This is a genomic window from Brevibacillus parabrevis, assembly GCF_003710905.1.
In the GTDB taxonomy this organism is placed as follows: domain Bacteria; phylum Bacillota; class Bacilli; order Brevibacillales; family Brevibacillaceae; genus Brevibacillus; species Brevibacillus parabrevis.
Map to the genome: position 1 here is coordinate 395,877 of NZ_RHHV01000010.1, position 57,671 is coordinate 453,547.

The window sequence follows — 57,671 nt, forward strand, 5'->3', positions numbered from 1 at the left end:
TGAAAAAGCAATAAGCGTACAAGCTGAGCTGGAAAAAGGATCGGGCTGTCGGGAACGCAAGCGTGACAGCAAGCAAGGCCGGAGAAAAACGAATTTTTTCCCGGTCTTTTTCTTTTTTTGAAACATTCTTTTGAAGGAATATTCCTTTTCGTGTATATTTAGGATAACAGAAAGATGACCACAATGATGAGATAGGAGACGGCAATCTGGAGGTCATCACGTAATGAGGTGAACAACATGTCAGGGGACATTCCGGACATGGGCATGACGACGCTTGGCGCTTTGGCTGAGCCGAATCGACTGAATATCGTGGAGCTTTTGCGCGAAGGTCCGCTAACTGTAGGCGAAATCGCCGAGCGGCTCGGGTTGCGTCAGCCCCAGGCTTCCAAGCATCTGAAGGTACTCAGCGAAAACGGCATCGTGGAAGTAAAGGCCGAAGCCAACCGTCGAATCTACAGACTCCGGCCAGAGCCATTTCAAGCGCTTGATGCCTGGGTGAAATCGTTCCAGCGAGTCATGGAGGAAAGGTACGACAACCTAGAGGATTACTTGCGGGAATTGCAGGGCCAAAATCGTCCTGAACAAATGCACGAAAACAAGGAGGAATAACCATGTCCAGAAATGCAATCGTTTCGCGAGTTGAGGGTGAGCGTGTCCTGGTGCTGGAGCGTATTTTCGACGCGCCGCGCGAGCTTGTGTTCCAAATGTTTAAAGAGCCAGAGCACCTGAAACGCTGGTGGGGGCCAAGAGGCTGGGAAGTTCCGGTTTGTCATATCGATTTTCGTCCGGAAGGCGTGTGGCACTACTGCATGAAATGTGTCGACCAAAATCAGGGCGAGTTTTACGGCATGGAATCGTGGGGCAAAGGCGTGTACGAGGAAATCGACGAGCCGAACCGGATTGTGTACACCGACTATTTCTCGGACGCCGAAGGAAATGCGAATGCGGAGATGCCATCGACCAGAGTCACGCTGGAATTTATTGACCAGGAAGGGCGGACGAAGCTGGTCAACCGCGCCGAGTACGTGTCGGCAGAGGCGCTCAAAACCGTTATGGACATGGGCATGCTGCAAGGCATCACCGAAACGTGGGATCGCCTGGAAGAGCGCCTGAACGAGCTAAAATAAGCACACAAAGGTCGCCTGGCTGCGAAGCTGGCGGCCTGTTTTTTTATTCCCGAACATTTTTTGGACAAAAACTGTAAGCAAATCGGATTTTTTCGTCTAATCCAATACAAAGCTGTAACAAAGGAGCGAAGCAATGGAGCCGGATGACAGAATCGAGCAATGGTTTCTCCGATACGGCAACGATGTGTACCAGTATCTGGCGTATTTTACGGGAAGAAGAGATGTGGAAGATTTGGTTCAGGAAGTGTTCACGAAGGCGCTCAAGGCTTTATCCGGTTACGAGGGCAGGGCGCAACCGCGGACGTGGCTGCTGTCCATCGCGCGTCACGCAGCGATTGACCATAGCCGCAAGCAAAAAATGATCGACTGGTTCCCGGAGACGGTCCTTGGATTTCTCCGCTCCAAAGAGCGCTCGCCCGAAAATGCCTTAGTGCTGAAAGAGCAGTTGCAAGAGGTTTACCACACGATGAACCAGCTCAAAAGAACGTATCGGGAAGTTTTGATCTTGCGCCTGATCGAAGGCATATCGACGGAAGAGACAGCCGAAATTTTGGGATGGAGCGAAGCAAAAGTCAGCACCACGCTGCATCGGGCAGTCAAAGCTCTGCAAAAACGCATGTCCAATAGCGGCAAGGAGGTTCATCTGCATGACGCCATCTTTTGAAGAAAAACAGGTTAGCAGTCTGCTGCAATCTTTTCCGACGCTCAGGATGGAGGAGGAAAAGCAACGCGAGGTGATCCAGCAGCTGCGACGTGAAAAAGAGCTGCTCAAAAAGCGGAGGGGGCGTGCTGCGTATCGCTACGTCATCGGAGGCGTAGCCGCATTATTGGGCATGCTGTGGTTCGCTTCGCCGTTTTTGCCATCCCCATCCACCCTGGCGCCTGCTCATTCAGGCGGCCAGAGCACGCAGGCAGCAAGGGCAGACGTCAACGGGCAGCCAGCAGAAGCAGGGAAAGAAGCTGCTGTGCTGACGATTGATGCGCAAATCCAGACTTCGATAGAGCAAACAATCGCGAAGACATTTGACGCTGTTCATCCGGAGCGAATGACGGTGATTGTCTCCGATCCGGGCACAGGCGAGATTTTGGCGATCGGCAGCCGAAGCAAAAACGGAGCGACGGACGATGCGGAACGTTTTGCCGCCGCAGGAAAAGCGCAGCCTAATCCTGGTGCAGCCTATCAGATCGTGACACTGGCGGCAGCGATTCAAGAGGGGAAGTTCGACCCTCGGGAGATATACGAGTCCGGTACATATAAAGGGATTCCCGGCGAACCGATCAAAGATTTCAACAACGGCATCGGCTGGGGGAAGATCACGTTTCTGGAAGGATTTCTGCGCTCATCCAACGTAGCATTTGCCAAGCTCGTCCACGAACGTTTGCACGGGGATACGTTGCTGGAATACTTCGAACGGTTCGGTTTCGGACGCGAAACAGGGATGGAGGCAGCGAATGAAGAGGCGGGGAAGCTGCCGAATATGGACGAACCGAGGAAGGCGGCATTGGCGGCAACGGGGCTGGGCGGTGCGGCAACTCCGCTTCAACAGATGGCGGCTGTGGGAGCCATCGCCAATGGCGGAAAGCTGATGCAGCCGCATCTGTACAAGCAGGCAGGTACGGACGAACACAATCGGTACATGGTTCGGCAGGTTGTCTCGGAAGAAACCGCCCGGAAGGTACGCGACATACTGGAATCGGTGGTTGCAGGCGAGCGTGGCTCAGGAATTGGACTTGGCTTGCCAAATGTTACGGTGGCAGCGAAGCACAGTGTAGTCGAGAAAACCGATCCGAAAGGGAAGGCACTTGACGGGAAATATACCGTTTCGGTGATCGGATTCGCGCCGAGTGACCAGCCAAAAGTTTTGGTCTATGTCGAAATCGATGAACCGCAAAGCGAGTTACCTGTAGTTGGCTGGAAAAAAGTCGTAGCTCCCCCCTTTCAGGAGGTGTTGGGCAACAGCTTGCAGCATGTGCAGCAATTGCAAAAGCGATGAACGGCGACAATGACTAGCCAGCGGGTGCAGTCTGAAAAAAGGATTCGTGAGGAACACGGCATGCTCCCGCGAATCCTTTTTTGTTTCCGGCAAGTTCGTTTGAGGCTGGGAACGGCAATCAGATACTCGGCACCCTGGCACGGTTCGCCTTTTGCTGTTTTTTCCGATATCCGAGCTGTTTGCGCTGAAAATGGTTGTTGCGGATAAGGGCAAAAATGACGAGCAAAGTGCCGTAAAACTCGAACATGCTGATTTCATAGCCTTGCATCGCCATCAAGGCGAACGTCGTGATCGGGACGAGATTGATGAACAAGATTCCATTGAGCGGAGTAAGCCGTTTGATCCCTTCGTTCCAGCTTAACAGGGCAACCAGTCCCGGTAAAAGCACCATAAAGGCCATCTCATATTTGATCGCAACCACACTCTCCCAGCTTGGCGCGGGCATCCACTGCAACAAAATAGCGGCCGCAATCACGCCAAAAGAAACGCACGTACCCAAGAGACACGTCAAGGTCGAGTAGCGCAGCGTCGACCAGCCAACGAAGCGCGCGCCGCCCATGGAGTAGACGACCCACCCGACAACGCCTGCGAAGATGAGCAGCAGCGGGAAAATTTGCTCGCTTGCCGTGATGAAAAATGCGAGGCTTCCGTTTGTGATGACCAAAAGCGCTCCGGCGAGAGCAATCGCGATGCTGGTGACGCTGTAAGCAGGCGGCAGCTTTTTCGTCTTGAGCGAGATCAGGACGATGGAGATCATCGGCATCAGCACTTCCATGATCGCCGCCGCAATCGTTCCCGTCTCTCCCATCAGCTTTTGCCCCATAAAAACACCCATGTTGTACACCGTAAAAGCCATCGTGCCGAAGAAGGTCAACGCGCCGCCGCGCCCCTCCAGACGAAAGGCGGACCGTCCTTCTTTTGCCAAAAGCAAGCCGCATAGCAGCATACTGACCAATAAATAGCGCAAAAACGCGAACGTAACCGGATCGATTTTTTGCAGGGCGATATGGGCGACAGGAAACATCGCTCCCCACGACGCGCTGGCAAGTGCGCATAACACGGTTCCTGCAAGGAGTGACTTGTTGTTCATGTGAAAACTCTTCCTTTCCATCTGAAGCATCTTCCACATCATACGGGATGAAAATCTGTTAGTATAATGATTGATAATCAAAAAATGCATCATTTTCAGTGATGGATATGGAAAGCAGATGGGGAGAGAGCAAGGGTGGAGCTTAACGATTTAAAAATTTTTCACATGGTAGCGACACTGGGCAGCGTGAGCAAGGCCGCAGCGGAGTTGAGTTATGTGCAGTCCAATGTGACGGCCAGAATCAAGCTGTTGGAAAAAGAGCTGGGAACGCCGCTGTTTTACCGACACAAGCGGGGAATGACATTAAATACAGAAGGGCGAAGATTGCTGGAATATTCGCGCGATATTTTGACGAAGCTGGATGACATGCACCGATTTTTTCATCAAAGCTCGGAGCCTTCCGGTGTGCTGTCCATCGGGATGGTGGAGACAATCAATCGGCTGCCTGAGCTTTTGTCTGCCTATTGCAGCCGCTTTCCGCAAGTGGACTTGTCGCTTACGGCAGGCGTGACCGAGCATTTGCTGCGGATGGTTCTGGATGTGGAGCTGGACGGGGCGTTCGTCACGGGTCCGATCAGCCATCCGTTGATCGAGCAGATGCAGGTGTTTAGCGAAGAGCTGGTGCTGGTCAGCAAAGGAAGCTCCTTCACCATGGATGACATGCCAGGGAAGGCGCTGCTTTTATACAACAAAGGTTGCGGGTTTCGCGAGAGGCTGGAGGGCTGGATGAAGCTGGAAGGAGTGATTCCCAGAAAAGTGATGGAGTTCGGGACGTATGAGACGATCATCGGAGGTGTCACAGCAGGCATCGGCATGACGATCTTGCCCAAGTCGGCGGTACGGCAGCTCGCGGAAAGCGGGCAAATCCATATGCATCCGGTGCCAAAGCCATACCGGGATGTGACGACGATGTTCATACGCCGAAAAGATGCGGCCATGACCAGCACGCTGCAATCGTTTTTGGCTGAAATCGGACGACATAGCGGGTAACGAGACCTATGGATTAAACTGATAATTTTATGTAAAATTTTGAAATTCGTCCTTTTCTATAAGAGAAAATTGTGGTAAATTTATATGGCGAACAAGCGTTCTGTTTCGGTTCGTAAACGATGACAGGTGGAAGGAAGGTGGAGCTTCTGTGATTGACCGATACACCGAAATTGACGAGGTCATTTCTTATATTCATCGACATCTCGATGAGCCTCTGCCACTTTCCCGTTTGGCCAGTCATGTCGCCTACAGCCAGTATCATTTTGCGCGCATTTTCAAGGAAAGAATCGGCTTGTCACCGCTGTACTACGTATCCTCGATGCGTTTGCAGAAGGCTAAGGATCTTTTGTTGCGCACCAACATGAGTGTCCGCGATATCGGCCTGGAAATCGGGCAGCAAAGCCTCGGGACGTTTTCTACCCGGTTTACGGAAAAAGTGGGCATATCGCCAAGCGAGTTCCGCGAGTCAGCGCATCGGGCAGACGACCAACTGCGCACTTTGCAGCTGCTTTCCGACTGGAGCATGGCGAGGTCGTTTGCGGAGACGAAATTGCGGATCAGCGGGACTGTTACGGCTGCGGCTCCTTTTCACGGCGTCATTTTGATTGGCTTGTTTGCCAAGCCGATTCCGGAAGGGCTGCCCTTGTACGGGACACTTCTGCCGTCCCTTGGCGATTTTTGTTTTACGGGCGTCGCGCCTGGCACGTATTATTTGATGGCTACTTCTGTCGATTGGGGCACGCAGGCGATCGATTTTCTTTTGCCGCATTCCACGTTGCGCACCCGATCGAAAAAACCGATCATCGTCACATCGAACAATACCGTTCCACATCAGCAAGTTACCCTCTACGAGCCTCATCCCGACGACCCGCCTATTTTGATTTCCTTGCCGCTCTTGATGGATCATTTCATCAACCGGGTGGCGAAGTAACATCATAGCAATCGAAAAGAAATCATAACCTATGATTCGTGGTAGGCTAGGATAGCTTACTGATTAACGTAAAGAGATGGAGTGGGAACTTTACAGCTGGATTATGAAAGGAGAAACCAAGTGAAAAATCAGCAAGAGGAAAAGCATAATGAAGGCACTTTCGGGAGCAAAAGCAACTTTCTCGTGGTCATGGTGATGATCCTGGGGGTTTTTGTTGCGATTCTCAATGAGACGCTGCTGAACGTTGCCTTGTCAAAAATCATGGATGATATCGGAATCTCTCCAAGCACAGCCCAATGGCTGGCGACTGGCTATTTGCTCGTCATTGGCGTCTTGATTCCGGTGACGGCCTTTCTCATTCAGCGGTTTACAACGAGAGCCTTGTTTTTGTCAGCGATGGGGCTGTTTACTTTGGGAACGCTGGCAGCAGCGCTTGCGCCGGGCTTCGAGCTGCTTCTGATCGGCAGGGTGCTGCAAGCTTCGGGAACGGGGCTGTTGTTCCCGTTGCTGACCAATGTCGTCTTGTCTGTCGTTGCGATTGAAAAAAGGGGATCGGCCATGGGCACGATCGGAATCGTGATCACCTTTGCCCCAGCCATTGGGCCGACGCTGTCCGGCATTATCGTCGAGCATTTCAGCTGGCGCGCCCTCTTTTACGGAGTGCTGCCGATTGCCTTGTTCGTCATCGCTTTCGCCTATTTCCGCTTGAAAAACGTAACGGAAACATCCCGCCCGCGAGTAGATGTGCTTTCCCTGCTTTTGTCCACCTGTGGGTTCGGCGGGATTGTGTTTGGTTTCAGCAGCGCCGGAGAAGGGCATGGAGGCTGGGGCAGCAATGAAGTGCTCGTTCCGATTACGATCGGAGTGATCTCCCTGATCCTGTTCATCTGGCGGCAGCTGCGTCTGGATGAGCCGCTGCTCGATTTGCGCGCTTTTACGTACAAAGTATTTCGGATGTCCACGATTATTATGATGATCGTCATGATGGCGATGTTTTCGGCAATGATGCTGCTGCCGATTTTCCTCCAGAACGCTTTGGGCTACAGTCCGTTTCATGCGGGGCTGATCATGCTGCCGGGCGGGATCGTCATGGGGATCATGTCGCCGATTACAGGACGGCTCTTTGACCGCTTCGGGGCCAAGTGGCTGGCGCTCATCGGACTTGGGTTGGTCGGCAATACGCTATGGCAATTTGCCTTTATTACCGTGTCTACTTCCTACCTCACGATCATGGTTTGGAACACGCTGTTGATGCTCGGCATTTCCATGCTGATGATGCCAGTCATGACCAACGCCTTGAACGAGCTGCCGCCGAAGCTGTATCCGCACGGCACAGCGATCATCAGTACGTTGCAGCAAGTAGCCGGAGCCGTCGGGACGGCGCTGCTCGTCACGATCATGACGAACGGCACGAGCAAGTATTTGGCCCAGTTCGGGGGAGCAGAAGCCGAGCCAGCCCAAAAGGTGCTCGCCATGATGGCAGGAATGAAAAGCGCGTTCCTCCTGGCTTTCGCTCTGGTCGTGCTTGCCTGGATCATATCTATGTTCCTCAAGCGGGCGGTTCCGCCAAAAAAAGAAGAATGGGAAGGTCAGGGCGCATCCGCGCATTGATCGAAGGAGCAGGTCAGTTCAAACGCAGGTTTGGGCTGGCTTGTTTTTTGTGTAACGGAGCGTGTTTACTTTCCTCCCCATAGGAAAAACTAGCTGCAAATCGTCGAACTTTTATTTCCGGGCAGGAAAATGCGACGAGACGCGAAATGATTACAAGGCGTGCTACACGCAGATGACAAGAAAGCAGGGAATCACACATGTCAGCACCTTACAAAAAAGTGTTTTGGGCAGCCGGCTTTGGCTGGATGTTCGACGCGATGGATGTTGCCCTTTTATCATTCATTATGGTGGCGCTCAGGCAAGAGTGGGGACTGACTGCACAAGAAGCGGGCCTTCTCGGGACCGGCAATCTGGTAGGAATGGCGATCGGAGCGATCGTGGGCGGATATATGGCAGACCGGATCGGAAGAAAGCCCGTCTTCCTGCTCACGCTGCTTCTGTTTGGCGCAGCGAGCTTCGCCAGTGCGTTTGCCACAGGCTTTTTCACCATGCTGCTGTTCCGCTTCCTGATGGGACTCGGACTTGGCGCCGAGCTGCCTGTTGCTTCCACGCTGGTCAACGAGTTTGCCCCTGCGGAAAAACGGGGGAGCACCGTTGTTTTGCTGGAAAGCTTTTGGGCGGTCGGCTGGATTGCGGCGGCGGTCATATCGTATTTCATCATCCCGGATTACGGCTGGAGAGTCGCGGTCATCATCGGGGCACTGCCAATCGTGTACGCCTGGTACGCGAGACGCACGATCCCTGAATCGCCCCAGTTCCAGCAACGCTCGGAGCAAGTACCTGTGCAAAAGCTGCTGACCTCGCATCAGCGGGAGACGATCGCTTTGTGGGCTGTCTGGTTTGCCATTGCCTTCTCGTATTACGGCATGTTCCTGTGGATGCCGTCTGTGCTGGTAGACAAAGGCTTCACCATGATCAAAAGCTTCCAGTACGTCCTGATCATGACTTTGGCGCAACTGCCCGGCTATTTTGCCGCCGCCTATCTCGTGGAAAATTGGGGCCGCAAAAAGACGCTGGCCAGCTTTTTGTTCATGACAGCGATCATGGCGTTCGCTTTCGGACAAAGCAGCGGGACGACGGAATTGCTGGTAACGGGTGCCCTTTTGTCCTTCTTCAACCTGGGAGCGTGGGGGGCGCTGTACGCGTACACCCCGGAAAACTACCCGACGCCGCTTCGCGCTACAGGCGCAGGCGTTGCTTCCGGCATCGGACGAATCGGCAGCATCATTGCCCCGTATCTCGTCGGCTATTATTCATCCTTGCATTACAGCTACACGTTTATTTTTAGCATTTTTACAATCGTCTTGTTCATTGGTACGGCGATTTTGCTGATTTATGGCAAAGAAACAAGAGTAGCAAGTGCGGCGCGCGCCAATTGATGACAGCTTCACTGGGCTGCATCCGGTGTGCTGCGAGTTGCGTTTTCGTACAGGTGCAGGATACTGCGAGCGCGGGAGATGACTTCCGCTCGCAGCTCCGCAGGTTCCCGCACCTCGATGAGCGAGGCGTAGCCGAGCACTAGCGCACAGGCGGAATCCAGCGTATGAAATTCAACCTCGGCCTCGATCCAACCGCTTTTGGCGGCATGGGTGGAGGCTATTTTCATGTAGCGCTCCTGTTTGAGCCGGGGCCACGCCTCTTCGCGAAAGCGGATGACTGCCGGATAGCGGGGGAGACTCGCCTTGAACTGTGTCGTCGACTCCTCCCAATAGCTGGCGAGGTCAAAGCTTTCCGGCCGGACAAAAGCTTCTTCCAGCACGCGAGCCTCCGTGAACCGGGAGATGCGGTACGTGCGCAAGTCCGCATCGATCTGCGCGACCAAATACCAGGTGCTCCTTTTGGCGACAAGTCCAAGCGGAAGCAGCGTCCGCTCGACAAGCGCATCTTCGCGCTGGTAGCGAACCCAAAGCTTGCGGCTGAGCCAGACGGCGTCCTGAATGGTGGCGAGCAAAGGAAACGTTTCATCTGATTCATGCCAGCCCGCTCCATCGATATGCAGGCGCTCACGTACTTGCCAGGCATCCTGCTGAACAGGTTGCGGCAAGGCGGACAGCAGCTTCCAAAAAGCACGCTCGTACCCTTCGGCCAGACCGAGGTCGTTCAGCACGCGGGAAGGTGAGGAAAGCATGAGCGATTGCAACTCATCGATTTTCAATCCGGTCAGACTGGTGCGATAGCCTTCCGCGAGAACCCAGCCGCCAGCCGAGCCGCGTTCCGCGTAGACGGGCACTCCAGACGCGCTCAAAGCTTCCATGTCCCGATGAATCGTCCGTTCAGACACCTCCAGCTTCTCGGCTAATTGTCTGGTGGTCATCCGCCCGCAGTTTTGCAGATGCAGCAAGATCGAGAGCAGCCGATCAGCACGCATAGAAAATCCCTCCTGAAAAACGACTTCGTAGTAGCTTCATTTTATCTTATCCAATATGACAGATGGTGTCATATTGGTGAGGTTACACTGTTCCTATCAACCAAAACCAAACAGTCGTGTCCGTTTGGCTGACGGCAAGCGATCTAGCTCTTTTGACGCAGCGCACAGCGTGAATGGCTGGTTCGCACAAAAAGGAGGCGCATGTATGACAGGGAAAGCATTGCAGGGAAAAGTAGCAGTCGTGGCGGGAGGAACGAGAGGGGCGGGGCGAGGAATCGCTATCGGGCTTGGGGAAGCCGGGGCGACCGTCTACGTGACAGGCCGAAGCGTGCGCGGACAGCCATCCGACATGGCGCGTCCGGAAACAATCGAGGAGACAGCCGAGCTGGTAACGGCAAGTGGCGGAGTCGGGATTGCTGTCCAAACAGGGCAATTTAGCTGACGCCAAACAACAATGAAAAGCATTGATTGATCAACGTTTTTGAAAGGAAAAAGGGGCGTCTCCGAGTCGAAACACCGACTTTGGAGACAGCCCCTTTTGCATCTCGTATAGCGATTTCCCTAAGCGAGCGGCTGTGTATTTTTTTTGCGAGTCAACCAGTTGCGGACGTTTCCGTTCAAAATCAGATTGGTGACGACGCCTGCGATCAGCCCCCAGAACGCGGCACCGATTCCGCCGATCGAAATGCCGGAAATCGTCACGAGGAAGGTGACCAGAGCGGCTTCCCGTTCCTTCATATCGCTCATCGCTTGGGCGAGGCTGGAGCTAAGCGAAGCGAACAGGGCCAGGCCAGCGATGACGGCGATCAGTTCCTTGGGCAAGCCGAAAAAGACAGACGTAATCGTGGCGCCAAACATGCCGAACACGAGATAAAAGGCACCGCAGGCGATTCCGGCGATATAGCGCTTGGAACGATCCTGGTGCGCTTCTTTTCCGGTGCAGATGGCTGCGGTAATCGCCGCCAGGTTAATTCCGTGCGAGCCGAACGGAGCCAGGAGCAGCGAGGCAATCCCGGTCGTCGCCACGAGCGGACTGGCAGGCGTGTCGTAGCCGTCTGCTTTCAGCACGCCGATTCCCGGCGCGTTTTGCGAAGCCATCGTGACGATGCACAGGGGAATCCCCAGCCCGACAATCGCATCGAGCGAAAAGTTTGGCATCGTAAACACAGGGTTCACCAATGTCATTTGCACAGAATCAAGCTGCAAGCGCCCCATGCCAAAAGCGATGGCAAGTCCGACCAAAAGCGTCAGCACGACGGCGTAGCGCGGAAACAACCGTTTGGCGAACAGGTAGCAGAAGATCATCGGCAAGGCAAGCGCAGGCAAATGCTGCATCGAGACGAAAACTTCGACGCCAAAAGCCAACAAAATCCCGGCGAGCATCGCGGTCGTGATCGACTGCGGCACGTATTTCATCAGGATGGAAAACAGGCCGGAGACGCCGAGCAGCGTGATGACGGCTGCGGAAAACAGATACGCGCCAATCGCGTCGCTGTAAGGATAGGTGGTCAGGCTGGATACCAAGAGGACGGCACCTGGCGTCGACCAGGCGGTAATGACTGGCGTCTTGAACCAGATGCTTAAAATAATCGCCGTCAAGCCGCTGCCGATGGAGATCGCCCAAATCCAGGAGGAAAGCTCTGCTTCGCTGAGTCCCGCGCTCTGCGCCGCCTGAAAGACGATCAGGAGCGGGCCGGCATAAGACACGATGGTGGCAATCAGGCCGACGACGACGGCCGAGATGGAAAAATCGCCAGGAATGCTTTTGAGATGCGAAATCGACCAGTGCTGTTGTTTTTGGGGTACCACAATCATTGCCTCCTACAGGGGATTAGCGCAGCGCAGGCGAGGCATTACCCCTTTTCGTTGAGAATGTAGCGGATCGTCCGCTTGGTGATGTTCAGCTTCTTGCTCAGAAGCTGCCTGTCTCCCTTTGTTTCGCTCAAACCTTTTTCGATGATCGCCCGTCCGACTTCCCCTTCCAACAGCTTGATTCTTTTTTGCAAGTAATCGAAATCGACGCCTTCGATGGAAGGGAGCACGCGGGTGAGCGATTCTACAAACCGCTCGCACTCCCGCTCAATCGCTTGCTCGACGCTGCTCGGTTCGGGGTGGGATTGACCAGGCAGCTTCGTTTGCAGCGTCTTTTGCCGCAACTGGGCAGGCAGGTGCTCGGCGCGCAGTTTTTCGCATTCGTGCAGGGCGATCGTTTGATTCAGGACATTCAGGAGCTGTCTGACATTGCCAGGCCAGTCATAGTGTTGCAAAAGCTCCATGGCATCAGGCTCGATCTCGCATGGAGCGCCGCTGCGCTTTTGCAAGTAGGAATGCGCGATTGCCGGGATGTCGCCAGCACGCTCCCGCAGGGGAGGAATTGCCAGCTTGATTCCTTCGAGACGATACAGCAGGTCGCTGCGGAAACGGTTCATCTCGACCTCGTGCTCCAGGTTGCGGTTCGTGGCGGAGATGAAGCGAATATTGCTCTGACCGACCTGTTCGCCCCCGACCCGCATAAATTCTCCCGTTTCCAGCGTGCGCAGCAGCTTGACCTGGATCGACAGCGGGGCTTCGCCAATCTCGTCGAGAAACAGCGTGCCGTTGTGAGCAAGCTCAAACAACCCTTTTCGCGATTTGACCGCTCCGGTAAACGCGCCTTTTTCGTACCCGAACAGTTCGCTTTCCAGCAACGATTCCGGGACGGCACCGCAGTTGAACGCGACGAAAGGCTGCTGGGCGCGGTTGCTCGCTCCGTGGAGAAAACGGGCCATCAGCTCCTTGCCTGTTCCGGTCTCTCCTTCTATCAAGATGTGGATCGCCTTTTTTGCTAATTTTTTGGCAATGGCGATCATTTTGCTCATCGGGCTTTCTGCTGAATACACGATACCATATTGCGCGGCTTCTTGGGATAGGTCATCTTTTTGGTTCGCCGAAGTAGAGAGGACAGAATCAATGATGTGTTCCAGACTGTCCAGATTGTCGAACGGCTTTTCCAAATAGTCTTTGGCCCCCCACTGCATCGCTGTGACGGCCGACTTGATGGTGCTGTAGCCAGTCATGATCAACACTTCGCACGCGGGAAAAACGGCTTTGATCTTGCGCAGCAGCTCCAGCCCGTCCGCGTCAGGCAGCTTGAGATCGACGAGAGCAGCCTGAAAGCCGCGGGAATCGTTTTGCAAAAGCCATTGGACGTCCTTGCCCGTGTTGGCGACGACTACCTCGCAATTTTTGCGCCGGAGAAAATAGGTGAAAAACGTAGTGACCTCCGTCTCATCATCCACAATCAATATCCGTTTCTGCTCCATGATGTTGGTGTTCCTCCTCTTTGATCAGCAGTGGCAAAAGCAGCGTAAATTCGCTGTAGCGATTTTCTTCGCTTTGCGCATACAGCTTGCCGCCGTGCGCTTCGGCGATGCCAAGGCTGACGGACAAGCCCAGTCCTGTCCCTTTTGTCCGTTCTTTGGTCGAGAAAAAAGGCTGGAAAATTTGTGAGAGCTGTTCGGCTGGAATGCCCGTCCCGTTGTCGTAAACGGACAAGCCTGCGTAGCGGACGCCGTCTTCTTCGACGGGAAAGGAACGGATGAGAATCCGCGGCGCTTCCTGCTCGGACAAGGCATCCCTGGCGTTCAAGAGCAAGTTGATGACGACTTGCTCGATCTGATGGCGGCTGCCGTGAAACAGCAGGCTCGGCTCGTTCATTTCCCGGGTTATGGTCAGGCCGCAGACAGACAGCTGGTAGCCGATCAGCCCGAGCACATCCTCCACGACTTCGTCAATGGAGACAGTCTCAAACAAATACTCCTCTTGCCGGGAGAAGGTCAGCAGGTTTTGAATAATTTTTTTGCAGCGGACGCCGCACTGATAAATGTCGCGCATGAGCGGCGCGGTCGGAGCATCGGCTGTTTCGCGCAAAAGCAGTTGGGAATTGCCGAGAATCGCGGTCAGCGGACTGTTCAGCTCGTGGGCGATTCCAGCGGCCATTTCCCCGATGGCAGCCATTTTTGCCGACTGGATCAGTTGGGCCTCGATCTTGATTTTTTCGTTCACGTCCTGAAACAGCAGGCTGTTTTCCACGATGACGCCTACGTGCCGGGCAACGAGCTGGATCAACTCGGCTTCTTCGGGATCGGCTGGGCGCTGTTCCTCTCGCAAAAGCGTCAAGTAGCCGAAAGTCTGGTTCAATGGATTGCGCAGCGACACCGAAGTCGCATAGTGCTGCGGCAACGTTTGCGCCAGCTTGTGATGAAGCTGCTCGGGAAAGTTTGCCGTGTCAGGGCAGTGCGGATGAGTCAACGTGTGGCACTGCCAGTCCGTGTCTGTCCGCATGCACAAGTACGACGTCGGCGTGCCTCCTTTGACAATCGTCAACGTAAAGTGCTCGAAGGCGAGAATTTGCGATAGCTGCTGGGCTATGTAGCTGCTCGTTTGCTGCCAGGTTGCGTCGATCTGGATGTGCGTCAGCTGATTGATGACCGCGAGCTGGCGGTTTTTCTTTTTCATTTCTTCGACGAGATAGACAAGCTCGCTGTAGTAGCTTTTTCGCGAGGAAGATATTCCGGTGAGCTTTTCGAGTATCTCCTGTTTGCTTTGCATGGCGGCCTCCTATAGAGCTTGGCGAAAGAGAGAAGCGACGTCTTGGACGCTCATGTCGCGCGGATTGGTTGTCATGCACACATCGAGCAAGGCGAGTGAGCTGAGCAGTTCGATCTGGTCAGGGTGCAGCCCGATGGCAGACAGCGATTGCGGCACGTCCAGGTCTTTTGCCAGATTCGTCACGGCTTTCATGGCGAGACGAGAGGCGTCGTGCGTGCTCAGACCCGAGGTGTTTTCGCCCAGACATTCGGCGATTTGCCTGTATTTTTCGGGAGCGGCGATATAGTTGTATTCGAGAACGTGCGGCAGCAGGATGGCGTTTACTTCCCCGTGCGGGGCGTCGAGGAAGCCGCCCAGTTGATGGGACATGGCGTGGACGGCTCCGAGTATGGCGTTGGAAAAAGCGATTCCGGCCTGCAAGCTCGCCATTGCCATCGCTTGCTTGGCGGAGGCGTTGTACTGGCTGGCGGCGGATGGACGCAGATGTTCGGCGATCAGGCGCATGGCTTGCAGGGAGTGAACCTCGGTAAGCGGCGTCGCAGCGAGCGAAATATACGACTCGATGGCATGGGTCAGGACGTCCATGCCTGTATTGGCAGTGAGTTGTCTGTCTTTGGTCATCAAGGTTTGCGGATCGATGATGGCGATATCCGGGATGAGCGATTTGGAGATGATCGCCATTTTTACTTTGCGCGCGCTGTCTACGATAATCGAAAACTGCGAGACTTCGGAGCCGGAGCCAGCCGTAGTCGGCACCATGACCATCGGCGGGAGCGGATGCTGAATCTGATCGACTCCTTCATACTGCACAATGCTTCCTTCGTTGGTGGCGAGCAGGGCGATGGCTTTGGCTGCGTCGATCGCGCTGCCGCCGCCGACTCCGAGAATCGCGTTGCACTCGGCAGCACGGTACGCCGCGATTCCGGCGTGAATCTCGTAATCTTTCGGATTGGCCGTCACGTTGGTCCACAAATGATAGTCGAGCTTTTGCTGCTGCAAGTAGTGGATGATTCGCTCGGCCCAGCCTGCGCTTACGACACCGGGATCGCTGACGAGAAAAACGCGGGATGCTCCCAGACGGCGAAGGCTTTCCCCGACTTGGCCGATGGATTGGTTGCCGAAGATGATCTCCGGTGTCATAAATTTGGATATTTGCATGCTGCTTACCCCCTTTTTCCCTATGTAGTTAATACCGCAGACAGGGTCGAATCCCTTTTTTGGCCAAAAGCTTGGCTCGCGGGCCGTTTTTTTGGCTGATAGGCCGAAAAATCGGCCAGTCCGAAGGTGAGACAAGGCGAAAAAGCGCGAAAGATAAAGCGCTTACAATTTGGCATGCTGCTTGCAAATATATAGGAGCGAAAATACATAACCGCTCATTCGGCACACAAACAGGTGCCCGTGGGGGAAAAGAGGAGGAAGGTCGAGATGAAAGCAGCAGTGGTCAACGAGTTCCATCAAAAGCTGGAGGTAAAGGAAGTAGCGGTTCCAGAGGTGGGTTACGGGGAAGTGTTGGTCAAAATCAAGACGTGCGGCGTTTGCCATACAGATTTGCATGCAGCGCATGGAGACTGGCCGGTCAAGCCGAAGCTGCCTTTGATTCCGGGCCATGAAGGGGTAGGGGTCGTGGAAAAGCTGGGCGAAGGCGTCACTTCCTTGAAGCTGGGCGACCGGGTAGGCATCCCGTGGCTGTTCTCCGCGTGCGGCGAGTGCGACTATTGCCTCACGGGTTGGGAGACTTTGTGCCAGAAGCAATTGAATGGCGGTTATTCCGCAGACGGAGCTTACGCGGAGTATTGCGTGGCGCCAGCGGCTTATGTGGCGCGTATCCCGGATGAACTGGGAGACGTGGAGGCTGCTCCGATCTTGTGCGCGGGCGTGACTACTTACAAAGCGCTGAAGGTCGCCAATGTGAAGCCGGGCGACTGGGTGGCAATTTTCGGGATCGGCGGACTGGGCCACGTAGCCCTGCAATATGCGAAAGCAATGGGGTACAACGTCGTCGCGGTAGACATTCACAACGAGAAGCTCGAACTGGCAAAAGAATTGGGTGCTGACGTGACGGTCAACAGCAGCGAGGTCGATCCTGTGGAGGCGATTACCGAGCAGGTCGGTGGCGTGCACGGAGCGATTAGTGTGGCTGTAACGAAAAAAGCGTTTGAGCAGGCGTACAAATCGGTTCGCCGCGGTGGCTCGCTCGTGGTGGTTGGATTGCCGAATGCCGAGCTGCCTATCCCGATTTTCGATACGGTGCTCAACGGTGTAACGGTCAAAGGCTCGATCGTAGGAACGCGCAAAGACATGCAGGAAGCACTCGACTTCGCGGCTCGCGGCAAGGTTCGCGCGATCATCGAGACACAGCCGCTGGATAAAATCAACGAGGTGCTGGAACGGATGGAAAAAGGCCAAATTAACGGCCGCGTCGTGTTGACGATGGAGTAATGATCGTTTTAGGGAAAAGACAACTGCTGCCTGGTGGTCGCTTGGAGACTGCTGGGTGGCAGTTTTTTTGAATGGGGAGGAAATGGGCGGGGGTCACTGTTTTCTCGGCCAACGGTAAGCATTGGTCGGATCGTGATTTTTTGAGAGTTGATCAAGGATGAAAAATTCAAGTGCGGCTGTTGATCGCGGCTGTAGGGGAGGGAGGAAACAGGAGAAACCGCTGTAGGGACGTGGGCCTCTAGCGGGGAAGGGTGGACTGCCCGTCTCCGGCGAAAAAGGAAAACCGCGTCAAAAGCAGCGAGATCGAAGAAGCGGACGCACGTTGCCGCTTAAAGGCGTGTTTTCCTTTTTCACCTCCGCCTCGGAAGGAGTCCCAAAGCCCTTTCGCTTGTTTCTCCTGTTTCCTCGGCCAACGGTAAGCATTGGTCGGAGATTGTTTTTTGGAGGTTGCTCAAGGGCGGAAAATCCAGAGCAGAAATTGAGTAAGTTTTTTCATGAACGGGTTGCATGAAGTGACCGTCTTCAAGAAGACTCTTGCTCATGTTTCTGCGTTTTTTTGAAACCCCGATCACCACCGCTAAAGTACCGATGACGCAGACTACAAAGCGTCAGCTCAAACAAGCTTTTTGGCATTGGCATTTTCTTTGAAACTCGCGCCGACCACAACCAGCTCCTGACGAGGAAAGAGACGAAATCCGCGAAAGCTCTTTGGGATACCGACCGAGGCTCTGAGGAAAAAGCGAAACACGGTTTTAAGCGTCAACGTGCTCCCACTTCTTTGAGCCACTGCTTTTGACGCGGTTTCGCTTTTTCCCCGGAGCCGTGCAGTCTAAGCCCCCAGGGGGTATCCCAAGAAGCTACAGCGATTCGTCTCTTTTCTCGCTTCACCTGAAGTACCGATGACGCAATCTACAAAGCATTACCCCAAACAAGCTTTTATGCATTGGCATTTTTCCGTGAAACTCCCGATGACAACAACCAGCCGCTGACGAGGAAAGAGACGAATCCGCGAAAGCTCTTTGGGATACCGACCGAGGTTCCGAGGAAAAAGCGAAACACGGTTTTAAGCGTCAACGTGAATCTGCATCTGTGAGCGAGCTGCTTTTGACGCGGTTTCGCTTTTTCCCCGGAGCCGTGCAGTCTAAGCCCCCAGGGGGTATCCCAAGAAGCTACAGCGATTCGTCTCTTTCCTCGCTTCACCTGAAGTACCGATGACGCAATCTACAAAGCATTACCCCAAACAAGCTTTTATGCATTGGCATTTTTCCTTGAAACTTCCGATGACCACACCCAGCCCCTGACGAGGAAAGAGACGAATCCGCGAAAGCTCTTTGGGATACCGACCGAGGCTCTGAGGAAAAAGCGAAACACGGTTTTAAGCGTCAACGTGCGTCCGCTTCCCTGAGTCCGCTGCTTTTGACGCGGTTTCGCTTTTTCCCCGGAGCCGTGCAGCCTAAGCCCACAGGGGGTATCCCAAGAAGCTACAGCGATTCGTCTCTTTTCTCGCTTCACCTGAAGTACCGATGACGTAACCTACAAAGCATTACCCCAAACAAGCTTTTTGCATTGGTATTTTTTGAAACTACCGATGACGCAATCTACAAAGCATCCCCCATCCTAGCCCTTCATACTTCTTTGCGCCCTCGCCACGATCCGCTTGGTCGCTTTCTCATCGGACGCATCCAGCCACGCGCGGCATACTTGAACGACCCAATCCGGCTGCGACTTGGCTGCGTCATTTAACCAATTGGCAACCGAATCCTGGACATACTTGGATGGATCGGCTTTCAACGGCGCCAAAAGGGGAAGCCCCCATTCGGGATTCTCCTTCAACTCCGCAATATGCTTGGCCCAAACGCCGCGCGGACGGGTCAATTCAACGGCGAAACGGCGGAGATTGGCATTCGGTTCCTGTACCCAAGCGCCCAGCAGGCGGATGGCTAGTTTCAGCTGTTGGGAAGCAGAGTCCCGGACAGCCATCCATGCGATTTCGCGGACGCCGAAGTGGCTATCGGCGGCAAACGGGCGAATGAGCGCCAGTTTTTGCTCCAGTTCCAACTGATCCAACCCCACGATGTAAGCTGCCCAACAGCGCACGCTATCTGACGGATGCGCCGCCAAGCGTTGGAACAGTTGTGTACGCTCCTCGCCAGTCTTTTGACGGAACACCTCTAGCCATTCGACCGCAATGGCGGGGATGACTTTCATCGTCGGCTGCCCCGCGATTCGTTCCAGCGCGGATAACATCGCGTCAGCATGCTGCTGCAACTGAAGCTCAACCAGGATGTGCCTAAGCAGTTGCAAATGATCGACTGCCAACCACTCTGTCAAATTGACACTCTCGATTCGTCCGCCATTCAATAAAACGAGCACATCCGGGAGAATGTCGCCAGCTTTTCTGGCTCCTTTCCGATTCAGCACCCTTTCTGAAATCGAAGCCATTTCGTCGAATGTCATAGCATAGCCGCCTCCGTAATCGTGATTACCAATCGTTTCGTGAAGCCAGCAAATCCAATACGTGGGAAGGCTCCAGCCTCTGCTTGTAGTCAGCTTCGACGTGAGCCAGACGAATCATGTTCTCACGGTCGATCACATACGTTGCGGGCACAGGCAACTTCCACAAGGAATCGCCATGATACTCGTCGAGAGAAATGCCAAGAGACTGGTAACTTCCCCGTAGCGCTTCCGGAAGCTCGAATACGAGATGGTAGCGGGCTGCGACTTCATTGCGAGGATCGCTCAAAAGCGGAAATCCAAGTTCGTTATTTGCCTTCATGCTGGCTGAATAGGTCGGCGTTTGCGGACTGATCGCCACAAGTTGCGCTCCTGCCTCCGCAAAAAGTGCTGACGCTTGTTGATAAGCCCGCAACGCAATATTGCAAAACGGGCACCAGACGCCGCGATAAAACAAAAGAACGACGGGGCCATTGACCGTCAGTTCAGACAAAGTCATGCTGGCACCGTTTTGATCCGTCAGCGAAAAGTCTGGTGCCTGTGCTCCGGCTTTCAAGCCAGCAGCACCAGCGGATGCCTTTACTTGCTGGATTGACTGCTCGAACATCTTGACCATTTCAGCGGGCAAGTTTTGCTCCATCTGCGCGGTAGCACGATCCAATTCTGTTTGCAAAGAAGCCAGTGGCCTGTTTTCCATCTCGTTCTCTCTCCGTTTCGTCCTGTCATTCAACTCTTCTTCATCATAAGAGAAGCACGAATGGAAAAGATGTAATGCAGTTCACAAGCTGTCATCCTGAGCGAGTTTTTGTGCCGCCCGGAGAATGTCGCGGTGGACGGTCACTGTACGGAACCCGGTGCGGAGCATGCCCGCCTCCGCAAGCTCTTTCAACGCTACAGACACGGCTTCTCTTGAAGCCCCTACCAGGTGGGCAATTTCCTGATGGGAGAGGGGCATGTCGATTCGGCTGTAATCGTCGCCATCGTCCTGAACCCCGAACCGTTCGGAAAGCTCCGCCAGAACGTGGATAATTTTGTCGTGCAGCTTTCTGAGAGCAAGGCTTTGCGCGAGACTGCTCATGTGCGACAAGCGCTCACTCATTACTTTGATCATATTCAGCATGAAACGTGGCCGACGAAGAAGATAACTCTCGAAGCGCTCCTTGTCCATCACGCAAATATCGCTTTCCTCGACCGTCTCGATAAACAGGCCGCGCGTCCCTAGCGAAATATCCCCCATCTCGCCAAAGATGTTCCCCTCGCGCAAAATATCCAAAGTAAATTGCTTGCCTTCCTCATTGAGCCGATACAAACGCACTTTCCCTCGCTTCACAAAGTACAGCCCCTCCGTGAACGTGTCGGGCGTTTGAATGAATGTATATTTCGGAAAAGTCGTAATCGAGGTCAGCTCGTCCATTTCGATCAGGTCTTCGCTGGAAAGGGAACGCAACAAATTGAACTGCGACAAATATTGAATGCGATCCATAGTTCCTCCCGGGTTGGAAAAATAGCGTTGGGCACACTTTTGCGGCCAACGAGCAGTTCGTGCATATGCCCATCATACAACAAAATAGGGTCGGACTACTTTCTCCTGATTCCACACAGCATCTCCGTCAGCCTGTCCAGGAAAATAGCGCGGATTGATTTCTTATCTTTCTATATTTGATTATAATTAGATATAATTAATGTTGTTTAGTTATGTTCCGTGTGGAGGTTTGAGAGGGAAATGCTGACCGCACAAGATCAAACAGAGAAGCTGTGGGAGATGGCCAGACGGATGGAGCCGCACCTGATTCGTCATCAGGCGAATATGGACAAGCTGCTGAGTTTGCTCATGGTACACGAGCTGGTCCGCAATCGTGCGCAAAATGCCGAGGTGGCCGCCGCGGCTGGCGGAGACGGGCAGGCAGAGCATAAAACTGCTGATGTGCCCGGTGAAAAAGAGCATGAGCAACTATGGGATGAACTGTGCCGCCAAGAGAGCTACGAAGCAAAGGTCGCGCAAGCCATCGTTCATCTCGTTGAGCAAATTGCGCCGTAATTCGGCAGCTTGACAGTGCCCGCCAACTACAGTCTGCTGGAAGCCGAGTCACGGCATTGTTTTGGCCAAGAACAAACAAAACCCCGAAGAAAGGGCAGTCGCCTTTTGCGGGGTTATTTGTGCATCCTGTTTATTTGACTCTTCGCTGATTCAGTTCGCTGAGCGTGTCCCAAATAGATAAGGCCAGACAAAGCGTTGCTTGGGCATGGGCAACACTTCCGCAGCTTTTTTCTGAATGGCTTTGACGACACCGTGAAAGACTGCTTGTGTTTTTCTCAGCCGCTTTGCTGCACGCCAATGACCACAGCTGCTGGCCTGTGCGCTGAGCGGAAGGAAGGGCGGTTCGTGTCCATTTATCGGACGAAAACTGTCTCACGAGTGTCCGAACGGCTTGGACACAAGGACAGTTTCGGTAACCCGAAGCAAGGGCTGGCAGCGCTTTTCGCGGCTGGTACTCAACTTGCATTTATTTATCCTGAATGTCGATTTGCAGGAAGGGGGAGAATGGCGTGGACATTCGGGATGTGGTTGCCATTGTAACGGGTGGAGCTTCCGGGTTGGGGGAAGCCACTGTGAGGAATGTGGTAGAGCACGGAGGAAGAGTAGCCATTCTTGATCAGGACCTCGAACGGGGGTACGCCCTGGCAAATGAGCTGGGACGCGATCACGCCCTGTTCGTACAGACGGATGTGACGAGCGAAGCGAGCGTGCGGGAGGCGATCGAGCGCACGGCGGGAGCTTTCGGCACGATTCACGCCGCAGTCAATTGCGCAGGAATGGTTCTGGGGCAAAAGACGCTGTCCAGAAACGGCCCTCATTCCTTGGAGACATTCAGCAAAGTCGTGCAAGTGAACCTGATCGGCACGTTTAATGTCGTGCGAATGGCAGTCGAGCAGATGGCGGGCAACGAGCCAGCCAAAACGGGCGAACGCGGCGTGATCGTCAATACAGCGTCTATCGCTGCTTTTGACGGGCAGGTCGGACAAGTGGCTTACAGCGCTGCAAAGGGCGGGATTGTCGGCATGACCTTGCCGTTGGCGAGGGACTTGGCTCCGTATGGAATCAGGGTGATGACGATCGCTCCTGGTTTGTTTGACACGCCGATGTACGACAAGCTGCCCCGCGCCGTAAAAGACGTGTTGGGAGCGACCGTGCCTTTTCCACCGAGATTGGGTCAGCCCGACGAGTACGCCAAGCTGGTGAACAGCATCATTACGAACCCGATGCTGAATGGAGAGACAATCCGGCTGGACGGGGCGATTCGGATGCAACCGAAATAAGCCGATCGAGCCTGTCTGGTCTACTGAAAAATGGGTTTGGAAAATTTGGTTGACACGAAAAGTAGTTAGGCACCATACTACGTGCATGAACAACGAACCGAAAAACAAGCATGACTTCGACTCTGCTCCTTCGCTTGACCAGGCGAGGCGACAGCTTGCGCGCTACAGTCTGGACGTAGACGCACAGGCAGTTCTTGTAGCCGCGCGACTGATGGAGGCGGGAGCGAAACTCGGCAGCGCAGCGGAGATTCACTTTGGCCGCTTCGGCTTGTCAACCGGGCGCTATCGGCTTTTGGCGGAGCTGGAAACCAACGACGGAGAGCTGCTGCCTTCGCAATTGGCAGACAATCTCGGCGTCACCCGCGCTACGGTGACGGGCCTGATTGACGTGCTGGAGCGCGATGGACTCGTCTCCCGGCGAAAAAGCATGCAGGATGGACGCCAAAAAGCGGTTGTTTTGACCGAAGCGGGTGCGAGCAAGCTGAGGGACATGGCGCCTGAGCATTTCATGCGGCTGGAAGCGATGGTCAGTTCCCTTTCGCTGGAGGAGCGCAGCGTATTTCTGTCCCTGCTTGGTCGCGTGACAGAAGGCATCTCGGCACTGACAGATGAAAAGAAAGACGTGCAAGCAAACAGCAAGAAAAGGTAAAGACGGGCTAGGAAAACTAGCCCATTTTCACAGGTATATAGTTAGGAACCTAATTATATATTCAAAAAACAAGGAGGAAGTTCATTCATGGGGGTGAATCATCCGGCAAAGACAGCGGCTGTCGCTGAGACGAGGACGGGTCGCCCCAAGGCAAGGCGAAATCGTTTGTGCTGTGGCGGGAAGTCATGATGGCGTATTTGTTTCCGGCAGTCATGGTGGGATGGCTGGCTCGCCACAGCAGCTAAAGGCTTGCAGATCGGAGCGCTGACCACAAGCGGGGGTACCTCGCCCTCGCGGCTTTGCTCGTTGGATTATGGCTGCTCGCGAAAGGGGCGGAAGATGGCTGGATCACTCGCACCCGACAAAGCGACACTCAAACAGGCTTTCATGCAATCAGTAATTTCCTTGAAACTCCCGACTATCCCCAAAAGAAAAAAGACCCCGCCCACAAAACCGTGGCGAAGCCTTTTCTCATCCTAAAGCTCAGCTTTATAACATAGTGCTTGTCGGCGCCTCCAAAAGCGAGATTTCCTGTGCCCGGAGCAGCGCTTGGGTACGGTTTTCCACACCGAGTTTCCCGTAAATCCGGTGCAGGTACACTTTGACCGTACCGACCGTGTTGCCCAGCTCTTCGGCAATTTGCTTGTTGGACGCCCCTTGGCCGAGCATGGACAAAATGATCATTTCCTTGCCTGTCAACGGCTCTGGAAGCGGCGAGAATGAGCTGCCATGCGCTCTTGCCCGCTTTTTCGGGAAAAGCTCAAGCAACTGCTGCACATAGTCGGGAGAAATGACCGGAGGAGCTTGCTCCGTCCTGGAGTTTTCCCGCTGCTGGTAAGCGCTGAGCAAGCTGTACATAGCCAGCCCCTCATCCAAAAAGCTGCGTACATACAAGTTTTTCGCCCCGATGACAAGGGCCTCGTGCAGATGTGCCAACGCCTCGCGCTTGTTGCCTTGCTGCTGGAGCGCCATCGCTTGCAGATTGGCGATTTCTACCTGGCTGCCTAACAGTCCCTCCCTGACGCCAATTTGCTTCAAAGGGGCAAGAATCTTGAGCGCATCTGCCTCCTGCTGTTTGGCGAGCAGCAGCCGGACATAGGCCAACTGCTCCAGCTCTTTATGAATACTGGGTTTGTGAAAAGTGGAGCGGGGCAGCTTGGCAAGCTCTGCCTCGGCCCAGGCCACATCTCCTTCCCTGAGTGCGATGTACGCCTGAAAAGCGCGCAACGGACTGATCCAGTACAGCTGCGACCACCCCGTGACAATCTCCATCGCTTCCTGGACAAGCCTTCGCGCTTCCTTGAAATCCTGGTTCGCCAGCAAGTGCCGGGCATGAGTCAGTACATACGGAACATAAAGTCCGGGAATTTTTTGCTGCAGCGCTACAGGCGCGATTTTTTGCAAAAACGCGAAGCTTTCTTCGAGCTTGTTCTCCTCGTAAAGCCCTTCCGCCAGCGCCTGGACGACGTATTTGTTGATCAAGGAGTCCTGCCAGCCGTGCGCCTCCAGAATAGCGGAAAACTGCTTGCCGACCAGCTCCGTTTCCTCGGACAGCATCCCTTTCAAGCCGAATCGCGTCCTGCGGATGAACGGCTCGGTCGTGTTGTAGTTCAGATGATAAAACAACGGGTTTTGCGGCAAGTCCTCCTGCAATTGGGACGAGCTGGCTACCCAGCTTGCGAAATCGCCGTTGGCAAAGACGAGATTGGCCCGGACAAAAAACAGGCCGCTGGCAAACTGTTCGCGCTCCGCGGATGGGGGCATGCTCTGGCAGTCTTTTTCCAGCAGGTCAAGCTCGGCTTGGGCAAGACTGGTCTGATCGCAAGCGATTAGCAAAAAGACGTAGAGCAGCCTGAGCAGCGGCGGCATATTTTGCCCGTGATCCGGGATGCTCGTAAGCGCGCGCAGCAAGGTGAAAAATTCGCCGCGCGAAAGCCACGTCGGGAAGTGCTGCGCAAGCAACTGCACGGCGAGCGGGTAATCGCAAGCGCAAATCGCATGCTCGATGGCTTCGTCCAGAAATCCGCGCGCAGCAAAGCTCTCGCTGGCAAGCTTGTGCAGCTCGTAAGCTTTGCCAGGGTAAGTCAGCTCCAGTTGGCTGCGCAAAAAATCGGCAAACAAATGATGGTAGCGATACCAAGTCTGATCGTCATCGAGGGGAAACAAAAATATATTTTGTCTGTACAGCTCAGCCAAAACTTGCTGACTGCCCGTCATGCCGACCAGCGCGTTGCATACGTGGGCGTCCAGCCGCGACAGCACGGAGGTCAGCAACAGGAAATCGCGCGTCGATTGGGGCAGCTGCACCAGCACTTCGTGAAACAAATAGTCGGAGATGTCGCGGTGTGCCCCCGTAAATTTGGCAAAAAACCGCTCGTGGTTCCCGGAGGTGGAAAGCGAAATCGCAGCGAGTTGCAGCCCGGCGACCCAGCCTTCTGTGCTGGCGACGAGACTGGCGATTTGCTCCTCGGAAAGCAGCAAGCCATGCACCTGCTGACAAAAGCTGAACGCCTCGGCTTGATCGAACAACAGCTGCTGTGGCGTCAGATGAACAAGCTCGCTCCGAAGACGCCATTTTGCCGTTGAAAAGGGCAAGGCACTGCGGCTGGCGATGTACACATGGCAGTTGCCTGGCAAATATTCAATAAAGTAAGCGAGGCTGTCGTGGATCGCGCTTTCCGAAATCACATGGTAGTCATCGAGAATGATCGCCAGCGGCTGGTGAATCGTTGTCGCCAGCTCATTGAGCAGCGAGTCTATAAACGAAAAAATCGAAGTATGAGAGGTTGCCTTCATGGAGTTTTCCATGTTCTCCGCCAGATGCGGGGAAGAGGCATTTGTCAGCATATGCACGATATAGCGCCAAAACCGGACGAGATCGTTGTCTTTCTCATCGAGCGAAAGCCACGCCAGCTGCCCGCTGAAATCGTGCGCCCATTGGCAAAGCAGCGTTGTCTTTCCGTAGCCCGCCGGTGCGTTTACAAACGTGAGCCGGCACTGTAGCCCATTGTTCATTTGTTCCAGCAGATGACTTCTCTTTACACTGTCGAAGCGATAGGCAGGGACCGCTGTTTTCGTTTTCAACATAACGGATGGTTGACCCATTTTTCCTCCTTTCCATTCTTTGCAGCGTAAAAGGTATGTCCTTATTATACTAGCGAAAACAGCACGCTTCGACATGGAAAAAAGTCTCGTCAAATGAGGGCGAGAAATGATGGCAAGTCCGAAGACACGCTTCAACACTCTTTTTGCCCCAAGCCTTCTACAATGAGCATAAAAAAGCAAGAGGGCGTGTGAGGCGGATGGGGATTGTTCGTTGGAGCGGTGCGGCTGCTGTGGCCGTTGCTGCGTTGGTGCTCGCGGTCAGCAGTGCAAGTCCGCCGACCATCCATGCGACAGGTGCGGACGCGAAGCAAGAGGAGACGGCGGAGGAAATCCGGATTGCGTTTGTGGGAGACATCATTTTGGATAAAAGCGTGGGGGTGCAAATCGGACGGCACGGGGTAGACTATCCGTTTCAAAAAACAGGGGAGTTTCTGCGACAAGCTGATCTCGCCATCGCCAATCTGGAGACGCCTGTCAGCACACGCGGCAAGCCGGAGAAAAAAGAATTTACGTATCGCGCCCAGCCCAGCGCACTGAACGGACTGAAAAATGCCGGCATCGACGTAGTCAATCTGGCTAACAACCACACGCTCGATTACGGCGTAGACGCTTTGCTGGACACATTCGGACATTTGGACAAGCAGCAAATCGGCTACGTGGGCGCAGGCAAAAACGAAGCGGAAGCATTTGCGCCGCAGATCCAGACGATCAAGGGCAAGCGAGTGGCAGTGATCGGCCTGAGCCACGTGCTGCCCAATTATCGCTGGTACGCGGGCAAAAACAAGCCGGGACTTGCTCACGCCTACTCCTACGAACCGATGCTGTCCTATGTGAAGCAGGCGGTTGCCCAGTCGGATATTACGATTGCGGTGATGCACTGGAACCTGGAGTACAAGGACACGCCTGAGCCGTATGCGCGCGAGTTGGCGAAAAAGCTGATCGACAGCGGCGTGGACGCGATCGTCGGCTCACACAGCCATTCCGTGATGGGCGTCGAATTTTACAAGCAAGTCCCGATCTACTACAGCGTCGGCAACTTTGTGTTTACGACCTCGTACAATTCGAAAGGACGCGAAGCGATGATGGTAGAGCTTGCTTTTAAAGAGAAAGAAACCAGCTCCCGCGTCATTCCTGTGAAAATCGTGAATGGACAGCCCGCGGAGCAGGACAGTCAAGGCAAGCAGCGCATGATAGACAAGCTGAACCGGATTTCGTACGGGGCAAGCATTGAACGGGACGGTCAAGTCAGGCAAACGGCAAAAATCCGTTGAGGAGCATATCCCCACGGATTTTTTTGTTGGCGGAACATGCTTTTGCCATTACGAGAGCGGCATCGGTACTTCTGCCATTCTACGCATCATCTCTTTGCGGACGAAGCCGTATTTTTCGTACAGCCCATGGGCATCCCGCGTTGCCAGCGTCATGTTTGTATGGCGAATAGCCGGGTGCTGCACCATGACCTCCATCAGCCATTTGCCCAGCCCTTTTCCGCGGTGGGCGGGATCGATGAAGACGTCGCACACCCAGGAAAAAGTCGCGTAATCGGTGACGACCCGGACAAACCCGGCCTGTCCGCTCTCGTGATACACTCCGAAACAGAGCGATTGCGAAATGGCTTTGACGATCATTTCTCTCGGACGCTCGCCAGCCCAGTAGGTCGTAGACAGCCAGGCAAAAATTTGTTCTTCGTCGAGCAGCTTCGGATCATCACTGATTGTGTAAGGCAATTCGGGGTGTTTCCATTCCATCTGTTGCTCATCCTTTCTCCTGTTTACTGACTGACTTACGATTCACTATACTGTAAGGAACAACCAGGGAGAAACGAGGAAAAAGGGCATCTGTACCCACACAGATGGAGAGCGGGTGGACAAGGGTGGAGAAAAAATACGAGGCGCTCAAGCAACAGCTCAAACAACAGTTGCTGACGGGCAAAATACGCCCCGGAGAAAAGCTGCCGTCGATCCGTACAGCCTCCGAGCGGTGGAATTGCAGTACGAATACAGCGATCCGGGCGTATCAGGAGCTGGAAAAAGAGCATCTCGTGTACGCAGTGCAAAAAAGCGGCTATTACGCGGTGCTGCGCCCGCAGGCCGTCACGCGAACGGGAGCGGGACAGGGACAAATCGATTTTTCCGCGGCCAGTCCGGACCCGGAAGTCATGCCGTATAAAGACTTCCAGCATTGCCTGAACCGGGCGATTGAACTGTACGAGGATCAGCTGTTCACTTATTGCGATCCGCAAGGCTTTTACTCTTTGCGCCGGGAGCTGGAGAAGCATTTGGCCCATTCGCAAGTTTTCGCGCAGCCGTCCATGATTTGCGTCGTTTCCGGCTCGCAGCAAGCGCTGCACCTCTTGTCGTCCATGCCTTTTCCCAATGGAAAAAGCGCCGTCCTGGTCGAGCAGCCTACTTTTCACGGCATGGTTCGCACCTTGCAACTGCTTGGTGTCACGACATACGGCATCGGGCGGACGACGGCAGGCATCGATCTGGACGAGCTGGAGCAGCAGTTTCGCAGCAAGCCGATCAAATTTTTTTATACGATGCCGCGCTTTCACAATCCGCTAGGGACAAGCTACGGAGCCGAGGAGAAAAGGCAAATCGCCAGGCTGGCGGAGCGCTACGGGGTATTTGTGGTGGAGGATGACTATTTGGCGGATATGGAGACGAGCGCGAAGGCCGATCCGCTCTACAGCTACGATCTGTCAGGGCACGTCATTTACGTGAAAAGCTTTTCCAAAATCATGTTGCCCGGACTGCGCCTGGCTGCTGTCGTCTTGCCGCCAGCGGTCATGGAGACATTTCGCCTGCATAAAGCTTCGGCGGACTCCAGCACGTCCGTTTTGTCCCAGGCTGCTCTGGAGCTGTATTTGAACTCGGGGATGTACGATCATCATGCCGCGATGGTCAGAGAGCGCTATCGGACGAGGATGGATGCACTTGCCGCAGCTTGCCGCCGCCACCTGGACCCAAGCATTCAGTGTCCGGCTGCCCACGGCGGAATTTTTACCACAATCGTTCTGCCGAAAGAGCTGGATGCCCACGACGTGATCGCTGCTTTGCACCAGCAGCACGTCTCTGTGCGCTCGACGGACCAAAACTATTTGCCAGGCTTGGGCCGGGACAACGGATTGCGTCTTAGCATCATCCAGACAGACACAGACAAGATCGAGCAAGGAATAGCGCTGATGGCCGAGGCGTGCCGCAAGCTTTTGCAAAAGCGCAAGCAGGAAGTAGCCTGGCGGATACGGCCAGACTGATTGACAGCGACACTAGATGGCTCTTTTTCGGAAGAGCGGACAGGAGGACGAGCAAAACATGACCCAAGCAAACAAGCTGGACAAATGGGGAGAGCTGGCAGGAAAAATCGAACCTTGCGGGAAGCTGCTTCGCGCCTGGGAGCTTGTCGGCGGCATCTCGGCGACGGTGACAGCGCTAGAGCTGGAGTGTGCGGACGGGACGCGCAAAAAAATGGTTGTGCGGCAACACGGCGCAGCAGATCGTGAGCGCAATCCACAGATCGCCTCCGACGAATACAAGCTGCTGCAACTGTTGCAGGAAGCGCATATTCCTGCGCCGAAGCCGCTCCATCTGGAAGCATCGGCAACTATTTTTGCCTCGCCGTGTCTTGTCACGACATTCGTCGAGGGACAGACAGACTTCCAACCAGCCAATCTGTCCGCTTATTTGTCCCAACTGGCAGAGGTGCTTGCCCGTATCCACCGGATCGACCCTGAACAAAAAGCCAGTACCTTTTTGCCGCGTCAGACCGATTGGGTAGCGGATACGCTTCGCAAAACACCGGAAAAGCTGGACGACTCGCTGGACGAGGGGCTGATTCGCGAGCTGCTGGGCACTGTCTGGCCCTTGGCGCGAAAAAATCGCGATGTCTTGTTGCACGGAGATTTTTGGCCAGGCAATACAATGTGGCTGGATGGCCGTCTGACTGCCGTACTCGACTGGGAAGATGCGGCTGTGGGCGATCCGCTCGCAGATGTGGGCAATGCCCGGCTGGAGCTGCTTTGGGCGTTTGGCAGCGAAGCGATGGACGCCTTTACAGCATTTTATCGGGAGAGGATGCCTGATCTCGACTATACGGACTTGGCGTACTGGGATTTGTACGCAGCGCTGCGGCCAGCTTCCAGCCTTGGCAATTGGGGACTGGATCAAGCGACAGAGCAAAGGATGCGTGAGCGGCACAAACAGTTTGTACAGCAAGCTACGGAACGGCGGCACATTTAATCTGGCTTGCGCAGACGAAATCAGAACATTGGGGCATTGACCGATGGAATGGGTCTGTGATAATCTCTAATCATAAGTAAATACATCGGATTTTAGTGAATAGCTGATCGGACTTCCGAAAGCTCCCGCGCAGACAAGACCATGTCGGCATCGTCGGGAGCCTTTCGCTATATGAACAGGAGGAGGGTAACGCTGCTATCGTTTCAAAAGGACATGACCTCTCGAAAAGTCGGTGTCGTCGCTGCTGGACAACAGAAGGCTTTCGAGAGGTAACATTAGGCTATAAAACATACTAAATAGGTAGGAATAATAAACATTTAGTTTTTCACAACATAACCAGGGAGGCGTGAGCGAATGGCGAAGAAAGAGAATGCCCTGAATGAACAACTGTGGGAGAAAATCGAGCGAGCCTTGGACAGTTTGGAATTTGGTTCCATCCATATCGTGGTTCACGATTCGCAGGTGGTTCAGATCGAGCGGACGGAAAAATACCGACTCCCTGCCAAAAAAGAGAAAGAAGAAGGACAGACAACTCAGAACAGACCGTTGTTGAATCGGACGCACGGCTAGGCGACGGACTGACAAAACAGACGAGAATGGGAGATTAGAGAGGAGGAGCTTTCATATGGCAGGCGTTCTTGTAGTTGGAGGAGATCGGGTAGGAGAAATCGAGAGCTTGTTGCAGGATAAAGGATTTCGGAATGTATATCACGTATCTGGACGAAAAAAGTCGGACGTGAAGGCGACGATTCCTGCCGATACGGAGCTGGTTCTCGTCTTTATCAACTTTGTCAGTCACAGTCTCAGCAAAAATATTAAAAAGCTGGCGAAGCAAAAGCACGTGCCGATCGTTTTTTGCCGGAGATCGTGTGATGCCGTCGCCATGTATCAGCCAGCGATTGGCTAGGCAAAATGAATATTCGTGAGTGAATAGAAGTATTCAACGTTGAATACTTCTTTTTTGCGTGTTCATCAGGCGAAAAAATGGGCAGGCTGATCGTGTGAGCCATCTTTTTGCTGCTGGACAGCTTTATGCAGCATTTTGTCAGGATGAGTCGAAGGCCCATGTATGCAGCAGTGAATAAGCAGGCCGGATCAAGCTTGGCAGAAACAGCTGGCATACAATTTGCAGAATATTTATACAGAAGTTAGAAGCGAATTGAACAAAGATGGGGGTAAGCATGAAACGACCAGTCGTCATTACAAGTCTCTTGGTTTTGCTATCGGGATTGTTCGCAGGTTGCAGCAACAGTGCCAGCACGAATCAACCTGCTGCCGATTCCACGCAACAGTCCCAGCCAACGCCGTCGCAGCCGGCCGCCACCCAAATTTTGCACATGAACGCCTCAGAACCGGAGACGTTGGACTCCGGCATGTCGAATGACGTGATCTCCGGCGCTTTTATCCGCTCGCTGTACGACTCGCTCGTCAGGCTGGACAAGGATGGCAAGCCAGTCAATTCTGTCGCCTCGGACATCAAGCTGTCGGATGACAAAAAAGTGTATACATTCACGTTGCGCGCAAGCAAGTGGAGCAACGGCGATCCGGTGACAGCGAACGACTTTGCCTTCGCCTGGCTGCGCGTGCTCAACCCGAAGACGGCGAGCGGCTCCGCTTACAAATACTATCCGATCAAAAACGCCCGCGCTTTTTTCGAAGGAAAGGCAAAGGCGGAGGACGTAGGCATCAAGGTGCTGGACGAAAAGACATTGCAAGTCACTCTGGAAAATCCGACGCCGTATTTTCTGACGCTCGCCACCTTTTACTATCCGGTCAACCAAAAAGTCGTCGAGGCCAATCCCGACTGGGCGAAAAAGCCGGAAACCATCGTCACGAACGGGCCGTTCAAGCTGGCGAACTGGGAGCATAAAAACAAGATCGAGCTGGCGAAAAACGACCAGTATTGGGACAAGGATGTCGTGAAGCTGGACGAAATCGAGTTTTCCATGATTGAAGATACGAATACAGAGCTGGAGCTGTTCAACAGCGGGGAGCTGGACTGGGCGGGCGGCCCGATCAGCGGATTGCCTGCGGACGCCATCGGACCGTTGCGCGATGAAGGCAAGCTGCAAACGATGGAACGCGCCACCAACTACTACTTGCTGTTCCAGACTGAAAAGCCGCCGTTCACGAACGCCAAGATTCGCAAGGCGTTTGCCTACGCGATCAACCGAAAAGATATTGCCGACAACATCGGCCAGGCCGGACAGACGCCGTTGATGGGCTTTGTGCCGCTCTCCGCCTCGCTGAAACCGGACGGCTACTTCAAGGATAATGACGGGGAGACGGCGAAACAGTTATTGGCAGAAGGCATGCGGGAACTGAACCTCGCCAAGCTGCCGGAGATCACATATTTGTACAACACATCCGACCTCAACAAAAAGATTGCCGAAGCGCTGCAAGCCCAATGGAAGCAGGTGCTCGGCGTGGACGTCAAGCTGCTCAACAAAGAGTTGAAGGTCATGTTCGACGATCAGGAGCACGGCAAATACATGATTTCCCGCACAGGCTGGACAGGCGACTACAACGACTCCGTCAACTTTTTGGAGCTGATGATGGAAAAGTACAGCTCCAACAACTCGACCTTTTGGCACAACGAGCGCTACGTAGAGCTGGTGAAAAAGGCGTACGCCGAGCCGGATGAAGCGAAGCGCAATCAATATTTGGTCGAGGCGGAGAGCATTTTGATGGAAGAAATGCCAGTCACGGGCGTGTACAGCAGCGTCAACTCCTGGGTACAAAATGACAAGGTCAAAGGCATCACGGTGGACCCGCTAGGCTACATCGACTTCAAATGGGGCTACAAAGAGCAATAGGACAGACAGAGATGGCCGACACCCGCATGCATGTGTGTTGGCTGTTTCCATAAAAAGGAGGAGGCATGCTTATGGCTTGGCAACAGGCATTGGATGAAGCGCTCAAGGATGCGCCAGGAGTGTTTGGGGTAGCGGCATTGCACGTGGAGACGAAAGAGGAGGCCGGGCATCTGGATGACGAGCTGTTTCAGCTGGCGAGCGCATTCAAAATCCCGATTCTCGTCACCTTGATGCGCGAAGTCGAAGCGGGACGGGTCGCGCTCGACCAGCGGATCGCCTCGCAAAAAGAAAACCGCGTGCCAGGCTCGGGCATTTTGCAGGAGCTGGACGCAGGCGCAGCCCTGACCGTAAAAGACTTGGCGACCTTGATGACGATTGTCAGCGACAACTACGCGACAGATTTGGTCATCGAGCTGATCGGCGGCATCGACAAGGTAGAGGCCCATATGCATGAGCTGGGGCTGGAACAGATTCATTTGCGGCACACTTGCTGGCAATTGCTCAACCACTGTGTCGGGATGAATGAGCCTGCTCCGTCTGCGGCTGGCTACGACGAATACGAGCGCCGGGAAGAGACAGGCGATTATGAAATCGTTCACGATGTCTCCCTGCCGACGCGGGACAACAACGTGGCTACGCCGCGCGACCTCAACCGCTTGCTTGCGATGATCGCACGAAAAGAAATTTTGACGCCTGCCTCCTGTGAGCTCATGCTGGACATTTTGCGCCGCCAACAGTTCAACAGCCGCCTGCCGTATTTGCTGCCGGAAGGAACGAAGGTCGCACACAAAACCGGAACAGTCAATGCGGTGGTCAATGACGCGGGAATCATTTACTTGCCTGAGGATAAAGGAGCAATCGCGATTACGGTATTGTCGCGGGCTGTGACGGAAAAGCCGGCGGCAGAGCTGGCGATTGCCCGCATCGCACGGGCGATTTACGACCAGGCGCTGGGAGGCAGATGAAAAGTGGACGAACAGATGAAAATGTTTGAGGAGTACGCCAGGCTGCTGCTTGAAGAAGCGCAGGCGCCAGGGGCGGCGATCGGGGTCGCGCGCGGAGGAAAGCTGTTGTACCAAAAGACGTTCGGCTACCGCAACAGGGAGGAACAGCTGCCGCTTTCGCTCGATACCGTGTTTGGCATCGCCTCGATTACGAAGTCGTTTACGTGTGTGGCGATCATGCAGTTGCAAGAGGCAGGCAAACTGTCCGTCCACGATCCGGTCATCCGCTATTTGCCGGAGTTTCGCACGGGCGATGACGAGTTGACCAAGCGAATTACCATCCACCATTTCATGGCGCACACGCCTGGGATGGCGCCGATGCCTTATTTGGACGGAGCGATGAAGCGCAGCATGGAACAAGACCCTGCTATCATCGGGACAGAAGCGGAAGAAGAGCTGAAGACCGTGCCCTATCTGGATACGTATGAAGAAGTATTGCAAGCGATCGCCGGGTTTGAAGGAAAGCCGCTCAGCGAACCGGGAGAAGCGTTCAGCTACAACAACGACGCTTACGGCTTGCTCGGGGCGATCATCGAGCGGACGAGCGGCCAGACTTACGAGCAGTATGTGAAGCAGCACATTTTGCAGCCGCTTGGCATGCAGCGGACGGTTTTTGCCGTGGAGGAGCTTGCGGACAAGGACGACGTGACCGTTTTGTACACGAACAAAAAAGTCGACGGAAACAACGAGGTGATCGCTGCCCCGTACTGGCATGACGCTCCCGCCATGCGCGCCGCAGGCTTTCTCAAATCGACCGTAAACGATTTGCTGCGTTACCTGCAAATTTTTCGCCCGGATGCCGAGGACAATCGTGCGAACATTTTGTCTTCGGACAGTATCCGGCAAATGCTCGCGCCACACGCCCGCTGTGATGGGCACCGCTCTTACGGCTACGGTTTGATGGTATCTCCGGCTTTTCCCGAAGGCTTGATGCTGGAGCACGGTGGTTCGCTCAAAGGGATCAGCTCGCACATTTTTTCCGTTCCGTCGATGGAACTGACTGGAGTGGTGCTGGCCAACCTCGATGGCGTATCTGTCCGCGAACTGGTCGTGGCGCTCTTGAATACGCTTGCGCAAAGACCGCCAGCGGCGCCGCTGTACACGTATGCCCCGTATGAACTGGCAAGCGAGCAGCTGTCCGAGTACATCGGGAACTATCGATCTGCGGAATGGCTGAACACCGTGATCGAGGAGCGGGAAGGGAAGCTGCAACTTTTGGTGGACGGTCTTGCTTATCCGCTCACTCCGGTTGACAAGGACAGCTTCGTTTTCAAAAGGCGGGATTCCACCGTCTGGATCGACTTTTTCCGCGATCGGGAAGGCAAGGTCGTGAGAATGAGCTACGCCTTGCGTCAATTGACGAAAGCTTCCGACAAAGCAGAGGGAGAAAAATAGGCGAGCGAAAGATAGGCATGCCGGGCGGGCTGCCTGTCTTTTTGGCATGTACCCGATACGGTGATGAGCTTGGAGCTGCGTCTGTCCGCCTATCCGCCGCCATTCCGGTACAGCCTGCTTGTCTCACCCGCTGACAGCAAAAAACAGGCATATGCCTGAACGGAACTCCGATTGTTAGATGTGTCTAACTTTTCGAGGTCACTTCGGGGCTGCCTGTTTTTTCGTAGCCAAACAGTGATTACTTACAGAAAAACACCAATGATCGTTGCCGACAACACAGATGCCAGCGTCGAGCCGAGCAAAAGCTTCAAGCCGAACTTGGCTACGAGGTCGCCCTGCTTTTCGTTGAGTGCCCGCACCGATCCGGTGATGATGCCGATAGAGCCGAAGTTGGCGAAGCTGACGAGAAAGACCGAGACGATGCCAACCGTTTTGGGCGACAGGCTGCTGGCGATTTCCTTGAAGTTCAGCATCGCGACGAACTCGTTGGTCACGATTTTGGTCGCCATGATGCTTCCCGCCGAAACGATCTCCGCCTGGGGAACGCCCATCAAAAAAGCAACCGGAGCGAATATGTAGCCGAGAACTTCCTGGAAAGAAATCCGGAAGATGAGCAAGAACAGCTCGTTGACCAGATTCATCAGGGCGATGAAGCCAATCAGCATCGCGCCGACGATGACCGCGATTTTCAGGCCGTCGACAATGCTTTCGCTGATCATCTGGAAGAACGCAGGTTTTTCGGTTTCCTCCACTGGCTCGATCAAATCTTCCTCTTTCGTCAAAGTGTACGGGTTGATAATATTGGCGACAATCAGCGCCGACAAAATGTTGACGACGATGGCGACGACGACGTATTTCGGTTCCAGCATGGTCATGTAGGCGCCGACGATGGCGATGCTCACCGCGCTCATGGCAGAGGTGCACAGCGTATAGAGCCGTTTGCTGGACACGAGGCCGAGCTGCTTTTTCGTCGTCAAAAACACTTCCGATTGTCCGAGAAAAGCCGAGGAAACAGCGATGTAGTTTTCCAGTCGGCCCATGCCGTTCAGCTTGCTGAGGACAAATCCTGTGAAGCGGATCAACAGCGGCAAGATTTTAAAGTGGTTCAAAATCCCGATCAATACCGAGATGAAAATGATCGGGAGCAGCACATCGAGAAAGAACGTGGACATTCCGGCGTTTTCCAGTCCCCCGAAGACGAAGTCGACTCCGCTGATACCGAGCTTCATCAGCGTATCAAACACTTTGGAGATAAACAAAATCAGCTCAATCCCGACGCCGGTATTCAGCAAGAGGAAGGCCAACACCAGCTGGGCGATCATCATGGCGATGATCGGCCGAAGCCGGATCGCTTTGCGATTGTGGCTGAACGCATAGCCCAAGCCTGCTACGAACAAAAATCCTGTGAACAAAAAAACGACATTCATTGCTACTTTCTGCCTCCCATTACTACCTAGTCTCTCATGCTGCCCGAGGTGCATGTCCCTTTCACAAGCGGCGTTCCAAACGCTTTGCAAGAGAAGTGCAACGATTGTGAATTTTAGTTACTACCTATGGAGTAACTTATGGCCTGTTACAGATTACATGGAAGCCAAGCGCCTGTCAATTCAGGGACGATCATTGGATTTGCTTGCTTCTATGCTTTATCATAGGAAATAAATAACCAGATGATACGGGCAGGAGGAAGCATGTTACAAAAATTTGGTTTTTCGCAGTATGAAAGCAAAGTTTTTGAAGCGCTGGTTTCGAGCGAGGAGCCGCTTGACGCCACGAAAATCGTCCGAATTTCCGGCGTGCCCAAGGCGAAAATATACGAAGTGCTGTCGCGCATGATTGAAAAAGGCATGGTGCTCGATTCGGTTTCCGAAAAGAAAAAGCTGTACAGCGCACTGCCTCTTGCGCTTGCGATTGAAAAGCTGACAGCAGAATTTCAGGACAACATCAAGCAATTGAAAATTCAGTCCAGGAAAAAAGCTTACTCCGAGGATCTCGTCTGGAGCCTGAAAGTCGACAGCTCGATTCGGGTGCAGAGCAAGCAACTCATCAAAGAAGCGAAAAGCTCGATCCGCATCTCGGCATGGAAAGACGATCTCGTCGAGTATTTGCCGATCCTGGAGGAAAAGGAAGCAGAGGGCGTGGACGTAGAAGTGCTTGTCGTCGGATCGCTGAAGCCGAACATTGCCAAGGTGCACACCTTGATTCCGGCGGACGAGCATCATACATTGGAGCGGTTTCGCCTGTTGATCATCGACGAGCGCGAAGTGATTTTTGCCTGTGAGGAAAACCAGTCCTGGCAAGCGATCAAGACGATGGCGAAGCCTTTTGTCAAAGTGTTTACGGAATTTTTCTACCACGATCTCGCGCTGGCGAAGATCAGCAGGAAGCACTACGACCTGATGATGAATGACGAAGAGATCAGAAGCATCCTGATGCAACTGCGCTATTGACTGATTTTCACGATACGACGACTTGCGAGCCGGACACGCTTGGAAAAAAGTGTGTCTGGCTGTTTTGTGTGTTTCTCTTTTAAAAAATTAATCAACTTCTAAAAAATTGTTGAAATCAAAGTGGTCAGAATAGTATGGTTAAAGCAGCAACAGGTCTTGCTGACTTTTCATTCATTCAAGGGGTGAGGACATGTCGAGGATCGAACAGCGGTTGAAGGAATTGGGCTACACATTGCCGCCACCGCCACCGCGGATGGCGAATTACGTCTCGTGTGTGCAGACGGGCAATCTGGTGTACACCTCGGGAGCGGGGTGCTACGTGGACGGCAAGCCGCTTTATTTGGGCAGACTGGGAACAGACGTGACGATCGAGCAAGGATATGAAGCCGCGAAAATTACGGCGCTCAATTTGCTCGCCTTGCTCAAATCCGAGCTGGGCGATCTGGACCGGATCACGCGGATCGTCAAGCTGTTTGCGCTGGTGAGTAGCGCTCCGGATTTTTACGAGCAGCCGCAAGTGATTAATGGCGCATCCGATTTTTTCATCGAAGTGTTGGGCGAGGCAGGCCAGCATGCGCGGGCAGCTGCCGGAACTTCTGTGCTTCCTTTCAATAATCCGATAGAGATTGAGCTGATTGTCGAAGTCAGCTGACACAAGCAACACAGCAGAAAGAAACGAGGCTCTGTTCATGACGAGACACATTCATCCGATTTTAGCCAGCTATATTCCTGTCGCGGAAGGCTTGGCGAAGACGTTGGGGCAGCATTGTGAAGTCGTGCTGCACGATTTGACAGACATATCTTCTTCGATCATTGCGATCTACAACGGCCATGTCAGCGGGAGGGAGGTCGGCTCCCCGGTCACCAATCTGGCGCTGCAAGCTTTGCGCACAGCCAAGACGAGCCAGGAGGACTACGATCTCAACTACCGCAACGACACGATCAAGGGAAAGCAGATCAAGTCCAGCTCGCTGTACATCAAGGACGAAACCGGGCAAATTATCGGCAGCCTGTGCCTGAATATGGACTTGACGCACATTGCCATCGCGCAGGCGGCCTTAAACGACATGATGGCGTTCGCGGACAAAGCCGAGGAAGGGCGGGCCGCGGAAAAGTTCGCTCCGACGGTCACCAGTCTGATGGAGCAAATGATCGACGATTGCCTGAAAAAGACCGGAAAACCGATTGCCCTGATGCAAAAGGAAGAGAAGATTCAATTCATCCATTTGCTCGACGAAGTAGGGCTGTTTTTGATCAAGGGAGCCGTGCAGCACGTGGCGGATTTGCTGGATGTCACCAAGTACACGATCTACAACTATTTGGACAAAAAAGACGGGAGATGAGCGGGAATGGCAGATGCGACTTTGCAGCAGGCACGCAGCTTTCACGATGGCGTCCATGTGCTGGACGGACATTTTGACTTGCTGATGGATGTAGAAATTCAGCGCGGCTACGGTCGGACGAAGCTGATCGAGACAGAATACTTGCCGCGGTTTCAGGCAGGCGGGGTGCATTCCGTCGTGGCGGCCGTCTTTGTGGAAGATGCGTTTGTGCCGGAAATGGCGTTGCGCAAAGCGCTCAATCAGGTGAGTGCCTTGCACGCGGAAGTGGCGGAATCTCCGGACTATTTGGTCATCGCCAAAAACGGACAAGACTTGCTCGCGGCAAGGCAGGAAGGAAAAGTTTCGTTTGTCCTCTCCCTGGAGGGCGCCGAACCGCTGTACAACGATCTGAGCATGCTGCGCATTTTTTACGAGCTGGGCGTACGGATGATGGGGCTTACCTGGAGTCGGCGAAATTTTGCCGCAGATGGCAGCTTTTTCGCCCCTGTGCGTGAAGGGAGAAAAGGCGGTCTGACCGACTTTGGCGTTGCCCTGATTGAAGAGGCGGAGCGCTTGGGCGTCCTCATCGACGTCAGCCATTTGAACGACGAAGGATTTTGGGACGTGATCGAAGTGGCCCGCAAGCCGATCATTGCTTCTCATTCCAACTGCCGCAGCCTGGTGCCGACCATGCGCAACCTGACGGACGAACAGATCACGGCGATTGCCGAAAAGGGCGGGTTGATCGGCTTGAATGCGTTCAGCATGTTTACGGCAAACAGCGGAGCCGAAGCGACGCTTGAGCGGCTGATCGACCACGTCGACCATATGAAGAAGCTCGTCGGCAGCAAGCATATCGGCATCGGACTTGACCTGTGCGACGATTTGACCAAGTACATTCCGCTCGACCGCATCGCGAAAACGACAGAGATGCCTTTTGACGTCGTAAAAGGCCATGCGTCGATTCCGCTGATTACGCGCGAGCTGATGATTAGGGGCTACAAGGACGAAGAGATTGAGGACATTCTCGGCAAAAACTATTTGCGCGTCTATCAGGAAGTGTGGAGATAAATTCCATTTTGTAGAAAAGAGGAGAGCTACGATGGAGAACAAGCAGCCGTCTGGACAAGTTTTTGGCTATTATCAATCAGGTGTTCACATCGCCGATTTGCTTTTGGGAAAAGAGCGAGTGTGGCATCGGCCTACAGATTGGGAGTCGGAAGAAAAGTCAGAGAGAAGCTTCGAACTGCTCGCCGAAGACAAAGCGGTCTACGAGCTGCCTGTGTACGAGCTGAGCCGCAGGCTTGGCGAGTGGAATGCGCTCGACTGGTCGGCTGTCGAGGAGATGCATCCGCCTGGTGGCGGCTGCTACCAGCGGCATGAGCGAGTCGAAGGGACGCTCTCTGGCGAGCAGGAGCACAAGCAGGCGTGGGTGTGGGCGCTGCGCGGCGGAGCGATGCCGATCGACCTGATCGTGTGCGACAACGAGGTCATCGCATTCGTCTTGACGGGCAGGGGAGACAGTGTGGTACTCGTGCAGGAAGGCTGGGAAAGCATGACGCCGCTTGTGCTGTGGCAAGATGCGCAGCTTTCTGCCGCGCGCTACGGCGTCAAGCATCTGGGCAGGCACGACGTAGCCATGCGCGATGGCATCAAGCTGGCGACAGAAGTGTGGATTCCAGCCGGATTGCAGCCGGACGAACGGGTGCCGACCATTTTGCTGCGGACGCCATACGGACGGATGGACGCGATTTTTCGCCGTCTGCCATTCGTCGCGCGCGGCTACGCATTGGTCGTACAGGACACGCGAGGGCGGGAAGACTCCGAGGGCGAATGGATTCCGCTGGTGCATGAGCGCGAAGACGGAGACGACACGCTCAACTGGATCGCGGAGCAGCCATGGTCGGACGGGGCAGTCGGCATGCTCGGAGGTTCGTACGTAGGCTACGTGCAATGGGCGGCAGCAGCGAGCGGCAACCCGCACTTGAAGGCGATTTTCAGCTACGTAACCGTCGGCACGCCGTACATCGACATTCCGCGAAAAGGCGGGACGATTCTCACGGGGCTATCGTGGATTTTCATGATGGCCGAAAAGCGCCGAAATGTCGCTGCCCTCAGCCGGGATGACTGGAGCGAAGTGCTGAAAGTCCGCCCGATCAAGGAAATTCCGCAAAAAGTGCTCGGGAAAGAAATCCCGTTCTGGACAAAATGGATGGAGCATCCCGATGGCGACGATTTTTGGGCGCGTTCCGACTGGAAGCAGTTTGCCGATCAAGTAAAAGTGCCTGCGTTTCTCGTATCCGGCTGGTACGACGACAACGGAATGGGCACAAGCGAGGCGTGGGAGGTCGTGTCCCAGAACATGCCAGAGCACACCCGGATGATTCTCGGCCCGTGGTACCACAAAGCCAATACGACGCGCGAGATTCATCACGTGCCATTTGGAAACAACGCGATTCGCTACGATTTGGACGTGACGCAGCTGCGCTGGTTTGACCGCTATTTGAAAGGCATCGAAAACGGCGTGGAACACGAGCCGCGCGTCCAGTATTACATGGTCGGCGAAAACGAATGGAAGACGTCCTCGGCGTGGCCGCCAGCAGAGGCGCAGCAAACGGCGTTTTATTTGAGCAGCCATGGACAGGCGAATACGAGTGCGGGAGATGGTGCCCTGACGCTTGCGACTCCCGGCGAGCAGCCAGCGGATACGTACTTGTTCGATCCGCTAGATGCCGCGCCGTACTTGCTTGATTTGTCCGAGAACGAAAACTGCGTGCCGGAAAACTACGCCGAGGTAGAGAAACGTCAAGACGTGCTTGTCTACACATCGGAGCCTTTGCAGGAAGCGGTCGCCATTGCCGGGGAAATCTCTGCCGTCCTGTACGCAGCCAGCTCGGCCCGCGATACGGATTGGCTCGTGCGACTGAGCGACGTGGACGAAGCGGGCAACTCGATTCGCCTGTCGGATGGAATCATTTGCGCCCGCTACCGCCATTCGTTTTCCGAACCGCAGCTGCTCGAACCGGGGCAGATCGAACGCTACGAAATCCGCATGGGCAAAATCGCCAACATTTTTCAAAAGGGCCACAGAATCCGGGTCGCGGTCACATCCGGTGCGGAAAACTTCTCGTTCCCGAATCCAAACACGGGAGGGAACCTGGCGACGGAAACCGAGACGGTGGTCGCCACGCAGCACATTTACCATGATGAACGGCATCCGAGCCACATTCGTCTGCCTTTGCTGCCTGTGAATCAATAAAGGCTCGCGTGGGATTCAAGCAAAACTAGCACAAGCACATCCAGAAGACAGCGGCTGCCAAATTCGTTTGGCAGTCTTTTTTTGTGAACAACGGCTCGACGTTTTCCATGAAATGGGATGTGACCGCTTGCGCTCAACAAAACGCTCGGTTCGACTGGGGATTCGGAAAACTTGTGGCTAATCAAGGATATAAACGGTTATGTACACAGCTTTGGTGTGCAGACCAATAGATGAAGCTATTTTCCCGCCTATATATGTGGGGTGATTTCGCTTGAGATAGAAAAGTGAATGAATTACCAATATTTGACAATCTAGCGCATTTGTGTAATGATATTGCTTATTACGGAGGTGATTTTGTTGTGAGGAAAATAAGTGGATTTGTTTTTTTGTTCACAATTGCAAGCGGATTGGTTGTTGGTGGCGGAACTACTTTTGCTAGACCAGACTATGTTTGGGGGTTTGAGGATTACTACTCATACGCGGTTGACCAGAAAGCCGAACCGGGAAATGTGTTTCTAAGCGGTTACACAAAAGGCGAGGGGCCAGATTTAAAAGGCGTAAGCACGACTTCCAAATTTTATAAAAACGGAACATTTATTACCGATAAGACTAAAAAAGATTCCTCCGGCGAAGGTGCATGGGCACAAACATCGTACTATACAGGGCCAGGTACAAAGGAAGCTGAAGTGAAAACAGTTCACAAGGCATACACGCTGGATAATTCCTATATATCCAAGACGACTGGCAAGGTTTGGAAAAAATAAAGGTGGGGTAATCATATGCTGAAGAAATTAATACCTGTATGCGTTGGGCTCGCTGTCATGGCTGTTGTTGGCCAGAGTGTGTTAGCTGACAAAGAAGTTCAGCAGTTGACTGATTCATCGCAAAAGTATCAAAGCATGACGTTAGAGAAGCTGGGCGTACAATTGAACAATAATACGTTCAAGGGAGGAAGTGCTTCTGAGCTTCCCGTACTGGATACAGTAAAAGATGCTCAGGGGAATGAGTGGACCTATGTCTCGTATCTGCACAGCAATTTGATTGAAGAGCAGTTAGAAGAAAAATACTCTAAAAAAGTAGCGACGTCATTTATTGATGTTCAGGAAAAAATCTTGGATCCCATTATTCAAGTAGGAGATACAATACCCGTACTCTTGCTTAACGAGGACCTTACACTTGGAAAAATGGCATATTTGCAAGAAGAAGGAGAAGGAAAGCTAATTCTTGCTGAATTTAAATTGGACGAGGACAATCAAGAATGGATTGTCACGAAAAGAGCAAAGTGATTCGTTTCTCGTATCGACTGTGTCGTGTTAGCTAAGAAAACATCCTCTCTGGAAAATGAAGTGCGCCCCTACCTTTCACTCGTGAGAATAACTTCTGAATGTGTGCCTCTTTTTCATCATAAAAATACACCTTAGGGTTCAGCGGATCTATCAATAAAGGCCCGGATGGCTTTTCAAGCAAAAGCTGCACAAACAAAACGAGTGACAATAGTTTCATACAAAACGTGCACAAGTAAGTTACAGAAGACAGCGGCTGCCAAATGGCTTGGCAGTCTTTTTTGTGTCCGAAAAACGCCGCGATATTTTTCCGGAAAAGCAAATGCCACCACCTTTCTTCCCAAACAGCGCGGAAAATGCTTACGCCCGTTCGTCAGTAAGTATGCAAAAATGGATAGCCGATGCACCATTGCATACATTTCGGCGGCAGCAGAATTAGACCTGGCAGTAAAATAAACGGAATTTGCTAAATTATCTGACTTGGTACAAAATATGCAGAGGACAACTTCTTGAACAAGAGAGTAGCTAAACAAAAGAACTGGGGGATTGATCAATGGAGCATCCGTCTGCACCAACGCTGAAGCGCTCGCTAACTCTTAGGCACATCGTCTTTTTCGGGCTTGCTTTTATGGCTCCGCAAACGTTTTTCTCGACGTATGGTGTCGCCGTACATAGTACGAACGGAATGATGCCCACGGCTTACGCCATCGCCATGATTGTCATGCTGTTTACCGCGTACAGCTACGCGCAGCTGGTCAAAGCGTTCCCGAATGCGGGGGCGGCCTACACGTTTACCCAGAAGACACTTAGTCCGCACGTCGGTTTTATTGTCGGCTGGACGATCATTATCGACTACATGTTCAGCCCGATGATCAGTTCCTTGCTCATCGGCATCTCGCTGTCGGCCTTTTTCCCTTCGATTCCGATGTTCGTCTGGATTGTGTCCTTTATCGCCATCATTACGGCGGTCAACATTCTCGGCATCAAGCTGGCAGCGCAATTCAACACGTACATGCTTCTGCTGCAACTGCTTGTTTTTCTGCTCTTTTTCATTTTGGCGATCTACGGCTTGCAGAGTGGCAAAGGAGAAGGGACGCTGTTTTCGACCGTGCCTTTTTACGATGCCCAAATCAGCATCCCGACGCTGTTGTCCGTCGTTCCGCTGCTCTGTTTCAGCTTCCTTGGCTTCGATGCGGTGACGACGTTGTCGGAGGAGACGAAAGACGCGACGAAAAGCTTGCCGAAAGCGATTTATTTGATCACGCTGATCGGCGGACTGTTGTTTATTGCCGGGTCTTATTTTTCCCAACTCATTTATCCGCAGTTTCAGTCTTTTCAAAACCCCGACTCCGCCTATCTGGAAATCGCGATGGACATTGGCGGGACAGTGTTCACCGGCATCGTGATCGCAGTCGGTTTGACAGCCGGATTCGCGTCGGCGGTAGCGTCCGGGACGAGCGCCTCGCGCATTTTATACGCGATGGGCAGGGAAAATGTGCTGCCGAAAAAAGTGTTTGGCTATTTGTCGCCCAAGTATCGGACCCCTGTCTTCAATATTGCCATCATTGGTCTAGTCGCGTTGAGTGCGCTGTTTCTCGATTTGCTGACCGCTGTGTCGTTTATTAATTTTGGAGCGCTGTTTGCCTTTTTCTTCGTCAATCTGGCGGTCGTTGCCCATTATTACATCCGCGAGAAACAGCGGTCGTTCAAAGGGACGATTTTGTACCTGATTCTACCTTTGATCGGCGCTGCGCTCATCGGCCTGTTTTTCATCAAGCTCGACAAGCATTCCCTGTTGTTGGGCGGCAGTTGGCTCCTGCTTGGCTTTATTTATCTCGTTGGACTGACGAAAATGTTCAGACAGCCGCCGCCGATGCTGACGGTAGACGAAGTGCACTAATGGGGCGAAATCGAGCATTCCAGCAGGGAGGAAAGGGTGATGCGAGATGGGCTAACAGCGGTCATTGCTGAAGGCAACTTAACTCGTTTCCAGCGAAAAATGAGAGGATGAGACAAACAATGGGAAAACAAATAGCGGATTTGATCGTATCAAGCAACGCCGTTTTTACCGGGCTTTCCGAGAAGCCGGAGCCAGCGGCGATTGCGATTGCCAACAACAAAATCATCGCGGTCGGCACAAAAGAAGAGATCAGCGCTTATGCCGGGGAAGAGACGAAAGTGTATTCGTTTGTCGACCAGCTGATCATGCCGGGATTCCACGATTTTCACCTGCACATCATGCACGGGGCAGTGGCGATGGAATGCGTCAACTTGTTTTCCGCCCGATCGCAAAGAGAGGCGCTGGAGATGATCCGCGAGTTTGCCCAGGCAAAACCGGATGAGCCGTGGGTCATTGGCAACGTCTGGGATGCGGCTTATTGGGACACGCAGCAATTGCCGAATCGCTACGCGCTGGATCAGGCTGTGCCGGATCGGCCAGCGCTCATGTTTCACGCGGAAGGGCATTACGCCTGGGTCAACTCCAAAGCGCTGGAACTGGCCGGAATCGACAGGGATACGGAAGACCCTGCTTTCGGGATCATCGGCAAAGACGAGGAGGGGGAGCCGAACGGCCTTTTGTATGAAAAGGCGATGGGAGCCGTCGTCCAGCACGCGTATCACTTTTCCCGCGAAAAAAGGCGCGAACTGTTCCGCAACTTCCTCGCGTATGCGGCGAGCTTGGGCGTCACGGCGGTTCACGACCTGTTTGCGACGGAATCGATGGCGATCTTGACGGACTATGACGTATTCCGCGAGTTTGAGGCGGCAGATGAGCTGACGATGCGGATTCATCTCTGGCCTGCCCTGGATGGCGACCTGGAGCGAGTCAAACAGCTTCGCGAGACGTACCAGTCAGACATGCTGCGGGTATCGGGGCTGAAACAGTTTATCGATGGCGTCATTACAGCGCGCACAGCGTATTTGCTTGAGCCGTATGCCGATCAGCCCGACACGCGGGGCGAGACGTCATTCCCGCCGGAGACGATCAAACAATGGGTGGTGGATGCCGACAAGGAGGGCTTCGCGATTCGCTTCCACGCCATCGGAGACGGAGCGATCCGGCTTGCCTTTGACGCCTACGAAGCAGCGCAAAAAGCAAACGGCAAGCGCGATGCCCGCCACTCGATCGAGCATGTGGAGGTCATCCACCCGGATGATATTCCCCGGTTCCGGGAGCTGGATGTCACCGCTTCGATGCAGCCCGACCATTTTGCCATGTCCGAACGCGGCGTCTATACCGACCGGATCGGGGCGGAGCGGGAGAAGCATGTCTTCTCGATCAACACGCTGCAAAAGGCCGGGGCGAGGCTGGCGTTCGGGACAGACTTCCCGATCGATCTGCTGAATCCGTTGCTCCAGGTGTACCGGGCTGTCACCAGGATCGACAGCGGCGGCGCAGATGTCTGGCATCCGCACGAGCGAATTACGCTGGCCGAGGCACTGCGGGCGTACACAGCCGGGTCTGCTTACGGCTCGTTCCGGGAACAGGAGCTGGGCACGCTGGAGGCGGGCAAGCTGGCAGACATCGTCGTGCTTGCGCGCAATCTTTTCGCGGTGCCAGTCGAGGAAATCCCGGATACGAAAGCAGTGCTGACAATCGTGGATGGAAAAGTGGTTTTTGAGCATACGCAAGCACTCGTCGAAAGCTGAGCAATTGAGCATTTGCCATGAAAAAATCCCGACTCCTGCACGCAGGGTCAGTCGGGATTTTTGCTTTTTTTTGCTTGAAGTCAAATGGCTCATCAGGAGTGATGCCGTTCTTCTGCCATGGCAGCCGCCTTTGTTCGGTGGACCGTTCCGTGCGGATGGTGGGGCGGCGCGTAGATCGAGTACAGCTTCAGCGGCTCGTTTCCGGTGTTGATGATGTTGTGCCACGTGCCTGCGGGAACCATCACGGCGTAATCGTCATTGAGTCTTGCCTGGTAGTCTAGCCGGTCTTTTCTCGCTCCCATTTGCACAAGCCCGTGTCCGTCCTCAATGCGGAAGAACTGATCGGTGTCCGGATGTATTTCCAAACCGATGTCTCCACCTACCGGAATGCTCATCAAGGTGACTTGCAAATGCTTCCCCGTCCACAAGGCGGTGCGGTAATAGTTGTTTTGCTTTGTCGCTTCATCGATATTGATCGCCAGCGGGTGGGGGCCGTAATCTTTCAGCTCGACCCGATTCCAGCTGCTCTCCCAGTTGCTGTACCAAGGATAATAGGCTGGATACCAGTGGTGTCCCCAAGACGTTTGGTCCCAGTCCCAGTTCACAGGCGTGACAGGGGGATGCCATGGATAACCATAGTGCGACGGATACATTGAATTGCTCCTCTCTCCAGTTGCTGTCCCTATTACCGTATGCAGTTGCCTATGAAGGCGAAAGCCCAAATTCGCTAAGCGCGGGGTTCCACGCTCTTTTGCCATTTGTGATGTCCGTCTGTTGTCCCGAGCAGGTGGAAGCCGTTGCGCTGATAAAACTGGTTCAGCTGCGGATTGTCCGCTACGCAATCCAGTCTCAGGTTCTTCTGCTCGTTTGCTGCATGCTGCGTGATCCAGGTCAACAGATCGGCTCCGAGTCCTTTTCGCATCGTAGCAGGACGCAGGGCGAGCCTGTGAAGATAGAGGCTGTTTTCGGAAGCATCTTCTCCCCAAATATGGCGGTCCCATTCCGTTTGGCTGGCTGCGACGGTAAAGGTGCCGATCAGCTCCGGCCCTTTCCGTACGAGATACGTGTGCTGATCCACAATCGCTTGTGCAATCTCCTCGTCGTCTCCGCCTTCCAAAAGAAACGCCCATTGCCTGATCCCTGACTCTTTCAGCCATTGCGCGACCTGCTTCAGCAGACTGATGACAGCCAGCGTATCGTGTGGCGTAGCAAGCTGGATGTGCCAATCGTGGGACATGGTTGTTATCCTCCTTGTTAGCCGTTTGAGAATAAGCGGGCTGTTTGTTATTTTACTGGCTGCGCATGCATTTTCCTGCCGCCATGCGAAAAGGTTCCGATTTTCCGGATACCTGCTACTGTGAAAGCGGTCGATACGGTTTCCTTTCCGGGAACGGCAAGCAGCTTGTGCGGAGACGGAAAAGGTTGTTTGTTCGCCGATCATGACGATCAAGGATCGCCGGGCGTCACAGCGCAAAAAAGCCGATGCCGCAAACAGGCACCAGCTCGTGAAAGTTTCTTTCATTAATCGAGATCGTCGTGTTTGAACAAGGAAGAGAGCGCTTTCGCAAGGAAACTGGAAACGACCTCTTCGTCTTCTGCATGCACAGCCAACGAATGAACCCAGTTGTGATCGTGGCCGACATCGTCGGAGCACAGCAAGGCGGCGCGCATGTTTTGCAGCGACATGACGATACTTTTTCCATCGAAATGCCGGGAGTAGAAAAAGGCGAAATCATAGCGGCGCTGCTCGGTGGCAAAAGTGACGAAGCGGGACAGCAAATTTTCCGATTGATCGTACGAATATTCAAACTTCATTGTCGACTCACTCCTGTGCTTGATTTGGGGCCGAGCTTTAAATGGCTTCCTCGAAGTCGATGACCGGAGGCTTTTTGGTGAAAAATTTGGTGCTGAACAGCAAGTAGCTGATGCCGACCAACGACCAGGTGAGTCCAAGGGTCAGCGCGTGGCTGTCCAGGTTGTACCAGAGAAAAGCGACAAAGCTGGTGCCGATCAACGGCGAAAGCAGGTAGTGAACGACATCGCGCACAGAACGCTGTTGATTGCGAATATAGTAATGGGCGATCACAGAGGCGTTAACGGCAGTAAAAGCGGTCAATGCGCCAAAATTAATGAAGGCAAGCGCCGTTTCCAGGTCGAGAAACAAAGCGGCCAGGGAGATGGCTCCGACAAAAAAGACGTTGCGCGCCGGAATGCCTTTGACAGGGTGCAGGTGGCCGAACAGCTTTTTCGGCAGGACGTTTTCTCTGCCCATCACGTACAGCAGGCGGGAAGCGCTCGTATGGGAAGCGATCCCGGAAGCAAGCGCAGCGGTTATGCTGCCCGCTACGAAGATTGCGTAAAACAGATCTTGTCCGAGAATCATCGACATTTCGGGTGAAGGCGACTCAGGATTTTGGAAATGGTCCACCGCCGGAAAAGCAAGCTGAGTGAAGTAGGAAGTCGTGATGAAGATGACGCCCCCGATCAACGCTACGAGAAAAATGCCGCGCGGGATCGTTTTCAGCGGGTCAACCGCTTCTTCCGTATACGTGGTGACGGCATCGAAGCCGAGAAACGAAAAGCAGAGAATCGCAGCCCCGGTGAGCAGCGTCGGCAGCGAGATCGCTTCCCCGTAAAAAGGCTGGGCTGTAAAAGCAGGCGCACCGTTGGCGGCAGAAGCAATGTGCGAAATGCTCAGGCAGACGAAGACGACGACAACGATGACCTGAAACACGACCAGCAATGTATTGAAGTTGGCCGTAGACTGAATACCGCGAAAATTGATGTAAGTAGTGACCGCAGCCAGGAGGATGCCCAATATCCAGCCCGGAACCATCGGAAAGGCGGCAGACAAGTAAATTTTGCCGAGGAGTACATTAATGACAGGCAGAAATACGTAGTCGAGGAGTGATACCCAGCCGACGAGAAAGCCGATGTGCGGGTTAATCGCCTGACGGGCGTAAGAGTAGGCAGACCCGGCGACGGGAAATACCCGCACCATTTTCCCGTAGCTGGATGCGGTAAACAGCATGGCAGCCAGCGCCAAAATATAGGCAGTCGGAACATGCCCGCCTGTTTCCTGGCTGACGATGCCGTACGTATCAAAAACGGTCAGAGGCGTTAAATAGCCCAGTCCCAAAACGATAACCTGCCACAGCTTCAAGCTTCTTTTTAACGTGGGTGCAGTTGAATGATTCAGGCTTTTTTCCATGACCAATCCCCTTTGTTTGTAAAATGAAAGCGGTTAACATTTCGCGGTCAGCTTCTATTCGATCCAAACCCCCGGCCGCCCGGCTGCGGAGTCTGGTCGCATCGTTTTTCCTCATGCCGTTTGCCCCCCTTGCTTTCCCAAACTGTGGTGTACATGATGCGACTATTTCTCTCAGCCATGTAAGCAAGTGATATGCCAAACGCGAAAGGGCGCCATCTATTGCGCTTTTTGCTGCGGGAGGGGACAGCATGCGCGTTCCTATTCATGCAAAAATTCATGGATTACCCCAAAATGCATACAAAACGGTCGCGCTTGCTTCTGCTCTCTTTGGGAGACAAGCGTGTGGAAAGTAAGTGGATTCCGTTGGTGTGGATGGATGGCGGAATAACGCAGATGTTTATCGGCTCTGCTATCACGCGCAGCATGATGACGCTGTCGGACTGGAATGAAGCCACAGTCGACCAGGATGCTGCGTGAAAAGACGGAAACGAGCTTCCGCAAGGCGGACGAAACAGCGGAGCAATACAAGATAGGAGACGGGAAGGCTGTGTATGCGGCAGCGGTCAAACTAAACAAAAATCAAAGGCGTTGCTCACCAGAGCAGCGCCCTTTTCATGACCAGTCCATGCAAAAACGATGATTCAAAAACGCATAGATTATGCAAAACCGCATAAGCCGCCCCCCTTGCTGCAAGTGTTCGCTGGAAAAGTAAATTGGCATAATATTTGCAATAATTATTCCGCGAACAAGCAAGGAAGGAAACAAGGAGTGGTTACGAGCGATGCGAAACAAGCTTTTCCTCATTGCCGTCCTGCTGTCGATGATTCTTTTGCCGCTTCGCCATTACATGGCAAACGAATACAGGCAGCGTTGGACAGGAGCAGAGGGATAGACACCAGATAGCCAAACCAAAAGTCCAACGCTGTAGAACAAAATGCAGCCGTCTCCTACACACTATCTACAAACGGAGGACTTCAACCTATGCAATATCCACTTTCCCCAGACGTAAAACCGGAGTTTTGCACGACAGGCACGTTCATGCGGTTACCGTCGGCAAGAGAAAATGCCAAAGTAGCGATTATCGGACAGCCGTTCGACACGGCCGCTTCGTTTCGCGTAGGGGCGCGGTTTGCTCCGCAAGCGATTCGCCAGGCTTCCATGACGCTGTTTCCGTATCATCCGACGCACAAAGTATACCCGTTCGAGGATACGCAAGCGATTGATGTCGGAGATGTTTCGGTCATTCCGCACAACATCCACCGCAGCTATGAGCTGATGGAAGAAGCCATGCTCGACCTGATGAAAAAAGACATCGTGCCGATTGGGCTGGGCGGCGATCATTCGATTACATTAGCGTCCTTGCGCGCCGCCAAAAAAGTATACGGGCAGGTAGCGATGATCCAGTTTGATTCGCATACAGACACGTGGGACACGTACTACGACGAAAAATATTGGCACGGTTCCCCGTTCATCCGGGCGCACGAGGAAGGACTTTTGCAGCCGGACAAAGTGTTTCAGGTCGGGATTCGCGGGACGCTGAACCATCCGGGCGACATCGAGGCCAGCTACGAGCTGGGGTACAACGTGATCACGACACAAGAGCTGCGCAGCCGCGGATTTGCGGATGTCATTGCGCAAATCAAAGCGCAGATTGGAGAAACTCCTTGCTTCCTCACTTTTGACATCGACTTTATCGATCCCGCCTTCGCACCCGGCACCGGAACGCTTGAGGTAGGCGGCTTCACCAGTCACGAGGCGCTGCAAATCATACGCTCCCTGACAGGCCTGAACTACATCGGGTTTGACCTCGTGGAAGTGTTGCCTCCGTACGATCCGACGCAAATTACTTCGCTGTTGGCAGCGACATTGATTCACGACTTTGCCGCCCTGGTTGCCCTCCGGCAAAATCAGCTGGCGAGCCAATAAGAAATCTATTCATTTTTGCATAATCGATGATTTTTTGCATAAATCAGTCGTACAAGTGCCCAGGCTTACACCAATGGTAGTCGTGCTTCCCGGATTGGCACGGGAGTTGCTTTAAGGAATGACTGAGAAGGGACACAGCGGAAGGAGAGGATGGATTGCATGATAAACCTGAAGATGTACATCAACGGGGAATGGGTGGATGCGCAAAGCAAGAAGACCCGCGAAATCTTGAATCCCGCTACAGGGGAAGTGATTGCGCTCTCGGCAGAAGGGGATGTGGAAGACGCCCGCCATGCCATTCAGATCGCCCGCGATGCGTTCGATAGCGGCATCTGGTCGGAACTTCCGGCAGCGGAGCGCGCCCGCTACTTGCTGGCGATTGCCGACAAGCTGGAGGAGCAGGCGGAAGAAATCGGCAGGCTGGAGACGCTGGACAATGGAAAGCCATTGCGCGAGACAGCTTTTGACGTCGCGGATGCGGCTGCTTGCTTCCGCTACTACGCGGGGCTGGCTACCAAGCCGGACGGACAGACGTATCACGTGGCAGACCCGGTGCAAGCCATGGTCGTGCGCGAGCCTGTCGGTGTGTGCGGCCTGATCGTGCCGTGGAACTATCCGCTGCTCATGGGTGTGTGGAAAATTGCGCCTGCGCTCGCCGCCGGGAATACGATCGTGTTCAAGCCGTCAGAGGTCACTCCGGTTACCGCCCAAAAGCTGTTTGAAATCATCGAGGAAGTCGGCATTCCCAAAGGCGTAGCCAACATGGTGCTCGGAGCGGGAGCAACGGTCGGAAACGAGCTTGCCGAGAGCCATCTGGTCGACAAAATTTCTTTTACAGGCGGTACGGCCACCGGGCGCAGCATCATGCGGGCTGCTGTCGGCAACATCAAAAAAATCTCCCTCGAACTGGGCGGCAAATCGCCGAACATCGTTTTCGCAGATGCAGACTTCGATACGGCTGTTGATTACGCGCTATTCGGAATTTTCGCGAATCAAGGGCAGGTTTGCTCGGCGGGATCACGGCTGCTGCTCGAAGATAGCATTCACGACCGCTTCGTCGAGCGACTGGTGGAGCGCGCCCAAAAAATACGCGTAGGCCATGGCGACGATCCTGCTACGGAGATGGGTCCGGTCGTCAGCCAGGCTCACATGGAAAAAATTCTCCATTACATCGAGCTGGGCAAAGCAGAAGGGGCGCGTCTCTTGTGCGGAGGAAACCGCCTGACGACAAACGGTCTGGAAAAAGGCTATTTCATCGAGCCGACGATTTTCACCGATACGACCCCATCTATGAAAATTGTTCAGGAAGAAATTTTCGGGCCAGTGCTGGCGATTCAACGCTTTAAAGACGAGGCAGATGCCGTGCGTCTCGCCAACGATACCGTGTACGGACTGGCGGGCGGCGTGTTCACCCAGGATGGCGCCAAAGCGATGCGCGTCATCAAAAAGCTGCGCGCCGGAATTACGTGGATCAACTGTTACCATCCGACCTACAACGAAGCGCCTTGGGGCGGCTACAAGCAAAGCGGCATCGGCCGCGGCCTGGGCACGTTTGGCTTCGAGGAGTACACGGAAGTGAAGCAAATCAACATCAACCTGCAAGTTCAGCCAACCGGCTGGTTTGAAAACTAATCCAACCAATCAGGAGGACAGCGAGATGAGCAAAACCGTGGAGAGCAAACAGCAGAACATACAAGTACAAGAACAGTACAAAGACGTCTACGCCTATACGAGCCAGATTCTCGATCTGATCGCCAAAACCGACATTACAAAAGACGAGGCAGAGTGGGTAACGCGCCAGACGGTCGAGAACTTCCGCGACCACGTAAATCCCGGCTTTCTCGGCTACCGCAAGTCGGTTACGAAAGACGGACAGTTCGCCGCCGTGGAATGGAAGGACGCAGGCCCGAACTCCTTTATGGATGTAAACGGAAAAGAATACATCGATTGTCTCGGCGGCTTTGGCATTTACAACGTCGGGCATCGCCATCCAAAAGTAGTAGAGGCCGTCATTAACCAGCTCAACCGTCAACCGCTGCACAGCCAGGATTTGCTCGATCCGCTGCGCGCCATGCTCGCCAAAATTTTGGCTGACGTGACGCCGGGCGAGCTGAAGTACGCCTATTTTGCCAACAGCGGTACGGAGACGGTAGAAGCGGCGATCAAGCTGGCGAAAATGCACACAGGGCGCACTACGTTTATCGCTACGACAAAAGCGTTCCACGGCAAAAGCCTGGGAGCGTTGTCCGCTACGGCCAAAGGCGTATTCCGCAAACCGTTTTTGCCAATGATTCCCGGCTTCCGCCATGTGCATTTTGGCGATATCGACATGCTGCGCAAAACATTTGAGGCGTGCGCGCTCGTCGGGGAAGAAATTGCCGGGGTGATCCTCGAACCGATCCAGGGCGAAGGCGGAGTGAACCTGCCGCCGGAAAACTACTTGAAGCAAGTGCGCGAGCTGTGCGACCAGTACGGTGCCCTGCTCATCTTGGACGAAGTGCAGACGGGAATGGGCCGCACCGGAAAAATGTTTTGCTGCGAGCATTACGATGTGGTGCCGGACATTTTGTGCCTGGCAAAAGCGTTTGGCGGGGGCATCATGCCAGCAGGAGCGGTGGTCGCGACGGAGGAAGTATTCAAAAGCTTTTTCCCGAACCCGTTTGTGCAGACGACGACTTTTGGCGGAAATCCGCTGGCGTGCGCCGCAGCGATTGCGACCTTCAACGTGCTGATCGAGGAAAACTTGCTGGACCGCTGCGTGGAAATGGGCGAGTACATGCTGAAAGGGCTGCGCGCCGCAGCAGCGGCTCACAGTGACAAAGTGCAGGAAGTGCGCGGCAAAGGGCTGCTGATCGGAATCGAGTTCCATAACGACGAGATTGGTTACGAGGTGTCCAAAGGCTTGTTTGACAACGGCGTTCTGGTAGCCGGAACGCTGATCAATGCCAAGACGATCCGCATCGAACCGCCCCTCACGATTACGTACGAAGAAGCAGACAAAGTCATCGAGACTTTCCAAAAAGTGCTGCCGCAAGTCCAAATCTAACCGATAGACAGGAAAAGAAGACTGCCCACCCCAGTCTTCTTTTCCCTTTCTTCTCCATGGGAGCCCTGAGTATAATAGTAGTCACATGCCAAGCTATATTGGGAGGACCTATGGTTTCCAATTGTTTTGTACGAAAAACGTATCCAGTATCGTTTGAATCTTCTGCGAATGAAGTGTGGGACATCATGACTCGGTTCAACGAGCGTTATGTGTTTGTTACCGATCCCAAAAGCGAAAACAAGTATGTTGCTTATATACGAAATACGGATATGCTGCCGCTCTTGACCGAGCCGGGCTGGATGGACAAGCCCGTTCGGGAGCTTCCGTACCAGACCAACCTCGCCTATTATCAGCAAGGAATCAGCATACCCGACTACTTCAAGGTGTTTGGGGAGGAAGTCGTGGTCGTCCGCGACCCGGCGGGGCAAGACGAAGGCTATTTGCGCCGCGAGGATGTCTTGTACTACATTTTGACCAATCAGTCCGGCCACCCGGATTGGATGCGATCTTTGCTCAACTCGATTCCGATGGGCATTTTGATCGTGGACAAAAAGGGGCAGATCGAAAACTTCAGCTCCGAAGTGTTGCGGATGGTTCGCGTAACGCCAGAAGAGTTGCGACAGCAACGGGTAGGCGAATTGCTGGACCCGGGCGTTTTTCAGCGAGTGATTGAAAACGGGGAAAAGGTGCTCAATTACATCATCGTCAACGAACGAATCGGCGTGCTCGCCGACTTTTGCCCGATCCACAGCCACGATGGCACGGTGACCGGAGCGACGATCGTCCTGCAAGATTTGCCTTTTATCGAGCGAATGGCGATGGAAATGGAGTACGTCAAAAACCTCAACACCGACTTGCAAGGGATTCTCTCCTCGATCTACGACGAAATTCTCGTCCTCGATGAAAAAGGCGTGCTGCTGCGCTACAGCGGCAACCTGATCGAAGACTTTTGGGAAATCAACAAGGAGCAGCTGCTCGGCATCAATCTGATGGAGCTGGAACAGGAGGGCTTGTTTTTCTCGGCGATTGTCCGCATGGTGATGGAGCGCAAGCGCAAGGTGTCTGTCACACAGGAAAGCCGCTCGGGCAAAAACGTGCTGGCTGTCGGCAACCCGATTTTCGCTGACAACGGAAAGCTGGAGCGGATCGTCATCGCTTTGCGCGACGTGACGGAGACAGTCATGTTGAAGGAAGAGCTGCTGCAAGTCAAAAAAATATCGGAAAAGTACAAAAAAGAGCTGGAGCATTTGCGCGACCAGAAGCAGTACGCGAAAAACCGCCAGCTGATCTACGCCAGCGAACCGATGGAAAAAGTGATGAAATACATCCACAAGATCGCCAACACGTCCTCTACGGTGCTGCTCACCGGGGAATCAGGCGTCGGCAAAGAAGTGTTTGCCCGCA

The 57,671-nt window shown here is 53.8% G+C and carries 51 protein-coding genes and 1 pseudogene (2 of these 52 cut by a window edge); 36 read left to right on the forward strand and 16 right to left on the reverse strand.

All coding sequences use genetic code 11. The features are described 5' to 3' along the window. The 5 genes from EDM60_RS14675 to EDM60_RS14695 form a co-directional block, all read left to right on the forward strand. Nucleotides 1-14 carry the end of an ABC transporter substrate-binding protein gene (locus tag EDM60_RS14675; RefSeq protein ID WP_122964635.1) on the forward strand. The gene continues 934 nt to the left of window position 1, outside the view, so 14 of the gene's 948 nt are visible here — the last part of the coding sequence; its start codon lies beyond the left edge, outside the window; its stop codon occupies nt 12-14. Between the two features lie 223 nt (nt 15-237). Then, nucleotides 238-609, forward strand: coding sequence for an ArsR/SmtB family transcription factor (locus EDM60_RS14680; RefSeq protein ID WP_122964636.1), 372 nt, complete (start codon nt 238-240; stop codon nt 607-609). 2 nt (nt 610-611) lie between these two features. Next, the gene (locus EDM60_RS14685) at nt 612-1,127 is read left to right on the forward strand and encodes an SRPBCC domain-containing protein (RefSeq protein WP_122964637.1); all 516 of its coding nucleotides are present in this window, start codon (nt 612-614) and stop codon (nt 1,125-1,127) included. Between the two features lie 133 nt (nt 1,128-1,260). Beyond that, entirely contained in the window at nt 1,261-1,791 is a 531-nt protein-coding gene (locus EDM60_RS14690) for an RNA polymerase sigma factor (RefSeq protein WP_122964638.1), read from the forward strand. Then, entirely contained in the window at nt 1,775-3,121 is a 1,347-nt protein-coding gene (locus tag EDM60_RS14695; protein WP_122964639.1) for a penicillin-binding transpeptidase domain-containing protein, read from the forward strand. Before EDM60_RS14690 ends, EDM60_RS14695 begins: the two co-directional genes overlap by 17 nt. A 118-nt stretch (nt 3,122-3,239) precedes the next feature. Here the strand turns inward: EDM60_RS14695 and EDM60_RS14700 are convergent, their stop codons facing one another. Next, nucleotides 3,240-4,211 carry a DMT family transporter gene (locus tag EDM60_RS14700; protein ID WP_122964640.1) on the reverse strand — a complete coding sequence of 324 codons (972 nt, stop codon included), beginning with the start codon at nt 4,209-4,211 and terminating at the stop codon, nt 3,240-3,242. A 135-nt stretch (nt 4,212-4,346) separates the two neighbouring features. On the opposite strand from EDM60_RS14700, the gene EDM60_RS14705 reads away from it, so the two are divergent. The 4 genes from EDM60_RS14705 to EDM60_RS14720 all read left to right on the forward strand — a co-directional run bounded on the left by EDM60_RS14705 (nt 4,347) and on the right by EDM60_RS14720 (nt 9,122). Continuing rightward, nucleotides 4,347-5,201, forward strand: a complete 855-nt coding sequence (locus EDM60_RS14705) for a LysR family transcriptional regulator (protein ID WP_122964641.1) — start codon at nt 4,347-4,349, stop codon at nt 5,199-5,201. A gap of 151 nt (nt 5,202-5,352) precedes the next feature. Further along, nucleotides 5,353-6,132, forward strand: a complete 780-nt coding sequence (locus tag EDM60_RS14710; protein WP_122964753.1) for a helix-turn-helix domain-containing protein — start codon at nt 5,353-5,355, stop codon at nt 6,130-6,132. Nucleotides 6,133-6,321: 189 nt separating this feature from the next. Further along, complete coding sequence (locus EDM60_RS14715; protein ID WP_302053648.1) at nt 6,322-7,743, forward strand: MDR family MFS transporter; 1,422 nt, start codon at nt 6,322-6,324, stop codon at nt 7,741-7,743. 197 nt (nt 7,744-7,940) lie between these two features. Next, nucleotides 7,941-9,122, forward strand: coding sequence for an MFS transporter (locus tag EDM60_RS14720; protein WP_122964643.1), 1,182 nt, complete (start codon nt 7,941-7,943; stop codon nt 9,120-9,122). An 8-nt stretch (nt 9,123-9,130) separates the two neighbouring features. On the opposite strand, the gene EDM60_RS14725 is transcribed toward EDM60_RS14720, so the two are convergent. Beyond that, the gene (locus tag EDM60_RS14725) at nt 9,131-10,111 is read right to left on the reverse strand and encodes a helix-turn-helix transcriptional regulator (protein ID WP_122964644.1); all 981 of its coding nucleotides are present in this window, start codon (nt 10,109-10,111) and stop codon (nt 9,131-9,133) included. Between the two features lie 205 nt (nt 10,112-10,316). Between EDM60_RS14725 and EDM60_RS14730 the strand changes: the two are divergent. After that, nucleotides 10,317-10,535 (forward strand): annotated as a pseudogene (locus tag EDM60_RS14730) (short-chain dehydrogenase); the annotation flags it as partial. A gap of 137 nt (nt 10,536-10,672) precedes the next feature. Here the strand turns inward: EDM60_RS14730 and EDM60_RS14735 are convergent. The 4 genes from EDM60_RS14735 to EDM60_RS14750 are packed head-to-tail and all read right to left on the reverse strand — an operon-like array spanning nt 10,673 to nt 15,859. Beyond that, complete coding sequence (locus tag EDM60_RS14735; protein WP_122964645.1) at nt 10,673-11,920, reverse strand: benzoate/H(+) symporter BenE family transporter; 1,248 nt, start codon at nt 11,918-11,920, stop codon at nt 10,673-10,675. Between the two features lie 44 nt (nt 11,921-11,964). Then, nucleotides 11,965-13,413 carry a sigma-54-dependent transcriptional regulator gene (locus EDM60_RS14740; protein WP_122964646.1) on the reverse strand — a complete coding sequence of 483 codons (1,449 nt, stop codon included), beginning with the start codon at nt 13,411-13,413 and terminating at the stop codon, nt 11,965-11,967. Next, the gene (locus tag EDM60_RS14745; RefSeq protein ID WP_122964647.1) at nt 13,382-14,701 is read right to left on the reverse strand and encodes a sensor histidine kinase; all 1,320 of its coding nucleotides are present in this window, start codon (nt 14,699-14,701) and stop codon (nt 13,382-13,384) included. The genes EDM60_RS14740 and EDM60_RS14745 overlap by 32 nt, the downstream gene beginning before the upstream one ends. A 9-nt stretch (nt 14,702-14,710) precedes the next feature. Further along, nucleotides 14,711-15,859 (reverse strand): iron-containing alcohol dehydrogenase, encoded by a 1,149-nt coding sequence (locus tag EDM60_RS14750; RefSeq protein WP_122964648.1) that lies wholly within the window; start codon nt 15,857-15,859, stop codon nt 14,711-14,713. Between the two features lie 267 nt (nt 15,860-16,126). Here EDM60_RS14750 and adhP point away from each other — a divergent pair, with 267 nt between their 5' ends. Then, complete coding sequence (adhP, locus tag EDM60_RS14755; RefSeq protein WP_063229972.1) at nt 16,127-17,140, forward strand: alcohol dehydrogenase AdhP; 1,014 nt, start codon at nt 16,127-16,129, stop codon at nt 17,138-17,140. 1,617 nt (nt 17,141-18,757) lie between these two features. Here adhP and EDM60_RS14760 read toward each other — a convergent pair. The 3 genes from EDM60_RS14760 to EDM60_RS14770 form a co-directional block, all read right to left on the reverse strand. Further along, a complete protein-coding gene (locus tag EDM60_RS14760) occupies nt 18,758-19,597 on the reverse strand; it encodes a DNA alkylation repair protein (protein WP_174769221.1) in 840 nt (279 codons plus the stop codon). A 25-nt stretch (nt 19,598-19,622) separates the two neighbouring features. Continuing rightward, on the reverse strand, nt 19,623-20,291 hold the full coding sequence (locus tag EDM60_RS14765; RefSeq protein ID WP_122964649.1) for a peroxiredoxin-like family protein: 669 nt from the start codon (nt 20,289-20,291) through the stop codon (nt 19,623-19,625). 81 nt (nt 20,292-20,372) lie between these two features. Next, the gene (locus EDM60_RS14770; protein ID WP_122964650.1) at nt 20,373-21,077 is read right to left on the reverse strand and encodes a Crp/Fnr family transcriptional regulator; all 705 of its coding nucleotides are present in this window, start codon (nt 21,075-21,077) and stop codon (nt 20,373-20,375) included. 240 nt (nt 21,078-21,317) lie between these two features. Here EDM60_RS14770 and EDM60_RS14775 point away from each other — a divergent pair, with 240 nt between their 5' ends. The 3 genes from EDM60_RS14775 to EDM60_RS14785 all read left to right on the forward strand — a co-directional run bounded on the left by EDM60_RS14775 (nt 21,318) and on the right by EDM60_RS14785 (nt 23,561). After that, nucleotides 21,318-21,632, forward strand: a complete 315-nt coding sequence (locus EDM60_RS14775; RefSeq protein WP_122964651.1) for a hypothetical protein — start codon at nt 21,318-21,320, stop codon at nt 21,630-21,632. A gap of 509 nt (nt 21,633-22,141) precedes the next feature. Beyond that, nucleotides 22,142-22,912 (forward strand): 3-hydroxyacyl-CoA dehydrogenase, encoded by a 771-nt coding sequence (locus EDM60_RS14780; protein WP_122964652.1) that lies wholly within the window; start codon nt 22,142-22,144, stop codon nt 22,910-22,912. An 85-nt stretch (nt 22,913-22,997) separates the two neighbouring features. Next, nucleotides 22,998-23,561, forward strand: coding sequence for a MarR family winged helix-turn-helix transcriptional regulator (locus EDM60_RS14785; protein WP_122964653.1), 564 nt, complete (start codon nt 22,998-23,000; stop codon nt 23,559-23,561). A 489-nt stretch (nt 23,562-24,050) separates the two neighbouring features. On the opposite strand, the gene EDM60_RS14790 is transcribed toward EDM60_RS14785, so the two are convergent. Beyond that, complete coding sequence (locus tag EDM60_RS14790) at nt 24,051-26,666, reverse strand: winged helix-turn-helix domain-containing protein (protein ID WP_122964654.1); 2,616 nt, start codon at nt 26,664-26,666, stop codon at nt 24,051-24,053. A 197-nt stretch (nt 26,667-26,863) separates the two neighbouring features. Here EDM60_RS14790 and EDM60_RS14795 point away from each other — a divergent pair, with 197 nt between their 5' ends. Continuing rightward, complete coding sequence (locus tag EDM60_RS14795) at nt 26,864-27,937, forward strand: CapA family protein (RefSeq protein ID WP_122964655.1); 1,074 nt, start codon at nt 26,864-26,866, stop codon at nt 27,935-27,937. Nucleotides 27,938-27,985: 48 nt separating this feature from the next. Here EDM60_RS14795 and EDM60_RS14800 read toward each other — a convergent pair whose 3' ends face one another. Continuing rightward, nucleotides 27,986-28,414, reverse strand: coding sequence for a GNAT family N-acetyltransferase (locus EDM60_RS14800; RefSeq protein ID WP_122964656.1), 429 nt, complete (start codon nt 28,412-28,414; stop codon nt 27,986-27,988). A 125-nt stretch (nt 28,415-28,539) separates the two neighbouring features. On the opposite strand from EDM60_RS14800, the gene EDM60_RS14805 reads away from it, so the two are divergent. From EDM60_RS14805 to EDM60_RS14835, 7 genes are all read left to right on the forward strand, one after another. Beyond that, nucleotides 28,540-29,925, forward strand: coding sequence for an aminotransferase-like domain-containing protein (locus EDM60_RS14805; protein WP_122964657.1), 1,386 nt, complete (start codon nt 28,540-28,542; stop codon nt 29,923-29,925). Nucleotides 29,926-29,983: 58 nt separating this feature from the next. Then, complete coding sequence (locus EDM60_RS14810) at nt 29,984-30,907, forward strand: phosphotransferase family protein (RefSeq protein WP_122964658.1); 924 nt, start codon at nt 29,984-29,986, stop codon at nt 30,905-30,907. 354 nt (nt 30,908-31,261) lie between these two features. Beyond that, the gene (locus tag EDM60_RS14815; RefSeq protein ID WP_063229984.1) at nt 31,262-31,477 is read left to right on the forward strand and encodes a YezD family protein; all 216 of its coding nucleotides are present in this window, start codon (nt 31,262-31,264) and stop codon (nt 31,475-31,477) included. A 55-nt stretch (nt 31,478-31,532) separates the two neighbouring features. Further along, nucleotides 31,533-31,814 carry a DUF2325 domain-containing protein gene (locus tag EDM60_RS14820; protein WP_063229985.1) on the forward strand — a complete coding sequence of 94 codons (282 nt, stop codon included), beginning with the start codon at nt 31,533-31,535 and terminating at the stop codon, nt 31,812-31,814. Between the two features lie 274 nt (nt 31,815-32,088). Then, entirely contained in the window at nt 32,089-33,723 is a 1,635-nt protein-coding gene (locus EDM60_RS14825) for a peptide ABC transporter substrate-binding protein (protein ID WP_122964659.1), read from the forward strand. A 71-nt stretch (nt 33,724-33,794) separates the two neighbouring features. Continuing rightward, complete coding sequence (locus EDM60_RS14830) at nt 33,795-34,688, forward strand: serine hydrolase (protein ID WP_122964660.1); 894 nt, start codon at nt 33,795-33,797, stop codon at nt 34,686-34,688. Between the two features lie 3 nt (nt 34,689-34,691). Next, nucleotides 34,692-36,122, forward strand: a complete 1,431-nt coding sequence (locus tag EDM60_RS14835) for a serine hydrolase (protein ID WP_233454185.1) — start codon at nt 34,692-34,694, stop codon at nt 36,120-36,122. A 242-nt stretch (nt 36,123-36,364) separates the two neighbouring features. Here the strand turns inward: EDM60_RS14835 and EDM60_RS14840 are convergent, their stop codons facing one another. Further along, nucleotides 36,365-37,549: a NupC/NupG family nucleoside CNT transporter gene (locus tag EDM60_RS14840; protein ID WP_122964661.1), complete on the reverse strand. Its 1,185-nt coding sequence runs from the start codon at nt 37,547-37,549 to the stop codon at nt 36,365-36,367. Nucleotides 37,550-37,810: 261 nt separating this feature from the next. Here EDM60_RS14840 and EDM60_RS14845 point away from each other — a divergent pair, with 261 nt between their 5' ends. From EDM60_RS14845 to EDM60_RS14890, 9 genes are all read left to right on the forward strand, one after another. Then, nucleotides 37,811-38,569 (forward strand): TrmB family transcriptional regulator, encoded by a 759-nt coding sequence (locus EDM60_RS14845; RefSeq protein WP_122964662.1) that lies wholly within the window; start codon nt 37,811-37,813, stop codon nt 38,567-38,569. 190 nt (nt 38,570-38,759) lie between these two features. After that, nucleotides 38,760-39,221 (forward strand): RidA family protein, encoded by a 462-nt coding sequence (locus EDM60_RS14850; RefSeq protein ID WP_122964663.1) that lies wholly within the window; start codon nt 38,760-38,762, stop codon nt 39,219-39,221. Between the two features lie 37 nt (nt 39,222-39,258). Then, on the forward strand, nt 39,259-39,912 hold the full coding sequence (locus EDM60_RS14855) for a helix-turn-helix transcriptional regulator (protein WP_122964664.1): 654 nt from the start codon (nt 39,259-39,261) through the stop codon (nt 39,910-39,912). A gap of 6 nt (nt 39,913-39,918) precedes the next feature. Further along, nucleotides 39,919-40,962, forward strand: a complete 1,044-nt coding sequence (locus EDM60_RS14860) for a dipeptidase (RefSeq protein WP_122964665.1) — start codon at nt 39,919-39,921, stop codon at nt 40,960-40,962. Between the two features lie 31 nt (nt 40,963-40,993). Then, nucleotides 40,994-43,150, forward strand: coding sequence for a CocE/NonD family hydrolase (locus EDM60_RS14865; protein ID WP_122964666.1), 2,157 nt, complete (start codon nt 40,994-40,996; stop codon nt 43,148-43,150). A gap of 284 nt (nt 43,151-43,434) precedes the next feature. After that, complete coding sequence (locus EDM60_RS14870) at nt 43,435-43,914, forward strand: hypothetical protein (protein ID WP_141254237.1); 480 nt, start codon at nt 43,435-43,437, stop codon at nt 43,912-43,914. 15 nt (nt 43,915-43,929) lie between these two features. Further along, nucleotides 43,930-44,436 carry a hypothetical protein gene (locus EDM60_RS14875; RefSeq protein ID WP_122964668.1) on the forward strand — a complete coding sequence of 169 codons (507 nt, stop codon included), beginning with the start codon at nt 43,930-43,932 and terminating at the stop codon, nt 44,434-44,436. 550 nt (nt 44,437-44,986) lie between these two features. Next, a complete protein-coding gene (locus tag EDM60_RS14885) occupies nt 44,987-46,333 on the forward strand; it encodes an APC family permease (RefSeq protein ID WP_122964670.1) in 1,347 nt (448 codons plus the stop codon). A 119-nt stretch (nt 46,334-46,452) separates the two neighbouring features. Next, nucleotides 46,453-48,084 (forward strand): amidohydrolase, encoded by a 1,632-nt coding sequence (locus tag EDM60_RS14890; protein WP_122964671.1) that lies wholly within the window; start codon nt 46,453-46,455, stop codon nt 48,082-48,084. A 92-nt stretch (nt 48,085-48,176) separates the two neighbouring features. Here EDM60_RS14890 and EDM60_RS14895 read toward each other — a convergent pair whose 3' ends face one another. The 4 genes from EDM60_RS14895 to EDM60_RS14910 form a co-directional block, all read right to left on the reverse strand. Further along, nucleotides 48,177-48,737, reverse strand: a complete 561-nt coding sequence (locus tag EDM60_RS14895) for a cupin domain-containing protein (RefSeq protein ID WP_122964672.1) — start codon at nt 48,735-48,737, stop codon at nt 48,177-48,179. A 74-nt stretch (nt 48,738-48,811) separates the two neighbouring features. Then, nucleotides 48,812-49,321 carry a GNAT family N-acetyltransferase gene (locus tag EDM60_RS14900; protein WP_122964673.1) on the reverse strand — a complete coding sequence of 170 codons (510 nt, stop codon included), beginning with the start codon at nt 49,319-49,321 and terminating at the stop codon, nt 48,812-48,814. 284 nt (nt 49,322-49,605) lie between these two features. Then, entirely contained in the window at nt 49,606-49,899 is a 294-nt protein-coding gene (locus tag EDM60_RS14905; protein ID WP_122964674.1) for an SAV0927 family protein, read from the reverse strand. Between the two features lie 37 nt (nt 49,900-49,936). Continuing rightward, entirely contained in the window at nt 49,937-51,295 is a 1,359-nt protein-coding gene (locus EDM60_RS14910) for an APC family permease (protein WP_122964675.1), read from the reverse strand. A gap of 342 nt (nt 51,296-51,637) precedes the next feature. On the opposite strand from EDM60_RS14910, the gene EDM60_RS29435 reads away from it, so the two are divergent. The 5 genes from EDM60_RS29435 to EDM60_RS14935 form a co-directional block, all read left to right on the forward strand. Next, complete coding sequence (locus tag EDM60_RS29435; RefSeq protein WP_267901881.1) at nt 51,638-51,772, forward strand: hypothetical protein; 135 nt, start codon at nt 51,638-51,640, stop codon at nt 51,770-51,772. A gap of 504 nt (nt 51,773-52,276) precedes the next feature. Beyond that, nucleotides 52,277-53,221, forward strand: a complete 945-nt coding sequence (gene speB / locus EDM60_RS14920) for an agmatinase (RefSeq protein WP_122964676.1) — start codon at nt 52,277-52,279, stop codon at nt 53,219-53,221. Nucleotides 53,222-53,380: 159 nt separating this feature from the next. After that, nucleotides 53,381-54,853 carry an aldehyde dehydrogenase family protein gene (locus tag EDM60_RS14925; RefSeq protein WP_122964677.1) on the forward strand — a complete coding sequence of 491 codons (1,473 nt, stop codon included), beginning with the start codon at nt 53,381-53,383 and terminating at the stop codon, nt 54,851-54,853. 25 nt (nt 54,854-54,878) lie between these two features. Further along, nucleotides 54,879-56,267 (forward strand): putrescine aminotransferase, encoded by a 1,389-nt coding sequence (locus EDM60_RS14930; RefSeq protein ID WP_122964678.1) that lies wholly within the window; start codon nt 54,879-54,881, stop codon nt 56,265-56,267. Nucleotides 56,268-56,377: 110 nt separating this feature from the next. Further along, nucleotides 56,378-57,671 carry the 5' portion of a sigma 54-interacting transcriptional regulator gene (locus EDM60_RS14935; RefSeq protein ID WP_122964679.1) on the forward strand. Its footprint extends 845 nt past the window's final position, so only the first 1,294 of its 2,139 coding nucleotides appear in the window; it begins with the start codon at nt 56,378-56,380; the stop codon falls past the right edge of the window.

Bases quoted from the DNA above. Each gene is read 5' to 3' on its own strand.
- EDM60_RS14680 (WP_122964636.1), top strand. From the start codon at position 238: ATGTCAGGGGACATTCCGGACATGGGCATGACGACGCTTGGCGCTTTG.
- EDM60_RS14685 (WP_122964637.1), top strand. From the start codon at position 612: ATGTCCAGAAATGCAATCGTTTCGCGAGTTGAGGGTGAGCGTGTCCTG.
- EDM60_RS14690 (WP_122964638.1), top strand. From the start codon at position 1,261: ATGGAGCCGGATGACAGAATCGAGCAATGGTTTCTCCGATACGGCAAC.
- EDM60_RS14695 (WP_122964639.1), top strand. From the start codon at position 1,775: ATGACGCCATCTTTTGAAGAAAAACAGGTTAGCAGTCTGCTGCAATCT.
- EDM60_RS14700 (WP_122964640.1), bottom strand. From the start codon at position 4,211: ATGAACAACAAGTCACTCCTTGCAGGAACCGTGTTATGCGCACTTGCC.
- EDM60_RS14715 (WP_302053648.1), top strand. From the start codon at position 6,322: ATGGTGATGATCCTGGGGGTTTTTGTTGCGATTCTCAATGAGACGCTG.
- EDM60_RS14720 (WP_122964643.1), top strand. From the start codon at position 7,941: ATGTCAGCACCTTACAAAAAAGTGTTTTGGGCAGCCGGCTTTGGCTGG.
- EDM60_RS14725 (WP_122964644.1), bottom strand. From the start codon at position 10,111: ATGCGTGCTGATCGGCTGCTCTCGATCTTGCTGCATCTGCAAAACTGC.
- EDM60_RS14740 (WP_122964646.1), bottom strand. From the start codon at position 13,413: ATGGAGCAGAAACGGATATTGATTGTGGATGATGAGACGGAGGTCACT.
- EDM60_RS14745 (WP_122964647.1), bottom strand. From the start codon at position 14,701: ATGCAAAGCAAACAGGAGATACTCGAAAAGCTCACCGGAATATCTTCC.
- EDM60_RS14750 (WP_122964648.1), bottom strand. From the start codon at position 15,859: ATGCAAATATCCAAATTTATGACACCGGAGATCATCTTCGGCAACCAA.
- adhP (WP_063229972.1), top strand. From the start codon at position 16,127: ATGAAAGCAGCAGTGGTCAACGAGTTCCATCAAAAGCTGGAGGTAAAG.
- EDM60_RS14760 (WP_174769221.1), bottom strand. From the start codon at position 19,597: ATGACATTCGACGAAATGGCTTCGATTTCAGAAAGGGTGCTGAATCGG.
- EDM60_RS14765 (WP_122964649.1), bottom strand. From the start codon at position 20,291: ATGGAAAACAGGCCACTGGCTTCTTTGCAAACAGAATTGGATCGTGCT.
- EDM60_RS14770 (WP_122964650.1), bottom strand. From the start codon at position 21,077: ATGGATCGCATTCAATATTTGTCGCAGTTCAATTTGTTGCGTTCCCTT.
- EDM60_RS14775 (WP_122964651.1), top strand. From the start codon at position 21,318: ATGCTGACCGCACAAGATCAAACAGAGAAGCTGTGGGAGATGGCCAGA.
- EDM60_RS14785 (WP_122964653.1), top strand. From the start codon at position 22,998: ATGAACAACGAACCGAAAAACAAGCATGACTTCGACTCTGCTCCTTCG.
- EDM60_RS14790 (WP_122964654.1), bottom strand. From the start codon at position 26,666: ATGGGTCAACCATCCGTTATGTTGAAAACGAAAACAGCGGTCCCTGCC.
- EDM60_RS14795 (WP_122964655.1), top strand. From the start codon at position 26,864: ATGGGGATTGTTCGTTGGAGCGGTGCGGCTGCTGTGGCCGTTGCTGCG.
- EDM60_RS14800 (WP_122964656.1), bottom strand. From the start codon at position 28,414: ATGGAATGGAAACACCCCGAATTGCCTTACACAATCAGTGATGATCCG.
- EDM60_RS14810 (WP_122964658.1), top strand. From the start codon at position 29,984: ATGACCCAAGCAAACAAGCTGGACAAATGGGGAGAGCTGGCAGGAAAA.
- EDM60_RS14815 (WP_063229984.1), top strand. From the start codon at position 31,262: ATGGCGAAGAAAGAGAATGCCCTGAATGAACAACTGTGGGAGAAAATC.
- EDM60_RS14820 (WP_063229985.1), top strand. From the start codon at position 31,533: ATGGCAGGCGTTCTTGTAGTTGGAGGAGATCGGGTAGGAGAAATCGAG.
- EDM60_RS14825 (WP_122964659.1), top strand. From the start codon at position 32,089: ATGAAACGACCAGTCGTCATTACAAGTCTCTTGGTTTTGCTATCGGGA.
- EDM60_RS14830 (WP_122964660.1), top strand. From the start codon at position 33,795: ATGGCTTGGCAACAGGCATTGGATGAAGCGCTCAAGGATGCGCCAGGA.
- EDM60_RS14840 (WP_122964661.1), bottom strand. From the start codon at position 37,549: ATGAATGTCGTTTTTTTGTTCACAGGATTTTTGTTCGTAGCAGGCTTG.
- EDM60_RS14845 (WP_122964662.1), top strand. From the start codon at position 37,811: ATGTTACAAAAATTTGGTTTTTCGCAGTATGAAAGCAAAGTTTTTGAA.
- EDM60_RS14850 (WP_122964663.1), top strand. From the start codon at position 38,760: ATGTCGAGGATCGAACAGCGGTTGAAGGAATTGGGCTACACATTGCCG.
- EDM60_RS14855 (WP_122964664.1), top strand. From the start codon at position 39,259: ATGACGAGACACATTCATCCGATTTTAGCCAGCTATATTCCTGTCGCG.
- EDM60_RS14860 (WP_122964665.1), top strand. From the start codon at position 39,919: ATGGCAGATGCGACTTTGCAGCAGGCACGCAGCTTTCACGATGGCGTC.
- EDM60_RS14865 (WP_122964666.1), top strand. From the start codon at position 40,994: ATGGAGAACAAGCAGCCGTCTGGACAAGTTTTTGGCTATTATCAATCA.
- EDM60_RS14875 (WP_122964668.1), top strand. From the start codon at position 43,930: ATGCTGAAGAAATTAATACCTGTATGCGTTGGGCTCGCTGTCATGGCT.
- EDM60_RS14885 (WP_122964670.1), top strand. From the start codon at position 44,987: ATGGAGCATCCGTCTGCACCAACGCTGAAGCGCTCGCTAACTCTTAGG.
- EDM60_RS14890 (WP_122964671.1), top strand. From the start codon at position 46,453: ATGGGAAAACAAATAGCGGATTTGATCGTATCAAGCAACGCCGTTTTT.
- EDM60_RS14895 (WP_122964672.1), bottom strand. From the start codon at position 48,737: ATGTATCCGTCGCACTATGGTTATCCATGGCATCCCCCTGTCACGCCT.
- EDM60_RS14900 (WP_122964673.1), bottom strand. From the start codon at position 49,321: ATGTCCCACGATTGGCACATCCAGCTTGCTACGCCACACGATACGCTG.
- EDM60_RS14905 (WP_122964674.1), bottom strand. From the start codon at position 49,899: ATGAAGTTTGAATATTCGTACGATCAATCGGAAAATTTGCTGTCCCGC.
- EDM60_RS14910 (WP_122964675.1), bottom strand. From the start codon at position 51,295: ATGGAAAAAAGCCTGAATCATTCAACTGCACCCACGTTAAAAAGAAGC.
- speB (WP_122964676.1), top strand. From the start codon at position 52,277: ATGCAATATCCACTTTCCCCAGACGTAAAACCGGAGTTTTGCACGACA.
- EDM60_RS14925 (WP_122964677.1), top strand. From the start codon at position 53,381: ATGATAAACCTGAAGATGTACATCAACGGGGAATGGGTGGATGCGCAA.
- EDM60_RS14930 (WP_122964678.1), top strand. From the start codon at position 54,879: ATGAGCAAAACCGTGGAGAGCAAACAGCAGAACATACAAGTACAAGAA.